At 68.4% G+C, this 55,238-nt stretch carries 57 protein-coding genes and 8 pseudogenes (1 of these 65 only partly in view); 28 read left to right on the forward strand and 37 right to left on the reverse strand.

The window, feature by feature from the left end; genetic code table 11:
- Positions 1–323: 323 nt before the first annotated feature.
- The 6 genes and pseudogenes from SALPAC6_RS0123775 to SALPAC6_RS31090 all read right to left on the reverse strand — a co-directional run.
- Positions 324–656 (reverse strand): hypothetical protein, encoded by a 333-nt coding sequence (locus tag SALPAC6_RS0123775; RefSeq protein WP_018255804.1) that lies wholly within the window; start codon positions 654–656, stop codon positions 324–326.
- Positions 656–874, reverse strand: coding sequence for a hypothetical protein (locus SALPAC6_RS0123780; RefSeq protein WP_018255805.1), 219 nt, complete (start codon positions 872–874; stop codon positions 656–658). The genes SALPAC6_RS0123775 and SALPAC6_RS0123780 overlap by 1 nt, the downstream gene beginning before the upstream one ends.
- Positions 871–1,251, reverse strand: a pseudogene (locus SALPAC6_RS26685) (NADAR family protein); the annotation flags it as partial. The pseudogene SALPAC6_RS26685 and the gene SALPAC6_RS0123780, both read right to left, overlap by 4 nt.
- Positions 1,252–1,265: 14 nt before the next feature.
- Complete coding sequence (locus SALPAC6_RS0123790) at positions 1,266–1,991, reverse strand: transposase (protein WP_450097620.1); 726 nt, start codon at positions 1,989–1,991, stop codon at positions 1,266–1,268.
- 278 nt (positions 1,992–2,269) lie between these two features.
- Complete coding sequence (locus SALPAC6_RS29555) at positions 2,270–2,710, reverse strand: transposase (protein WP_162562056.1); 441 nt, start codon at positions 2,708–2,710, stop codon at positions 2,270–2,272.
- A gap of 531 nt (positions 2,711–3,241) precedes the next feature.
- A pseudogene (locus SALPAC6_RS31090) lies at positions 3,242–3,402 on the reverse strand (XRE family transcriptional regulator); the annotation flags it as partial.
- Positions 3,403–3,537: 135 nt separating this feature from the next.
- Here SALPAC6_RS31090 and SALPAC6_RS28535 point away from each other — a divergent pair.
- Together SALPAC6_RS28535 and SALPAC6_RS26690 are read left to right on the forward strand one after the other, a co-directional pair.
- Complete coding sequence (locus SALPAC6_RS28535) at positions 3,538–4,056, forward strand: SigE family RNA polymerase sigma factor (RefSeq protein ID WP_080636128.1); 519 nt, start codon at positions 3,538–3,540, stop codon at positions 4,054–4,056.
- Positions 4,056–5,312 (forward strand): rod shape-determining protein MreC, encoded by a 1,257-nt coding sequence (locus tag SALPAC6_RS26690; protein WP_018255810.1) that lies wholly within the window; start codon positions 4,056–4,058, stop codon positions 5,310–5,312. Before SALPAC6_RS28535 ends, SALPAC6_RS26690 begins: the two co-directional genes overlap by 1 nt.
- A gap of 70 nt (positions 5,313–5,382) precedes the next feature.
- Here the strand turns inward: SALPAC6_RS26690 and SALPAC6_RS26695 are convergent, their stop codons facing one another.
- The gene (locus tag SALPAC6_RS26695) at positions 5,383–5,976 is read right to left on the reverse strand and encodes a hypothetical protein (RefSeq protein WP_162562071.1); all 594 of its coding nucleotides are present in this window, start codon (positions 5,974–5,976) and stop codon (positions 5,383–5,385) included.
- Positions 5,977–6,088: 112 nt separating this feature from the next.
- Positions 6,089–6,226: a hypothetical protein gene (locus SALPAC6_RS29780; RefSeq protein WP_018255812.1), complete on the reverse strand. Its 138-nt coding sequence runs from the start codon at positions 6,224–6,226 to the stop codon at positions 6,089–6,091.
- A gap of 204 nt (positions 6,227–6,430) precedes the next feature.
- On the opposite strand from SALPAC6_RS29780, the pseudogene SALPAC6_RS31095 reads away from it, so the two are divergent.
- Positions 6,431–7,385 (forward strand): annotated as a pseudogene (locus SALPAC6_RS31095) (transposase); the annotation flags it as partial.
- 67 nt (positions 7,386–7,452) lie between these two features.
- Here the strand turns inward: SALPAC6_RS31095 and SALPAC6_RS29560 are convergent.
- Together SALPAC6_RS29560 and SALPAC6_RS0123835 are read right to left on the reverse strand one after the other, a co-directional pair.
- A complete protein-coding gene (locus SALPAC6_RS29560; protein WP_018255814.1) occupies positions 7,453–8,946 on the reverse strand; it encodes a site-specific integrase in 1,494 nt (497 codons plus the stop codon).
- A complete protein-coding gene (locus SALPAC6_RS0123835; protein ID WP_012014123.1) occupies positions 8,946–9,281 on the reverse strand; it encodes a helix-turn-helix domain-containing protein in 336 nt (111 codons plus the stop codon). Before SALPAC6_RS0123835 ends, SALPAC6_RS29560 begins: the two co-directional genes overlap by 1 nt.
- Positions 9,282–9,640: 359 nt before the next feature.
- Here SALPAC6_RS0123835 and SALPAC6_RS26705 point away from each other — a divergent pair, with 359 nt between their 5' ends.
- The 3 genes from SALPAC6_RS26705 to SALPAC6_RS30600 all read left to right on the forward strand — a co-directional run bounded on the left by SALPAC6_RS26705 (position 9,641) and on the right by SALPAC6_RS30600 (position 11,396).
- The gene (locus tag SALPAC6_RS26705; protein WP_018255815.1) at positions 9,641–9,985 is read left to right on the forward strand and encodes a helix-turn-helix domain-containing protein; all 345 of its coding nucleotides are present in this window, start codon (positions 9,641–9,643) and stop codon (positions 9,983–9,985) included.
- 187 nt (positions 9,986–10,172) lie between these two features.
- A complete protein-coding gene (locus SALPAC6_RS29785; protein ID WP_018255816.1) occupies positions 10,173–10,760 on the forward strand; it encodes a hypothetical protein in 588 nt (195 codons plus the stop codon).
- Between the two features lie 24 nt (positions 10,761–10,784).
- Positions 10,785–11,396 carry a hypothetical protein gene (locus tag SALPAC6_RS30600; protein WP_018255817.1) on the forward strand — a complete coding sequence of 204 codons (612 nt, stop codon included), beginning with the start codon at positions 10,785–10,787 and terminating at the stop codon, positions 11,394–11,396.
- A gap of 166 nt (positions 11,397–11,562) precedes the next feature.
- Here SALPAC6_RS30600 and SALPAC6_RS26710 read toward each other — a convergent pair.
- From SALPAC6_RS26710 to SALPAC6_RS27010, 7 genes and pseudogenes are all read right to left on the reverse strand, one after another.
- Positions 11,563–14,628: pseudogene (locus tag SALPAC6_RS26710) on the reverse strand (Tn3 family transposase).
- A 47-nt stretch (positions 14,629–14,675) separates the two neighbouring features.
- Positions 14,676–14,978, reverse strand: a complete 303-nt coding sequence (locus tag SALPAC6_RS30605) for a YciI family protein (RefSeq protein ID WP_080636130.1) — start codon at positions 14,976–14,978, stop codon at positions 14,676–14,678.
- A gap of 28 nt (positions 14,979–15,006) precedes the next feature.
- Entirely contained in the window at positions 15,007–15,303 is a 297-nt protein-coding gene (locus SALPAC6_RS30610) for a transposase family protein (protein ID WP_018255820.1), read from the reverse strand.
- Complete coding sequence (locus SALPAC6_RS30615) at positions 15,254–15,520, reverse strand: transposase family protein (RefSeq protein ID WP_018255821.1); 267 nt, start codon at positions 15,518–15,520, stop codon at positions 15,254–15,256. Before SALPAC6_RS30615 ends, SALPAC6_RS30610 begins: the two co-directional genes overlap by 50 nt.
- Positions 15,521–15,745: 225 nt before the next feature.
- Positions 15,746–15,925, reverse strand: coding sequence for a hypothetical protein (locus SALPAC6_RS27005; protein WP_018255822.1), 180 nt, complete (start codon positions 15,923–15,925; stop codon positions 15,746–15,748).
- Between the two features lie 30 nt (positions 15,926–15,955).
- Positions 15,956–16,078: a hypothetical protein gene (locus SALPAC6_RS30890; protein ID WP_018255823.1), complete on the reverse strand. Its 123-nt coding sequence runs from the start codon at positions 16,076–16,078 to the stop codon at positions 15,956–15,958.
- A complete protein-coding gene (locus SALPAC6_RS27010) occupies positions 16,075–16,368 on the reverse strand; it encodes a hypothetical protein (RefSeq protein WP_026190021.1) in 294 nt (97 codons plus the stop codon). Before SALPAC6_RS27010 ends, SALPAC6_RS30890 begins: the two co-directional genes overlap by 4 nt.
- A 122-nt stretch (positions 16,369–16,490) precedes the next feature.
- Here SALPAC6_RS27010 and SALPAC6_RS0123885 point away from each other — a divergent pair, with 122 nt between their 5' ends.
- The gene (locus SALPAC6_RS0123885; RefSeq protein ID WP_223874326.1) at positions 16,491–17,774 is read left to right on the forward strand and encodes a phospholipase D-like domain-containing protein; all 1,284 of its coding nucleotides are present in this window, start codon (positions 16,491–16,493) and stop codon (positions 17,772–17,774) included.
- A 247-nt stretch (positions 17,775–18,021) separates the two neighbouring features.
- On the opposite strand, the gene SALPAC6_RS30620 is transcribed toward SALPAC6_RS0123885, so the two are convergent.
- A complete protein-coding gene (locus tag SALPAC6_RS30620; protein ID WP_018255825.1) occupies positions 18,022–18,255 on the reverse strand; it encodes a hypothetical protein in 234 nt (77 codons plus the stop codon).
- A 263-nt stretch (positions 18,256–18,518) separates the two neighbouring features.
- Here SALPAC6_RS30620 and SALPAC6_RS0123895 point away from each other — a divergent pair, with 263 nt between their 5' ends.
- The gene (locus SALPAC6_RS0123895; RefSeq protein WP_018255826.1) at positions 18,519–19,031 is read left to right on the forward strand and encodes a GNAT family N-acetyltransferase; all 513 of its coding nucleotides are present in this window, start codon (positions 18,519–18,521) and stop codon (positions 19,029–19,031) included.
- Positions 19,032–19,143: 112 nt separating this feature from the next.
- On the opposite strand, the pseudogene SALPAC6_RS0123900 reads toward SALPAC6_RS0123895, so the two are convergent.
- From SALPAC6_RS0123900 to SALPAC6_RS0123910, 3 genes and pseudogenes are all read right to left on the reverse strand, one after another.
- Positions 19,144–19,467 (reverse strand): annotated as a pseudogene (locus SALPAC6_RS0123900) (methyltransferase type 11); the annotation flags it as partial.
- Between the two features lie 790 nt (positions 19,468–20,257).
- Positions 20,258–20,734, reverse strand: coding sequence for a hypothetical protein (locus SALPAC6_RS0123905; RefSeq protein WP_018255828.1), 477 nt, complete (start codon positions 20,732–20,734; stop codon positions 20,258–20,260).
- A gap of 1,137 nt (positions 20,735–21,871) precedes the next feature.
- Positions 21,872–22,441, reverse strand: coding sequence for a CGNR zinc finger domain-containing protein (locus tag SALPAC6_RS0123910; RefSeq protein ID WP_033666743.1), 570 nt, complete (start codon positions 22,439–22,441; stop codon positions 21,872–21,874).
- Positions 22,442–22,575: 134 nt separating this feature from the next.
- Between SALPAC6_RS0123910 and SALPAC6_RS0123915 the strand changes: the two genes are divergently transcribed.
- Complete coding sequence (locus SALPAC6_RS0123915; protein ID WP_018255830.1) at positions 22,576–23,844, forward strand: MFS transporter; 1,269 nt, start codon at positions 22,576–22,578, stop codon at positions 23,842–23,844.
- Between the two features lie 81 nt (positions 23,845–23,925).
- On the opposite strand, the gene SALPAC6_RS0123920 is transcribed toward SALPAC6_RS0123915, so the two are convergent.
- On the reverse strand, positions 23,926–24,309 hold the full coding sequence (locus tag SALPAC6_RS0123920) for a hypothetical protein (protein ID WP_018255831.1): 384 nt from the start codon (positions 24,307–24,309) through the stop codon (positions 23,926–23,928).
- Between the two features lie 316 nt (positions 24,310–24,625).
- Here SALPAC6_RS0123920 and SALPAC6_RS0123930 point away from each other — a divergent pair, with 316 nt between their 5' ends.
- From SALPAC6_RS0123930 to SALPAC6_RS0123940, 3 genes are all read left to right on the forward strand, one after another.
- On the forward strand, positions 24,626–26,050 hold the full coding sequence (locus SALPAC6_RS0123930) for a hypothetical protein (protein WP_026190022.1): 1,425 nt from the start codon (positions 24,626–24,628) through the stop codon (positions 26,048–26,050).
- Positions 26,051–26,155: 105 nt separating this feature from the next.
- Positions 26,156–26,659, forward strand: coding sequence for a peptide deformylase (locus tag SALPAC6_RS0123935; protein WP_018255834.1), 504 nt, complete (start codon positions 26,156–26,158; stop codon positions 26,657–26,659).
- 165 nt (positions 26,660–26,824) lie between these two features.
- Entirely contained in the window at positions 26,825–27,604 is a 780-nt protein-coding gene (locus SALPAC6_RS0123940; protein ID WP_018255835.1) for an endonuclease/exonuclease/phosphatase family protein, read from the forward strand.
- Between the two features lie 26 nt (positions 27,605–27,630).
- Here SALPAC6_RS0123940 and SALPAC6_RS0123945 read toward each other — a convergent pair whose 3' ends face one another.
- On the reverse strand, positions 27,631–28,194 hold the full coding sequence (locus SALPAC6_RS0123945) for a hypothetical protein (RefSeq protein WP_018255836.1): 564 nt from the start codon (positions 28,192–28,194) through the stop codon (positions 27,631–27,633).
- A gap of 243 nt (positions 28,195–28,437) precedes the next feature.
- On the opposite strand from SALPAC6_RS0123945, the pseudogene SALPAC6_RS31100 reads away from it, so the two are divergent.
- A pseudogene (locus SALPAC6_RS31100) lies at positions 28,438–28,647 on the forward strand (hypothetical protein); the annotation flags it as partial.
- On the opposite strand, the gene SALPAC6_RS0123950 reads toward SALPAC6_RS31100, so the two are convergent.
- Positions 28,611–29,210, reverse strand: a complete 600-nt coding sequence (locus SALPAC6_RS0123950; protein ID WP_033666745.1) for a TetR/AcrR family transcriptional regulator — start codon at positions 29,208–29,210, stop codon at positions 28,611–28,613. The pseudogene SALPAC6_RS31100 and the gene SALPAC6_RS0123950 overlap by 37 nt on opposite strands.
- A gap of 175 nt (positions 29,211–29,385) precedes the next feature.
- Between SALPAC6_RS0123950 and SALPAC6_RS0123955 the strand changes: the two genes are divergently transcribed.
- Positions 29,386–29,709: a GYD domain-containing protein gene (locus SALPAC6_RS0123955; RefSeq protein ID WP_018255838.1), complete on the forward strand. Its 324-nt coding sequence runs from the start codon at positions 29,386–29,388 to the stop codon at positions 29,707–29,709.
- A 91-nt stretch (positions 29,710–29,800) separates the two neighbouring features.
- Here SALPAC6_RS0123955 and SALPAC6_RS0123960 read toward each other — a convergent pair whose 3' ends face one another.
- Complete coding sequence (locus tag SALPAC6_RS0123960) at positions 29,801–30,853, reverse strand: bifunctional NAD(P)H-dependent oxidoreductase/GNAT family N-acetyltransferase (protein ID WP_026190024.1); 1,053 nt, start codon at positions 30,851–30,853, stop codon at positions 29,801–29,803.
- A gap of 100 nt (positions 30,854–30,953) precedes the next feature.
- On the opposite strand from SALPAC6_RS0123960, the gene SALPAC6_RS0123965 reads away from it, so the two are divergent.
- From SALPAC6_RS0123965 to SALPAC6_RS0123990, 5 genes and pseudogenes are all read left to right on the forward strand, one after another.
- Complete coding sequence (locus SALPAC6_RS0123965; RefSeq protein WP_018255840.1) at positions 30,954–31,406, forward strand: MarR family winged helix-turn-helix transcriptional regulator; 453 nt, start codon at positions 30,954–30,956, stop codon at positions 31,404–31,406.
- A gap of 165 nt (positions 31,407–31,571) precedes the next feature.
- The gene (locus SALPAC6_RS0123970) at positions 31,572–32,744 is read left to right on the forward strand and encodes an MFS transporter (protein WP_018255841.1); all 1,173 of its coding nucleotides are present in this window, start codon (positions 31,572–31,574) and stop codon (positions 32,742–32,744) included.
- Positions 32,745–32,868: 124 nt separating this feature from the next.
- Positions 32,869–33,652 (forward strand): annotated as a pseudogene (locus SALPAC6_RS28575) (RCC1 domain-containing protein).
- Between the two features lie 131 nt (positions 33,653–33,783).
- The gene (locus SALPAC6_RS0123985) at positions 33,784–34,755 is read left to right on the forward strand and encodes a hypothetical protein (RefSeq protein WP_018255844.1); all 972 of its coding nucleotides are present in this window, start codon (positions 33,784–33,786) and stop codon (positions 34,753–34,755) included.
- Between the two features lie 13 nt (positions 34,756–34,768).
- Positions 34,769–35,767, forward strand: coding sequence for a tyrosine-type recombinase/integrase (locus SALPAC6_RS0123990; protein WP_018255845.1), 999 nt, complete (start codon positions 34,769–34,771; stop codon positions 35,765–35,767).
- Positions 35,768–35,801: 34 nt separating this feature from the next.
- On the opposite strand, the gene SALPAC6_RS0123995 is transcribed toward SALPAC6_RS0123990, so the two are convergent.
- The 4 genes from SALPAC6_RS0123995 to SALPAC6_RS0124010 all read right to left on the reverse strand — a co-directional run bounded on the left by SALPAC6_RS0123995 (position 35,802) and on the right by SALPAC6_RS0124010 (position 39,952).
- Positions 35,802–36,734, reverse strand: coding sequence for an LLM class F420-dependent oxidoreductase (locus SALPAC6_RS0123995; RefSeq protein WP_018255846.1), 933 nt, complete (start codon positions 36,732–36,734; stop codon positions 35,802–35,804).
- Between the two features lie 62 nt (positions 36,735–36,796).
- Positions 36,797–37,708 carry a sugar phosphate isomerase/epimerase family protein gene (locus SALPAC6_RS0124000; protein WP_018255847.1) on the reverse strand — a complete coding sequence of 304 codons (912 nt, stop codon included), beginning with the start codon at positions 37,706–37,708 and terminating at the stop codon, positions 36,797–36,799.
- Positions 37,705–38,871, reverse strand: coding sequence for a 3-dehydroquinate synthase family protein (locus tag SALPAC6_RS0124005; protein ID WP_018255848.1), 1,167 nt, complete (start codon positions 38,869–38,871; stop codon positions 37,705–37,707). The genes SALPAC6_RS0124000 and SALPAC6_RS0124005 overlap by 4 nt, the downstream gene beginning before the upstream one ends.
- A gap of 76 nt (positions 38,872–38,947) precedes the next feature.
- Positions 38,948–39,952 carry a Gfo/Idh/MocA family oxidoreductase gene (locus tag SALPAC6_RS0124010; RefSeq protein WP_018255849.1) on the reverse strand — a complete coding sequence of 335 codons (1,005 nt, stop codon included), beginning with the start codon at positions 39,950–39,952 and terminating at the stop codon, positions 38,948–38,950.
- 82 nt (positions 39,953–40,034) lie between these two features.
- On the opposite strand from SALPAC6_RS0124010, the gene SALPAC6_RS0124015 reads away from it, so the two are divergent.
- Entirely contained in the window at positions 40,035–40,493 is a 459-nt protein-coding gene (locus tag SALPAC6_RS0124015) for an Rv0361 family membrane protein (RefSeq protein ID WP_018255850.1), read from the forward strand.
- Between the two features lie 24 nt (positions 40,494–40,517).
- Here the strand turns inward: SALPAC6_RS0124015 and SALPAC6_RS0124020 are convergent, their stop codons facing one another.
- The 4 genes from SALPAC6_RS0124020 to SALPAC6_RS0124035 form a co-directional block, all read right to left on the reverse strand.
- Positions 40,518–41,216: a thymidine kinase gene (locus SALPAC6_RS0124020; RefSeq protein ID WP_018255851.1), complete on the reverse strand. Its 699-nt coding sequence runs from the start codon at positions 41,214–41,216 to the stop codon at positions 40,518–40,520.
- A 54-nt stretch (positions 41,217–41,270) separates the two neighbouring features.
- Complete coding sequence (locus tag SALPAC6_RS0124025) at positions 41,271–42,665, reverse strand: MFS transporter (RefSeq protein WP_018255852.1); 1,395 nt, start codon at positions 42,663–42,665, stop codon at positions 41,271–41,273.
- A 19-nt stretch (positions 42,666–42,684) separates the two neighbouring features.
- Complete coding sequence (locus SALPAC6_RS0124030) at positions 42,685–43,455, reverse strand: glycerophosphodiester phosphodiesterase (RefSeq protein ID WP_026190027.1); 771 nt, start codon at positions 43,453–43,455, stop codon at positions 42,685–42,687.
- 64 nt (positions 43,456–43,519) lie between these two features.
- Positions 43,520–44,287, reverse strand: coding sequence for a lysophospholipid acyltransferase family protein (locus tag SALPAC6_RS0124035; RefSeq protein WP_018255854.1), 768 nt, complete (start codon positions 44,285–44,287; stop codon positions 43,520–43,522).
- Between the two features lie 167 nt (positions 44,288–44,454).
- Here SALPAC6_RS0124035 and SALPAC6_RS0124040 point away from each other — a divergent pair, with 167 nt between their 5' ends.
- Both SALPAC6_RS0124040 and cydB read left to right on the forward strand, forming a co-directional pair.
- Positions 44,455–45,867 (forward strand): cytochrome ubiquinol oxidase subunit I, encoded by a 1,413-nt coding sequence (locus tag SALPAC6_RS0124040; protein ID WP_018255855.1) that lies wholly within the window; start codon positions 44,455–44,457, stop codon positions 45,865–45,867.
- Between the two features lie 16 nt (positions 45,868–45,883).
- The gene (gene cydB / locus SALPAC6_RS0124045) at positions 45,884–46,882 is read left to right on the forward strand and encodes a cytochrome d ubiquinol oxidase subunit II (protein WP_018255856.1); all 999 of its coding nucleotides are present in this window, start codon (positions 45,884–45,886) and stop codon (positions 46,880–46,882) included.
- A 76-nt stretch (positions 46,883–46,958) separates the two neighbouring features.
- On the opposite strand, the gene SALPAC6_RS0124050 is transcribed toward cydB, so the two are convergent.
- Entirely contained in the window at positions 46,959–47,672 is a 714-nt protein-coding gene (locus SALPAC6_RS0124050; RefSeq protein WP_018255857.1) for a hypothetical protein, read from the reverse strand.
- Between the two features lie 131 nt (positions 47,673–47,803).
- Here SALPAC6_RS0124050 and SALPAC6_RS0124055 point away from each other — a divergent pair, with 131 nt between their 5' ends.
- From SALPAC6_RS0124055 to SALPAC6_RS0124065, 3 genes and pseudogenes are all read left to right on the forward strand, one after another.
- The gene (locus SALPAC6_RS0124055) at positions 47,804–48,532 is read left to right on the forward strand and encodes an SDR family NAD(P)-dependent oxidoreductase (RefSeq protein ID WP_018255858.1); all 729 of its coding nucleotides are present in this window, start codon (positions 47,804–47,806) and stop codon (positions 48,530–48,532) included.
- Between the two features lie 271 nt (positions 48,533–48,803).
- Positions 48,804–49,030: pseudogene (locus tag SALPAC6_RS28580) on the forward strand (ATP-binding cassette domain-containing protein); the annotation flags it as partial.
- Between the two features lie 415 nt (positions 49,031–49,445).
- Positions 49,446–50,438, forward strand: a complete 993-nt coding sequence (locus tag SALPAC6_RS0124065) for a tyrosine-type recombinase/integrase (protein WP_018255860.1) — start codon at positions 49,446–49,448, stop codon at positions 50,436–50,438.
- Positions 50,439–50,484: 46 nt separating this feature from the next.
- Here SALPAC6_RS0124065 and SALPAC6_RS0124070 read toward each other — a convergent pair whose 3' ends face one another.
- Positions 50,485–51,123: an MIP/aquaporin family protein gene (locus tag SALPAC6_RS0124070; protein ID WP_018255861.1), complete on the reverse strand. Its 639-nt coding sequence runs from the start codon at positions 51,121–51,123 to the stop codon at positions 50,485–50,487.
- A 147-nt stretch (positions 51,124–51,270) separates the two neighbouring features.
- Complete coding sequence (locus tag SALPAC6_RS0124075) at positions 51,271–51,816, reverse strand: helix-turn-helix domain-containing protein (RefSeq protein ID WP_188115259.1); 546 nt, start codon at positions 51,814–51,816, stop codon at positions 51,271–51,273.
- A gap of 66 nt (positions 51,817–51,882) precedes the next feature.
- Here SALPAC6_RS0124075 and SALPAC6_RS0124080 point away from each other — a divergent pair, with 66 nt between their 5' ends.
- The 3 genes from SALPAC6_RS0124080 (at position 51,883) to SALPAC6_RS0124090 (ending at position 54,462) form a co-directional block, all read left to right on the forward strand.
- The gene (locus SALPAC6_RS0124080; RefSeq protein ID WP_018255863.1) at positions 51,883–53,043 is read left to right on the forward strand and encodes a pyridoxal phosphate-dependent aminotransferase; all 1,161 of its coding nucleotides are present in this window, start codon (positions 51,883–51,885) and stop codon (positions 53,041–53,043) included.
- An 85-nt stretch (positions 53,044–53,128) separates the two neighbouring features.
- Positions 53,129–53,746 carry a UTRA domain-containing protein gene (locus SALPAC6_RS0124085; protein ID WP_050563472.1) on the forward strand — a complete coding sequence of 206 codons (618 nt, stop codon included), beginning with the start codon at positions 53,129–53,131 and terminating at the stop codon, positions 53,744–53,746.
- Positions 53,743–54,462, forward strand: coding sequence for a PP2C family protein-serine/threonine phosphatase (locus tag SALPAC6_RS0124090; protein WP_026190029.1), 720 nt, complete (start codon positions 53,743–53,745; stop codon positions 54,460–54,462). Before SALPAC6_RS0124085 ends, SALPAC6_RS0124090 begins: the two co-directional genes overlap by 4 nt.
- A 28-nt stretch (positions 54,463–54,490) precedes the next feature.
- Here SALPAC6_RS0124090 and SALPAC6_RS0124095 read toward each other — a convergent pair whose 3' ends face one another.
- Positions 54,491–55,238, reverse strand: partial view of an SDR family oxidoreductase gene (locus tag SALPAC6_RS0124095; protein ID WP_018255866.1) — the 3' portion only. Its footprint extends 113 nt past the window's final position; only the last 748 of its 861 coding nucleotides appear in the window; the start codon falls outside the window, past its right edge — the gene reads right to left on this strand; it ends in the stop codon at positions 54,491–54,493.

Below are 55,238 nucleotides of genomic sequence, written 5' to 3' on the forward strand. Positions count from 1 at the left end.
GCCCAGCGGGCGTCGGACAGGTCGGACGGGTAGGGGCGCCGTTCGGTCATGAAGCAGGCGTACGGTGTCGGGGCCTCGACCTGGCGGACGTCATGTCCGTCGGTGCGGGATGAAAGTGAACCAGACACGATCCCGGGGCGATATCCGCTGAAACCGGGTAGGCCTATGTCCACCGATATGTTTTCTTTCTAGGTCGGGTCGGGCATCTCGCGCTACCGAGGTCGAGGCGCGAATCGGCCATTACCGGCCCGAAGATGAAGCAAACGTCCAGTCACGCGTCGGCGGGCCAGGCGCGGCGTACGGCGTCGAGGGCGGCTTCCCGGTCAGCCAGCAGCCGTGCCTGCCGCAGGTAGGCGGCCGCGTGGAGTTAGCCGGCGGACCAGGTCGTCGAGGCAGGTGGTGAGGTCGTTGAGCGCGGAGAATTCGTAGTGGGTGCTGTCGACTGACCCTGTGGTCAGGTCGGCTGTTTCGAGTTCGGCCTCACCGCTGGTCCAGACGATCAACCAGCCGACGAGATCGCCGTTGATGCAGTCGATCCAGGCTGCGGACTTGTCGTAGGTGGGGCCTCGGTGTAGCTGCCATTGGACGCCAATGTTGTGCAGTTGCGGGGCGCGGGCGTCCACGGTGGCGGCGAAGTCGTCGAGGTCCAGTTCCATCACGCTGGCGATGTTAGGGCGGTTACGGGTCTGTGCTGGTAGGGAACCTTGTCGCGGAGCATGGCGAACAGGACGTCAACGCGACGTCGGCGTTGAGTTCCCAGGACGAACCATGGGTTGTCGCCCAGCGCCGCGCCGGTCACGGGGTTGGCTGGGCGGACGACGCGGTACTGTTCGGTGCCGAGCCGTCCCTGATGTACCCGGACCTTGAGGGTCATCCGGTGGCGAGCTGCATGCGTGCGTGCATCAGCGCGAACCCGAGAAGGTTGCGCCCGCGCCATCGGGCAGGATCGTGTGCGTGGGGGTCCGTGGCGGACAGGCCGATGCCCCAGACACGATCCACCGGACTGGCTTCCACCAGTACCCGGTTGCCCGTGCGAGACAAGTACTGCCCGAGGTCAGGGTGCTGGCTGAACTTGGCCACATTGCCGGCGACGACCAGGTCGAAGCAGCGCGCATCCCAGGTGGCCTGGTCGAAGCCGCAGACCTGCCGGCCCAGAGCCTTGACCGCCCCCGGGTGCGGCGTCGTGAGTATCCGCGCGGCAATCGCTTCGTCGCCGAACAGGCAGGCCTTGCCGACCATCATGTAGTGCTCCGGTAGTTGTCAAGTCAAACTGAGACGGTCTGTTCCTGCTGGGTTGGCTTGTTGATCCAGGCGTGGTCGGGCAGTTTCGGTGCGCGGGGCCTGCGGTTGAACCGGTCCGGGTGGGCGGCGTGGGCCGCGTCGAGGGTGTCCTGCCGTTGCTCACGGATCTGCTCGGCGGTGCCGTAGTGCACCGACGCCGGGGTGTGCCAGCCGATCCCGGAATGTCGGTGTTCATGGTTGTAGGCGGTGAAGAAGCCGTCGCAGAAAGCTTTCGCGTCAGCGAGGGACCCGAACTTTTCCGGGAAGTCCGGCACATACTTCATGGTTTTGAACTGGGCTTCGGAATACGGGTTGTCATTCGAGGTCCGAGGTCGGGAATGCGACCGTAGGACACCGAGGTCGACGAGCATCTGCGATACCGGCTTCGACACCATGACGCCGCCACGGTCGGCGTGGATGGTGTGCGGCTCGACCCCGTTACGGCTGATCGCATCGGCCAGGAAGTCGCGGGCCACGACCGCGTCCTCCCCGGCCGCGACGAGCCACCCGACAACATAGCGCGAGTAGATGTCGATAACGACGTAGCACCGGTACCAGAGGCCTGTGACAGGTCCTTTCAACGCGGTGATGTCCCAGGACCACACCTGACCCGGCCCCGTCGCGACCAGTTCCGGACGTACCCGGGGTGGATNGGCCGCCAGTCGACGTCGTTCCCGGCTCTGCCCGGCCGCACGGGCGATGCGATACATCGTGGATATCGAGCAGTGGTAGCGGCCCGCATCCAGTTCCCTCGCCCAGACCTGCGGGATCGCCAGGTCGGCGTAGACGAGCGAGTTCAGCACCGCCAGCACCCGGCCGCGTTCGGCCGGGCTGAGTGCCTGCGGTGGCGGGGTCCGGGGCAGCCACGGCCCGTGCCGTGGACCGACCGGCTTCACCCGCCGGTAGTACGTCGCCCGCGAGGTCCCGGTCAACGCGCACGCCCGCTGCACCGAGANATCCGCGCCGCGTAACTNNCCGAACACGGCGGTCAGGATCTCTTCGGCGGGTTGTCGTTGTCCGCGCTCTCGGAGAGTTCTTCCAAGAGCGCGTGCGCTTTTCCCATGATGTCCAACGCCATACGGGTCTTCTTCAGCTCCGCCTGCAGCTTCTCGTTCTGCCGGCGCAGCTTCTCCAACTCCACCTGCTCCGCGGACTTCTTCACCCGCGACCCCGCCGCAGCACCGGAACCCGTGACCGGAGTCCCTACCTGTCCGAGTTGCCCGGCATCCCGAGCCCGTGTCCACTCGATGATGTGCGACGAGTACAAACCTTCCCGTCGCAGGATCGCGCCTTTCTCCCCGTTCGCGGCGTTCTCGTACTCGGCGACCATCGCACGTTTGTACTCCGGGCTGAAAACCCGCCGCGACGGCTTCGGCGCCGGATCAACCCCGTCGCCGGACACCGGCTGCTTGCCAGAAGAAGTGGACACGTACACAAGGATCTCCGATCCCCGCCCTCAGCAGGCCCGCCACCCCACTCACACAGGGTGTTCTCACACCATCTTGACCAAGAGGGGGTGACCTCCCGCATCTCGCATCAGATGCGAGATCTTCGCATCCGATGCGACCCACCTATCGAACATGCAGGTCAGGATGGGCGGATTCGCCCCCCTCACAGCAGGGAGTCATCTCCACCAGGTCTACAGTCGTCGAAACCGCTACTCCCGCGACCAGCAGCGCCAACCTCGGCCACAGGTCGGACGCAGACTGTCTTGTATTCGCATCAGACTGAATACGCGGCGGTTGTAGTCGTGCAGAACTACCTGATCACCACCGACAGCAGGGGGCGGGAGGTGATCCGGCGGCGGGAGGCGGACACGGATGGTCTCCCGCCCGCCAAACATCGGATCACCTCGCCGTACGACACCGACACCCGGTGGGCCGCCAAGGGTGATGACCTGTTCTGGAACGGCTACAAGGTCCACCTGACCGAGACCTGCTACCACGACCAGGCGGACGCCATACTCGCGGTACTGTCCGGCCCAGTGTCGTTGACGCGCCGAGCGCGCCATGTCCACAAGGCGGCCGGCCTTGTCGGGATCATCTACTCCGTAGAACGCCAGCAGCGCGCGGAGGTCGTTGACAGAGCAGAGATGCTCACCATACCGCTCTCCATCCGCATGATCTTGGAGAACCCGCCAGTTCCTTACGTGGTTGGTCTGACTGGCTATCTGTTTCATGCCTGACGGCAACCTGCTGGGGGGTTCAGTGCGTAGGTATACGAAGCGGGTCAAGCGGCAACACGAGTGGGAGACCGATGCGGAGCACGGCTGAGGATGAGATCAGCGAGTTCGTGCGGGCGCGGTATGCCCGTTTGCTGCGAATCGCTTACTTGCTCTGCGGTGATCATGGACGAGCAGAGGACCTGGTACAGACGACGTTGACGAAGGTCGCTCTGGCGTGGTCCCGACTAGATGACGATGTTGATCATTACACCCACCGGGTGTTGACGAATACGTTCATCAGCGCGCGACGGCGGCGATCGTGGTTTGAGCGGCCATCAGTAGTTGCCGCTGACCAGCCTGGACCGGATCAGTTCGCTGCCGTGGATGATCGAGACTTGCTGCGGCGGGCGCTGGCGCGGCTACCGGCTCGGCAGCGTGCGGCAGTGGTGCTACGCCACTACGAGGACCTCAGCGAGGAACAGACGGCAGCGGCGTTGGGGTGTGCGGTGGGCACGGTAAAGAGCCTGACGTCGCGAGGGCTGCGCTCGCTACGAGCTGACCTGGATGCCGTGGGACGGCCAGCGAAGGCGTGTGTGGGAGGAGGCAATTGATGAAAACTGAGAGGAACTTGCACGAGCGGCTGATTGATCTAGCGGCTGAGGTCCGTGTGCCGGCGGACCCTGACGTGATGATCCGCCGCCGGGTCAGTGCGGTGCGTCGTCGGCGGGCGGCGCTTGCAACTTCGGCCCTGCTGATCGTGGCGGTGGTGGCGACGCCGGTGATCCTCGCCACCGTCGCGGCACCGTCGCAGAGGGAACTGCCGATGGTGCAGGCCGACGGGCCGCTGCTGAGTTGGGAGCGCGCGGGCGAGGCGCCGGAGGCGCTGGTCGATGATGCGGTGAGGGCGTGGGATCAGGCGACGGGGACCGGCGGATCAGCGATAGAGCACTCGACGGTCCGCGCGTTGTTGGCAACCGAGCATCCGACACTGGGCTCGGTAGTCGTGCTCCAGAGCTCAGACAACGCTGGCCGGGCGAGGATCGGGTTCTTCGCCACCGCCTCGACGTCCCGGATGCGGATGCTGGCCGACAGACCCGCCCCAGACCCACGCCAGACGCGCGTGATCAGCCTGGTAAGTCCTCATAGACCATCGCGCAGCGCTGACGTGGACTACTGGAGCGGCTACGTGATCGCGGTGGCGACACCCGGAGTGACTCACCTAGGGATCACGAGCACCACCGTCGACGATGACATCGGTGGTGGGAAGGGACCGGCCACCGGCCGTTTCATCATCCGAGCGTTGCCGCGAACCTCGACTGCTCTTAACGTTCGGATTGAGGGCTTCGTCGGCAACACCTCCGTCTTCGACGCCCCCGCCCAAGGTGGTGCCCTCGGCGACGCCGATGCCCTGCCCGCGACCGTGCTGAGCCGCTCGGAGGACACCATGACAGTGTCGGTGACCGACCCCGGCCGGGTGCGTGCTGGCCAGCTCGTAGCAGTCGCCGACGGCCTGGTGGGACGGGTCCTGCAGGTCGACCCGGCCTCCCGACAGGTGCAGGTGCAGCTGCCCAACGCGTCAGGATTCGCACTCGCCGCTTACACCGACATCAGCAACCAGCACGGTGTCCTACGGGGAACAGACGACGGACTGCTCTTCGAGAACCTGGACCCGAACGCCGCGGTCAACGAAGGCAACCGGATCCTGGTCGCTGATCCCTCCCAAGCCGGCGATCTCGCTGGGGCGATCACCGCAGCCCGCCCGACTCAGACCCGCACCGGCACCCAGAGCACGGTCACGGCCCGTTCAACCGTGTCTGTCGACGATCTGCGAGAGGTGTATATCAGCGTGCCCGCCGCCATCCGGTGACAGTCACGTCAGCAGCAGCGAGGGGTGGCACACCGCCGGTGTGCCACCCCTCGCTGCTGCTCCGGCCAGTTCAGATGTTGCCGACCGCGGACCCATCGCCGCGGGCGTACGCGAAGTTGCCCGCACTGCCGTAGCCAAACCAAAAGTAGTACTCGTAGCTATTGGACAGCCCGGTCCAGCAGTACTGGTACGTCCGGTTGTCTGTCGGCCAGTTCACAGCGTCACCCATCACAGGATCAGTACCCGACTGGACGCGGTACAGCTTGACCCCGAGCGTGTCTACGTGCGGGGTTCCCGACTGCACGTAGACTTTCAACCATGTGCACGCCTTATTGGTCGTGGTGTTGAACCTGCGGCTCTCGAGCCCGTACGACACCTCGAACCAGTAGTTGAACGGCAGCGAAACACCGAGCGTGCCCATCGACCCGGAGGACGACGCCCCTTCGGTGAACCCGTACGTCGGACCCTGAACCTGGGGCAGCTTGCCGCTCGGCACCAACTGAGGGCTGACTACCTCCGGACCCTTGGCGATCGACACGGCTTCCGACGTCGGCCCGGCCGCGTCCTTCGGCCCTGCGCTAGCCGGGCTGACACCACCAACCGCGACACTCATAGCGACCGCTGTCGCCGCTAGCACAGCCCTACGGAACTTCACCCTAGTCACTTTCAGGTGCCTCCCCATCGCACAGCGACACGAAGGGCTCAGTGTGCCCAGCTATGCGCCGAAGGTCAATATCGTCATCTTCGATGAGGTCTCGGTTGTGAGAGAGCCGGAGTCAGGGTGACGGGGTGTGATCGCCTGAGGCGTACTGGCTCCAGGGCCCGCCGGCGTTGGTGACCTGGCGGGTGGCGGTGGTCTGGTGGAAGCCGAGGGCCTCGGCGATGACCGGGGCGGGGGCCCGCACCTCTGCCATCAACCACCACAGGTTGCTGCACTCCGTAACCGAAGCCTTCTCAGGCGGACGAATACCAGCTACATCGAATAGGTGACTCTGCCAGTCGACTAACTTGATCTTTAACCTGGGTCGGTTTGTAGCGCCCCTGGCTGATCGCGGCCGCGGCCCTTGGTTGATCATTCTTCTTGTCGAGGGAAGAGGATCAGGACCAAGGGCTGCGGGATGATTAGTGTGCATGACGCCGGGCGCGTGAGCGTGGTGGGGGACCTCGCGACGTTTCGTATGGAGTTGCATCGTTGTTTGACCGCCAGGGCTGATGCGTTGTTCGAGTTGGCTGATGCGGTGTTGTGCGCGGATGGGCCGGTGCGGTCGTTGCCGGCGTTGTCGCTGGTGGCGGAGCACCGTCGAGGTCACGGCGCGTTGTACGACGCGTTGGCTGCTGGTCGCATCGATGTGCAGCGGTTGCGGACCGTGGTGGCGTCAACGCCGATTCCACGGGCCGCTGACGGGCGGATCGTTCTGGCGGTGGATGTGACCTGCTGGCTGCGGCCGGAGGCACACACGGTGCCGCAGCGGATCCTGTGTCACACCTACGGGCGTGGCAAGGATCAGCACATCGGGGTGCCGGGCTGGCCGTACTCGTTTGTGGTGGCTCTGGAGTCAGGGCGTAGTTCGTGGACCGCGCCGCTGGACGCCATCCGCCTCAGCCCGGGTGCTGACCTGGCCGCGGTCACCGCCGAGCAGGTGCGCGCGGTGGTGGACCGGCTGATCGCCGCGGGGCACTGGGAGCCTGGTGACCCGGCGGTCTGGGTGGTAATGGATGCCGGCTACGACGCCGCCCGGGGTGGCCTGGCTGCTACGCGACCTGCCGGTACGCGTGCTGGCTCGGATGCGATCCGACCGGGTGCTACGCCGCCGGCCAGGGCCATGGATAGCAGGCCCCAAGTGCGGCCGGCCACCCCGGCACGGCAGCGAGTTCATCTTCGGCGACCCGGCCAGTTGGGGCGCCCCGGACGTGACCACCGTGACCGAAACCCGCCTCTACGGCACCGCGACCGCCCGCGCCTGGCACCGGCTACACCCCCGGCTAACCCGCCGCGCCGCCTGGGCCGACTGCCCCGACCTGCCCATCCTGGAAGGCACCGTCGTCCGTCTCGACGTGCAGCGACTGCCCTCGGCGCTTGAGTCTGGCAGGGTGCGGTAATCCGACTGTCTTGTAATCACGGCCCAGCACGGTCCGATGTTCACGGTGTGTTGCGGGTTGGGCTGTAGCGGTTCCAGGTGCCGCCAGCGGCGGCTTGGTGCCGTTGGGTGTGGTGGTGGAAGCCGAGGGCTTGGGCGACGACTGCTGCCGGGGCCTGGAGCACGAGCTGGCGCAGCGCGGCGAGACGGCCGGGGACGGTCGGGATACCGAGGTTCCGGATGAGCGGGGCGATCGTGTCGAGGGTGAGGGGTTGGCCGGCGCGGCGGCCGGGGAACAACCAGCGGGCGTCGCGGTTGGTGGCGGTGCGCATGTTGGTCCGCTGGTCGCGCAGGGCCAGCAGCAGTGCGGCGACAGGTTCGGGGACCGGTGTTGGCGGGTCGCCGAGGTGCAGCAGGACCTCGGGCCCGGTGGTGTCGATGTCGTCGATGGTCAGACGCAGGATCCGGCCGAAGGGCTGGGCGTAGAGCAGGACGAGGATCGCGGCCACGCGGGTGCGCAGTCCGCCAGTCTCATCGGTGAACAGTTTGCGCAGCAGCGCGAGACGGCGGTGCTGGGTGATCGGGGTCTGCTGGCCGGGCCGGTAGGAAGGAATCTTCAGGCGGGGCATGTGCCCGGCGCGTGCGGCCCAGGTCAGGAATGGCTTGAGGAGTTGCCGCTGGTGCGGCCGGTGGTCGACGAGCCAGCGGTCGAGGTCGGCCTGCCGCAGCATGCTGAGGGTTAGTCCCTGCTCCTGGGTCCATGCGAGGAGGTCGCCGGCGCGTAGGACTTGCTGGCCGAGGTCGTTGCGAGTGTGGCGGCTGATGGGTCCGCGTTCGGCGCGGCGCCGCAGCCAAGGCAGGGTATGCCAGGTGGTGTATTGGCGCAGCAGCCGGCGCTGCTCGGGGTCGGTGACGGTGTCCAGCTGTTCGAGCCGCCACCTCTCGAACAGCGCGACCTGCTTGTCGATGCGGGGTAGGACGCCGCAGGCCATGAGCAGCTCGCGGAGATGGGCGGCGACGCGCCAGAGCTGCAAGCGGTGGAACGCGTCGTGGGTCAGTTCGATGTCGCCGCGGCCCAAGCCCTGCAGCAGGTTGGCGACTCCGGCGGAGCGGCCGGGACGGGACGAAACCCAGGCCAGGCCGGAGAGTGGGTTGTCCATGCTGGCCAACAGCTCGGCCAGAGGTGCCAGCTCGGGCCGGATTCGGCCGGTGCCGTCGTCGAGGAGCTCGGCGATGCAGCGGGCGAGGGTGCAACGGGTGCAGCGGCGGCCGGCGTGCAGCTTGCCTTCCTGCCCGCACTCGACGCAGGCATGTGAGGAGGAGAAACCGGCGCAGCTGGTGCAGATCGGCTCCTGGTCCGCGGGGCGCAGCCCGGCCAGGACCCGCTCGTGTCCGCAGCCGGGACAACGGCCATGGGTGCGTAGCGCCCGGTCGTGGCAGGTGCGGCAGACGTGCCCGTCCGGCCAGCGGGCCGCGAAGTTGCCGCGCCGGCCGCACCGGGCGCAGTCGCGGACGAACCAGCGTTCGTACTGCTCAGCGGTGTAGGTCCGACTCATCAGTCCGGTCGCACGCGGGCACGCCGGGGTCGGACCGTGGCCAGGTCCACCGGCGCCGGGGCCTCGCCGGCGACGGCCTTGCGCGGCGCGACGTTGGCCGCCGTCGTGACGACCAGGTCGGTGGGGGTGACCTCCAGGATGTCGCACAGCGCCGCGAGGACGGGCAGCGACAGCCGCTCAGGTGTACCGGTGACCAGGCGGTGGACCTGGGAGGCGGACAGGTCGATGCCGCGTTCGTGCAGCAGCGGGACCAGTTCGGTGGCGGTGAACACGCCGCGGGCGGCCATCATCTCCCGCAGCCGCCACCGGTAACTGACCTGCCGTTTCATGCTCATCGGGCCCTCCGGGACGGTCGTAGTGCCGCATCCATGGTCGCGTCGAGAGCCTGCCGCAGCGTGCGGGTGCGAAAGTCCGACGACACGCACTCTGGCGACGTCGGATATTGAAAGTGTCTGAATACCTGCCCGCCGGTTCGAGTCGCAGGTTGAACGACCTTGTTGGGGTGATTGCGCCACCCGCTGACTGTGCCCTCCTGCCACCGTCCGTCGAGGGCTGCCGAATCGTGGCGCATCACGGCATGCGTCGTGCAACTTCGGCGGGCCCTCGGCGGACTGGTGCGAGGGTCGTCAGAGAGCAGCGATTGACGCGGGTGCTCGTTCTTGCCGCGCGAGGACGAGCTGCACGCCCGGGCATCGTGTTGGAGATCTTGACCGGGGTGTGCGCCGGCGTGCATCGTCCCGATGGCGCCACCATCGCCGACCGGCTGCTGTTCGCCGTCGCCGCCCTGGCCGCCGAGCTCGAACGCGAACTGATCCGCGAACGCACCCTCGACGGGCTACGGGCCGCCGCCGCGCAGGGCCGACGCGGCGGCCGTCCGGTCGCCGTCAACGCCGACCAGCTTGACGTCGCCCGCGCCCGGTTGGCTCGCGGCGAGTCCGTGACCGCTATCGCCGCGCACCTGGGCGTGGGCCGCTCCACGCTGTACCGGGCGCTGCAACCTCACGACGGTGCGGATCAATCGTCGTCGGGATCGGCCTGATCTGGGCGCACAGCTAATTCAAACCAGGCGAACGCCCCCGGAGGTTCAGCCTGGGCATGTCGACCATCCAAATGGCCGTATCACAGGCCGACGGTGAGCGCATTACCTTATTGTAGGCGTGCACGCACGGAAGGTGCTAAAGCGGCGGTAGCACTGCGCGCGTCAACGACGACGGGGGCCGCGAGCGATGGTTCTGAGGTATACGGCGGACACGGCCGCAGCGGCCTGGCTCGCGACGTCGCGGACTCCGTCGGAGCAGCTGATCACCTTCGGGCCCGCCGGCTACGAGGCGTACGCTCGCCTGCGGTACATCCCCGATCCCACCTCGCCCGATCAGCTCGAAATCGACGCCGACATTCCGGCCGACCGCGAGTTGTGGACGCCACAGGCACGACGTGCGCTGCACGTCCTCGCGGAATTCACGATAACGCCTGACCAGTGCTTCTTCTGCGTCTGGGAAGGCGCCGCCGGAAGTGCCCTGTCCGCGACCGAACGGCACGGCCCGCTGGTCACCGTTCCCCACCGCCGGTACGTCCTGTTCACCGGCCGTCTCGCGGACTACCTCGAAGGCCACGACGAGCCCTTCGACGGCGACGCCGCTGTGGTCCCCGCCTTCGTCTGGCCGGCCGATCACCGTTGGTGTTTCACCAGTGATGTCGACACTCACTGGGCAGGGATAGGCGCCGATCGGACCGCCGTCGACACGCTGCTGAGCACCTTCGGCCTTGACGTGGTTCAGGCCATGCCCAACGAGCGCCCACCCGCCTATCGGTAGGTCACCAACCACAGGGGAGGAACAGTGAAGCAGTACGCAGCAACGATCATGCGGTTCGCGGTCGCGGTAAGTGTGGCGGTCGCAGGCATGAGTTTCACCTCGCCGGCAGCCGCGCAGCCCCGTGTCCAGCCCGACCATGCTGTCTCCTACGCCGAGGCCGTCCCTGGTCTTGAACCGCCTGGCCTCGGAGACAATGCGCGGTACGTCGACGAACAGGGCCGGGAGATCGATCCGGCGACGAACGGGCTACAGGACGGCGGAGAAAAGACAGCGGCGATCGGGTGCACGCCCGTCACCCTGCCGGACAATCCTCACTGGTCAACGCCAGATGTCTCTGGGCACGGGCAGTGGGACAAGGGCGACTGCACCGCAGCCACCGCCCACGTAAAGAACTGCCTCTACGAGTACTACACAGATGGCACATACCGCCGTAAGGCCTGCTCGGGGTCGGTGCAGCTCAAGCCCAAGTCGGTCAGCAACAACCGAACGACGGCGCGCCGAACCTGCGATTCGACAGGTCAACTGATCTCCTGGCGTAACCACGTCGATGTCGACGTCGACGGCCAGATCGATCCGCCAGGCACCGAATACCGCCAGGCGAACGTGTACTGCGTCGTCACCGGACCAGATCAGTAACCCACAGCTCAGCCCCTGACACACCACCGGAACGGCCCGAGAGTAGCTCGCTCTCGGGCCGTTCCGGCGCTGGCCCTTAACGCCAAGATCAGTTGCTTGGCGGGCTGGGACAGCTATCCAATCGCCGGGCCGCCTTTTGGGCGACTTTCGGCAGTTATGGCGCGGATCAGCCGTCGTCGGGGTCGGCCTGATCGGGGTCACGCAGTGGACGCCAGGCACCGCCGAGGTCCGGAAGCCGGAACGAGTAGTGGCCGTGGACATTAATGTGACGGCGCATGTAAGCAGATAGGCGAGCCACATCGTCGTCGAGCACCGGGTAGCCCTGAGTGCGTAGTTCGGCCAGGGCCCGGTCCAGGTAGACCGTGTTCCACAGGGCCACGCAGTTCAGGACGAGTCCGAGCGCGCCGAGTTGGTCTTCCTGCCCGGTGCGGTACGCCTGGTGCAACTCGCCCTTGCGGCCGTGGAAGATGTGCCGGGCCAGGTCGTGGCGGCCCTCGTTGAGGTTGCGCATCGCCTTCATCTCGCGGCGGTAGGCGGGGTCGTCGACGAAGGTGAGCACGTGCAGGGTCTTGAAGATCCGCCCGTACATGGCGAACGCCTCGCCGAGTTGGGTGGGCCGCCCGTCGCGTTGCAGCATGCGGATCACGTCGTGAGCCGAGATGGTGCGGGTGTGGATTGAGCAGATGATCCGCAGGATGTCGGGCCAGTGCCGGGTGATTTTCTCCAGGTCGATTCGGCCGCGGGCGGCTCGGTCCAGGGCGGCGTAGTCCGCCCCCCGGTTGATCCGCCACAGTTTCGCGTCGGGCAGGTCGGCCAGCACCGGCCGGTAGTCGAACCCGAGCAGGGTGACGATGGCGAACACGATGTCGGAGTAGGAGCCCTGGTCGATGATCAGGACTTCCGGGCGGCGGTCGCTGTCGGGGTTGAACACCAGGTCCACGAAGTGCAGGGTGTCTTTCGCCGCGCCGGACACGACCCGGCCGGCAAGCCCGATCCGCTGGTCGTTGATCATGTTGAGCCAGGTCACGCCCTTCTTGCGGGCGAAGTACTTCGTGCTGGGTCGGGCGTCGATGCTGCGTACCGGCACCACGAACCGGACCCCGTCGACCGCGGCGACCATGCCGCCGCCCCACACTCGCGCCAGGTCGATATCGCCCTAGGCGTCGATGAGCACGGCGTTGGCCGCGGCGTAGGTGTCGGGGCGCAGGTAGTGCTGGTCGACGTGGGCCAGCCGGCCACGGGTCAACGCCGCGATGTCCGGGTCGATCACCGGGGGCAGTCCGACGTTGAGCGAGTACGCCGTCAACAGCGCCGCCACCGAGACGTGCAGGTCCGCCAGCCTGGCCCGGCCGCCGGTCACCGACGTGAACGCCGCCGGGAAGCCGGGGTGCCAGCTCATCACCTCCAGGACCTGCTCGGACAGGTCGACCCGGGGGATCATGTCCTCCAGGCGCTTACGGAGATCGACCAGGCTCGGCGGGTCCTCCAACGCGTTGTCCTTGCCCAGGTGCAGCCGTCCGCCGGCGTCCACGGTGAGACTGTCGTTGCCGTCCAACCCGGCCGCGGTCGTTCGCCACGCCTCATCCAACTCGGCGGCGTGAGCCTCCAACAGCTCGGCAGGGTCCTCCGACAACAGCAGCGCCGACAGGACCGGTCCCTTCACCGCGTCCCAGGCGTCATCGGACAGCAGCCTCGCCCGCGGGTCGGCGAACCGGTCGGAGACCCGGGCGAAGATGTCGCGACGCTTCAGCCCGGTATGGAACAGCTCCAGCACGCAGAACACGTAGGCGTTGCGGTCCACGCAGCCCTCGGGCCGATCTCTGGGAAACACCAGTTGGTCCCACCAGCCCCGAGGTGCCAGGCCGATGTCGACCTTCCGGGCGTCCAACCAGCCCTTGGGCACCCGCACGGTCTCACCGGCGTCGATGAACCTCGGCAGGGCCCTCATCGCGGTGACCACCCGCACCGCCTCCGCGGTCGCCCCGAAGTCGATCACCTGGCACAGCATCCGCACGAACCCGCGCACCGTGTTGAACCGCTCTACGACCTGCGCCCGCCACTCGCCGTCCGGCGCGGTGTCGGCGGGCGGGATGAACTCCCGCACCGACTCCATCGCGGTGCGCAGCTTTGCCCGCGACCCCACCGCGGACTCGATCGCGTCCCACACCACGGCCAGCGGCACCGCATCGCCCCAGGTCTCCGCCTCGAACAGCACCTGCACCGCCGCCGACAAGACCCCGGCGTGGCGGGCCTGCCCATGCGCCCGCCGCAGCTTCGCCTTGTCCGAGGTGCGCGCCGCCCGGCCGACCAACTCACTGGTCATGAACACGTCGAACAACTCCAGCGCGTCATCGGTCGCGGTGACCTCCAGCCACCGCACCGTTGCCAACAACGTGGCGATCTTGCGGTGGTACGCCAACGCCGCCAACTTCGGCGCCTTCGCCTCGAACCCCGCGCGAGCCAGCTCGATCAACCGGCGGGTCGGCACACCGGTGCCGGCCACGTCCACCGCCCCCATGTGCAGCCGAGCGATCTGCGCCACCCGGTCCAGCGATCTCACCAGACCCCGCCCGGTCGGGTTGGTCGGCCCGCGCCGCCACAAGTCCAACTGCGAACGCCGCTGCCCCTCCGGCACCCGCAGGATCTGCTCCAAACCACCGGTCTGCTCCGCGGTGACCGCACCCGCCAGCGCCTCGTAGAGCCGGTTCTCGGCCGCCCTACGGGCCCCGGCCACGTCATCGCGCAGGGACGTCACCCCCGGCAGCAGCACTCGCTCGGCCCGCAACCGGGCCACCGCCGAGTAAAACAACGCCTTGGGCCCGTCCCCGGTGGCCCACGCCTGGTCCCCCACCCACCCCAGCAGCCGAGCCTTCGCCGAGGCATACGGGCGGTAGCCGTACACCTCACAGATCTCCACCTGATGCTCGAAGCGCGTCGGCCTGCGCTCCAGATACGCCTTCACGCACGACGGGTCAGCCACCCCGACCTGCGAGGCCACGTAATCGACCACCACCGTCGGCACATCGAGCGGATCCTCCAGGAACCGGCCCAGATAACGAACCGTCACCAGCTGAACGCCGAACCCCAACCTGTTGTGATCACCCCGACGCTTACCCACCAACTCCCGGTCGACGTCGTCCAGGAAAAAGAACCGCTCCAACACCGCCCGCTCTGGCGGCCCGGCAAACCGACCGTAAACCGCCTCCTCACCGAAGGTCAGAAAACTTCTCACGGCCGATCAACGACTACCACCATCGAGAGTTATCGCTCAACCTCGGCTTAGCGTGACTTTCCCGAACGTTGGTCCTCAAGCGCCGACCCGCGGACCGCCGGGACCCGCTTGGCCCACTCTACCGCCTCCTGTTTCGTGGCGACATTGAGCAGGAAGTAGCCACCGAACAGTTCCTTGGTCTCGCCGCAGCCCGTCCCTCCGACCCGCGTCCCGCCCGCCAGACCGGCCCCTGAGCGTTGGCTAGCGCCGGACGCCTGGCTGATCAGAAAGTTCAAAATCGACGGCGAAGTTGGACAGGCTGTGTGCCGCAAGGCGGTGAGCGAGCTGCTCGTGGCGACGATCTTTGACAAGCGTTGCCTTCGACGGTTGCCCGACGCCTTAGGTCAACTGCTGGCGCCTCGGACCAGCGTGGATAGGAATCGATCGGCCAGGGTCGGCAGGTGCAGGTGCGAGGCGGCCCGGTACAGGGGCGCCGGTGACGTCGAAATGCTGGGCGCAGGTGAGGTCGTGCAGATGTCCGGGCATCGCGTCCGAGGTCCAGATCGGTAGCCCGTCGGGGCGCATCACGGCCTGAATGTTCGCGCCGAAGTCGCGGCGTTTCCCGGAGTACCAGGCATCGATCGTTTCACCCTTGACGCTGGTGGTGGTCTCGGCCAGCCGGTCGGTGTCGAACAAGCTTGCCGTCGAGGGTCACGTGAGACCAGCCGTCGGCGGCGACCCGCGCCAGCGCGTCGTGCAGGGTCGGTGTCTGCGCCGCCAGGACCCGCACGGCCTCGGCGACGTACCGGTGGGCGTTGGCCTTCGACACCCCGAACCCGGCCCCGAGGGTGGTCTTGTCCTCGCCCTGGCGGAACCACACCAACACCAGAATCGCCTGGTAGAAGCACGTCAAGGCGCGTGTTCCTGGCCGGGTACCCACCCGCCTGACGCTCGGCGCGCAGCAGCCGCGCCACGTGCTGTACGAGTTCCTTGGGGACGTCGAGCGTCGCACGATAGGCGATCAATCACGTGGGGTCGGCGGCGAAAGTGCTGCCGTCTGCCAGACGACCCCGTCCGGGGTGATTCGGGCGAACATCGGCAGTCGGTGCAGCAAACCCTGCGCCCGCATCCGGCGCAGTTACTCCGTCCACACCAGACCGGTCGCGGCGACGACGCTGGCCGGCGGCTGTCGGGTGACCCACCGGGTCTCGGCGGCGACCCTGGCGATCTCGTCCAGCAACTGGAGGGCGGAGGTGCCGCCGCCGACCACCCGGCGACCGGCGAACTCGGCCGGTCCCCAGTAGTCGACGGTGTGCAACTGCCGGCCGGCGAACGACTTCTGGCCGTACTATCCCGGCCAGAACGGGTGCCGCCAGGTCCCGGTTGCGTTGACCAGCGCCCGGGCGCGCCACTCACCGGCGTCGGTCCGCACGTCGAGCCGGCCGTCGTCCCGGTCGTATACCCCGGTCACGTTCGCCGAGCGGTGCACCGAGAGGCCGAACTCCGCTCGTAGGCGGCGAAGTAGTCGGCGACCGCCTCGGCGGCCGGCCGGTCCGGGGCGACCTGGCCGGCCGGGCAGGTTGTGCACTCCGTGCACGGCGGACATCCGCAGCGTCCGCCAGCGGTCCCGCCAGGCGCCACGCGGTCCGGCGCCGCCGCGTCGAGCAGTACGTAGCCGGTCTCCGGCGCGAAGCCGTTCCGGCCGAGGAAGTAGCCGGCGGAAAGTCCCGCCTGAAAGGCGCCGATCACCAGCACATCCACGTCCGACCGCTCACCTCGGGGTAACCGCGCCGGGTGGCCGATCCGTACCAGAAACGGAGTTTTCGTCGGTCACCGTTCGATGGAATGATCTCGCCATGCAGATACGTAGACCTTCTTCACGCTTGGCCGCACGGTTGGCACTCGTCTTCATGCTCACCGCCGGCACGCTCGGGGGACCGACGCTGGGTGCAGGGCCGGCCAGCGCCGCCGAGCCGGATCCGACGATGAACGACGCGGTCTTCAACCAGCCGACCGGGACGGCCGCCCAGCAGAACGCAATCTTCATCCAGCTCGCCCGGATCATCGACCGGGTGCCGGCCGGCGGAGAGATCCAGATGTCCTGGTTCGGGTTCAGCGTCACCGACGTCACCGACTCGGAGACCGCCCCCGACCTGCCCGGACGACTGCTCGACGCGCACCAGCGGGGGGTACGCGTCAAGATCATTCTGGATCACGAGCAGGTCAGCCAGCGGCCGTACCAGCGGCTGCTGCCGGTGCTCGGCAGCAACGACACCGCCGAGTCGTACATCGTGCACTGCGCCGACAAGTTCCCCACTGCCGACCGGGGCTGCATCGGCACCCGCCGGATCGACTACACCAACTCGTCGGTGACGGCCTACAACCACAACAAGTTCCTGATCGCGTCCAGCATCGTGCTCAACAACGGCTCGACAGTGTCCAACGTGGTCTTCCAGGGCTCGGCGAACCTGGGCTGGTGGGACGCGAACGAGGCGTACAACAACGGCCTGACGTTCAGCGACGCCACCACCTACCAGGCGTACCGGCAGTACTTCGCGGACCTGCGGTCGTACCGCTACAGCTCGGCGGGGAACAACGACTACTACTGGGGCACCCCGACAGGTACGACGTACCGGGCGTACTTCTTCCCCCGGCAGGAGCGCTCCGGGCAGCCGGTCAGCGACCCGGCCACCGATACTATCGTCAGCGTGCTCAACTCGGTCGCCTCCTGCTCGTACGACGACAACGGCACCCGCCGGCAGACCGACGTGCGGGTCAACATGTACTCATTCAACCGGCCCGAGGTGGCGAAGAAGCTCACCGCGCTGCGCAACGCCGGCTGCTGGGTCGACGTCGTCTACAGCGAGGCGAACGCGGAGGCGCTGAACGCGCTGGGCAGCAACGTCCAACTCACCAAGTGTAACTACAACGTCGGGCCGGGCCGGGACATCCGCACGCACAACAAGTACATGCTGATCGACGGCGCGTACGACGACGACATCGTGCCCCGGGTCTTCACCGGCAGCCACAACTACAACGTCTCCGCGCTGCGCCAGGCCGACGAGGCGATGCTGCGCGTCATGGGCCGGGGCATCCACGACGACTACCTCAGCGACTTCTGGCACGTCCGGGACACCTGCCGGGCCAACGGCGGGGCGATCCGCTGAGCCGGTGCACCGTTGCGATCCCCGTGATCCGGGTCGATCACGTCGCGCCGGAACGCCCGGAGCGCCGTACCCTGGTCACGGGGATCACTCTAGCTTGATCTTTAACCTGCGCGGCGTGGCCGGGGATTGGTCGATTCCTTCTTGGGAGAGGTTGTCTTCCCGGTCGCACTGCTGGTGATGATGTGGACGTCGTGGCGGCGGGTGGGGTGGCCAGCAGGTCACATCCACCGCCAGAACGATCCGCCCGTCAGCGGCCCGTGGAATCGACGTTGACGCCACCACGGTCCGCAACCGCTGCACAACGAATACGGCCAGCAGCCAACGCGTCGTACAACGCGCCGTGACCTCGACGGTGCTCCACCACCCGGGTCCAGCGGTGCTGGGCGGCGTCGTAGGACAGCGGTCCGCCGGAGCCGTTGATGCTGGCCCGGAACAGCGGCCCGGCCGTGTATCCGGTGCGCTGCAGGTAGAGCTTGAGCAAGGCGACGTAGCCGCGGTCGTCGACCAGGACGGTGCGGACGGTGCCGCCCTTGCCCAGCCCGTTTGCGTTTGCGGGTGGCCGGGGCCAGGCCGGCGGCCTCGGCCAGGATGATCGTCGCAGTGATGGTCTCCACTACATTCACGGCAGATTTGTCCGGTGAACGTAGTGGAGGACACCGCCGATCCTGTCGCGTGCCGATGCCGGCATTACCTGGGTGGTTAATGTGTTGCGTCGGTTGAAAGGGGGCGGCAAGGATTGTCGACATGCCGCAGGTGGAGATCGAGATTCGGCCCTACACCAACGACGACTGGGATGCGATCGCGCGCATTCACGACGCCGCGCGACGTGACGAGTTACGCGGATCCGCCGGGGTCGAGGCTTTCCTGACCCTTGCGCAGACCGCCGAGCGAGAAGGGCTTTTCGACGGGCACCTGTGGGTGGCGGAGGCAGGTGGCAGCGTAGCCGGCTTCGTCGCACTCGACGACGACGAAGTGACCTGGCTGTACGTCAACCCGCAACGCTACCGGCAGGGAATCGGCAGGGCGCTGCTGGGCCACGCGGTCGCCGCCGCCGGGCCCCGGGTCGAGGTCACCGTGCTCGACGGCAACCCGGCCGCCGAGGCGCTCTATGCCAGCGAGGGGTTCACCGTCACACAGACCCGGACCGGCCCGCTGGTCGGCAACGAGACGTTCACCGCCACCGGTCACATCATGCACCTCAACAAGTCCGACGCGCCACCGGACGAACGTCGGGTGCCGACCGTCGACACGGTGTGACCGGCCGACCCTCATCGGCCGGTGAGGGTGTTCACGCGGCGACGGCACCGCCGTCAAGTGGCGGCCAACCGGACTGGCTCCGTTGCCTGGGCAGCCCCAGAGTGAACTCCGGCTACCCCACGTGCGGCCGGGGCGCACCGTCGCCAGCCGGCTTACGGGCGCGAAGTGACATGAACAGCGGCAGCTCTCCGTCCGAACCCGGGGGAAGAGCCCAGCCCTGTTCGCCCTGCTGACACAGGAACGGCCACGGTCGATCCAGCCACGGGAACTCATGGAAGAACTCGATCACGAGTCCCGCCTGCGCAACAGCGGTGACCAGTTCCGCGACGCTGTGGGTCCACAGGTACTCGACCTCGGTGACGACCTGGGCGCTGCGGTCGGCGTAGCTGCCCTGCACCCGGTCGGCAATCGGCTCGGCCCGGGGAAAGTAGGGCCGGGGCGGCGACGGTGGCGCGGTTGCAGCAGCTGCGCGATGTCGGCGCGTTGACGGCCATCTAGCTGGCGCAAGCACTGACAGATAGCTGGCGCACAACATCAGCAGGGACGGCGTGGTGGTGTTCACGCGCCTTGGCGGCGGGTGGTCCGGCCCTTGGCGGACCACCCGCCGTCGCCGCCCGTGCCGGCCACCGACGTTGCTGCTGCTTGACGGCTGAGGTTCCCCCGGTTACGCGGAGGGCTGGTTAGCAGGCTATGGCCTGTTCACGGGTGGTGTTCACGGGGTTCGGTGGATAGACGTTCTTTGCGTGCCAGGCGGCCTCGTACTCGTCCGGGGAGAGCCAGCCGAGGTCTACTGCACCACCACTGTCTTATGAGAGACCCCGTACCGTCCGAATGTGACAGCCGAATCCGAGGAAACGGAACGTGCCGCCTCCGGGAATGGTCCAGCTCAACCGCCTGGATCGTGCTGACGGAGGGCCTGACGCGAGGCGCCCGCCCGAGCCTCGCGGGCATCGGGCGGGCGCTGACCGCAGCGGTCCGTCAGTCGTCGTGCGAGTAGTCCTCGTAGTCATACGGATCGGCCGGCTCGTTGCGGTCCGCGGCGTCCTGGACGCGCTCGTCGACGCCGCTGGTCGCGGTCGGCGCGTCAGGATCGCGCCCGACGGCCGTGCTGATGCGGTCAGTGGACTCGTGGTCGGTCAGGACGGTTCCTCCGTCAGCACGTGCCCTCAGTTACCTCTGAGGCGACGCGCACCCGCGCCGCGCCGTGCGGCCGGTCACCGGTTGTTTTAGCCGACCAGGTAGTAGGTGTTGGCGAAGCCGCTGGGGTTACAGACGTTGAGCTCTCGCCGTACGGAGGAGTACGAGAAGCCAGGTGGGACGGTGCAGGCCCAAAGTCCGGCCTGGGGCACCCGCAGGTAGTAGGTGTTGGCGAAACCGCCGGGGTTACAGACGCTGAGCTCTCGCCGTACGGAGGAGTACGTGTATCCAGACGGCACGGTACAGGCCCAGATCCGGTCGCTGGGGGCAACGACATAGTAGGAGTTGGCGAAGCCGCCGGGATTACAGACGCTGAGCTCTCGCCGTACCGCCGTGTACGTGTATCCAGACGGCACCGAGCAGGCCCAGAAACCACTGGCCTGCGTGACGGGCTCGGTGGATTGATCGGCACCGTAGGCGGCCGCCGCAGGCGCGACGGCCAGACCGGCGACCATGAGGACAGCAGCGGCGATCAGTCGAGACATCGCCTGACGGATGCGGGGCATGGAACCTCCAGGTGCTCCAGGGCTTGGATTCATCCCCCCGAAGCCTAAAAGCGCTTTGTTAGCACCCGATGAATAAGTGAACCTCGATAGGCCACAGGCCGGGGGCGGTGTCATCGCAGTAGCGCGCATGCCCCTGACCGAAGCCGCCCAGACCCTGCAGGTGTCGGCATACCGTTCCACTACGCCCAGTGGGAGACCCAGGCCGCCGATCTCGTCGCCGAGCACTGGACCAGCTAACCCACCCGCACCACACACACGACCCAACCCACACAAGGGGGGAAAGAAGCTGGTGGCCGGCACCCGAACCAGGGTGCCGGCCACCAGCCGTATCTGAGTGTCGTGTCGTGGGGGTGAGCGTGGCCGCGACCACCGGCCTCGAGCCCACCAGCCCTATCCACACCATGTGGATAGCACATGTGTACGAATCCGGTCCTGGCTGGCATGGGCCGTGTCGGACGCTGAAGGTGGCCGTCCGTCGTCCTGGCCCGCCAAGTATTTGATCTTGAGGTTGGGGTCGGGAACGTGAAACGGCACCCTCATCCACCACCCGCACTCGACTCCGATACGTCGATGTCACTGCTTTCTGCGATGCTTTCTCTCCGGTGTGGAGTGTGGGTGGATCGGAGTGGTGCCGCGGTGGGCCTGGAACGGCGAGTCCGTGTAGGTAGTTGTACACGGGCTCGCGGCTGATCCCGAGCTCTTTGGCCAGCGCCGACTTCTTCGCTGGCGGACTCGCTCCGGGCGAGAGCACCTGATTCGCCGCTTGAATCCTGCCCTTGTGGTGGCCGATCTTGCGGTGGATCTCGCTGGGCCCGATTACCCGTCCCTGCCGGTGTAGCGGTTCCAGGTTCCGCCAACAGCGGCGTGATGGCGCTGGGTGGTGGTGTGGTGAAAGCCGAGGGCTTGAGCGACGACCGGTGCCGGCCGCCTGGAGGAAACGTTGGGGCAGTGCCGCCAGGCGGCCGGGAACGGAGGGGACGCCGAGGTCCCGGATGAGCGGCCCGAAGATGGGCAGGCGTTTTTAGATTATTCCTACCCGGAGTGCGCCCTAACCCGACAGTCAGGCAAGTGCTGGTGATGTTCCGTTGCCAGGCCAAGGCCGCCCAGGGTTCCCCGGCGGTGAAGCCGAGTTCGTCATCAGCAGGGCGGATCCGAGACGCCCTTGGCCTTCTGCCGGGCATAGTAGGCGCGAGCGCGGTTGCGGTCACCGCAGTCCTTCGTGTCGCACCAGCGGCGGTTGCGCCGCGGTGACGTGTCGAGGTAGACCCAGCCGCACCTGGCGTCCTCACACTGGTGGAGGCGGTCGAGATCGTCGCGCTGGGTGAGGGCGACGAGCCCACGGACGATACGGTCGCGGGGCAGGCGCAGGTCGGCCTCCCGGTCCCGCCATTGCCAACGGCCGCCCGTGTGGACCAGGTCGGCTACGGCAATCGCCGCCCGGTACATGCCCGCGAGATCTGCGGCGGCTTCGGGGTCATCCTCGAGGAGGACCGCGTAAGCCCTCTCGCGCGCTTCGATGACCTGCCGCCGTTCCCGCTCGGCGCCGGCGTCGTCCTGCGCGGCGAGGTCGTTCAGGGTCACGGCCTCGTTTTCGCTGATCAGGTCGGACTCGACGCACCAGTCGACGACGTCGCCGAAGGTCCTCAGCGTCTCCGTGCGTGCGGACCCGCCCAGGCGCCAGGCAACAGTGTTCACCAGGTCGAGCATGCGGTCACCCGCGATATGGCCGAACCTCACCCTCGACTCCTCTCATGGGTAAACGCATTGTTGCATGTGAGGCAGCCTCCTGGCATGCTCATGCTCAATCAGCCAATCACCCATGAGAATTCAGGAGCCGGATCGTGCCAACCACCGCCCCACGCAGATCGTTCGGTGCATTGTGGGCGTCCCAAGCGGCTTCCAACCTCGCCGACGGGTTACTGCAGGCCGCCGCGCCGCTGCTCGTCGCCACGCTGACCCGTGACCCGCTCGTGGTGGCCGGCATGACGGTGGTGCAGTTCCTGCCCTGGCTGGTCGTCACCCTTCCCGCCGGTGCGATGGCCGACCGGATGGACAGGCGCCGGATCCTCACCGCGGGTAACTGGCTACGCGCGGGCGGGTTCGCGTTGCTCGCTTTGACCCTGGCGAACGGATGGCGCCACGTCGCACTGCTCTATGCCGCAGTGTTCCTGGCCGGTTGCGCCGAGACGATGGTCGACAATGCCGCCCTGACCATCCCGCCCCGTCTGCTGCGCCGCGAACAGCTCGAGCGCGCCAACGGCCGGTTGTTCGCGACGCAGTCCGTCATCAACACCTTCATCGGCCCACCTGCCGGGGCGGCGCTATTCGCGCTAGCGGCGTCAGCGGCCTTCTACACCGGTGCGGCCGCATTCGCCCTCGCCGGCCTGGCGGCTCTGCTGCTGCCCGCACTGCGCCCCACCAGCGCCGAACACGAGCGCCGCCGCCCGACCCCGACCAGCATCACCCAGGACATCCGCTCCGGGTGGGCCCATTTCTGGCATCACGACCTGCTGCGCCGGGTCGCGTTCATCTCGGCGGCGATCAACTTCTTCGGTTCCGCCACTGGCGGTTTGCTCGTTCTGTTGGTCACCGGCCCGTACCACGTGCCCGTGTCACGCTACGGCCTGTTCGTCGCCGTTCCCGCCGCCGGTGCGATCGTCGGCGCACTACTCGCTGCACGCGTGGTGCCCCGCATCGGCGGCGGCCCCGTCACCTGGCTCGCCGCCCTCGTCCCGGCCGCCAGCTACGCCATCCTGGGCCTGGGCCACCATACGCCCCTCGCCCTGGCGGGCATGTTCTGCGCCGCGATCGCCACCTCGCTCAATCAGATCGTCGTCAGCACCCTGCGCCAAGCGACGGTCCCCGACGAACTCCTCGGCCGGGTCACCGCCGCCTACCGCCTGGTCGTCCTGGGTGTCGTCCCACTCGGAGCCCTCGCGGGCGGCCTGCTCGGACGAGGCCTCGGGGTCCGCGCCACCTTCGTCGCCGCCGCACTCGGACTCGCGCTCGCCGCCCTCGTGTTCGCCTCCCGGGTCACCACCCAAGCTCTCCGCGATGCGGAACGACCCGCCCCGAGTACCGCTAGAGCGTCAGCTTTGTCGAGTTCTTGAGGTCTGCGCGTGGGCACACCCGCTGTGCTCGTCGTCGTCGACGAGGATCGAAGCATTGTCCGGGACACGGCCGGCGATCTCCTAATAGGTCCCGTCCAGCGGCGCGGCCCGCGCCGTCAGGTGCCCGCCCGACTCGGCGGGCAGGTTCAGCGAGGCCAGCACCGTCGGCTGCGCCTGCTCCCAGGCCTCACCCGCCAGCAGCTTCGCCCGCGGATCACCCCACTTGGAGGAATTCCTCAGCATTCGGTACAGATGCTCCAGTACGTAGAAGGTGTACGCCTTCGTGCCTGGCTCCAGATGCGGCGCGGACAGGACCAGGCGCCGCCACGAGCCGATCAGCAAGCCTGTGTTGAACTCGTGTGGGCCGACCTTCTTACGGCCCACCAGGTCCGGCAGCGACCGTAGCTCGTTCAGGACCGGCAGCCCCTCGGGGATGGCCCCGCGAAGGCTCCAACGCCCAATCACCCAAGGTCAAAGCACCGACCGTACCGGACCTCGAATCGCGACGCCCGCTTGTTGTTCCCCGGCCGCCGGGCCGGCCAACCGTTGACCACCGGCACGATCGCCCCACGCATCCGCGACCTCGGCGCCCCCACCGTTCCCGGCCGCTTCGACCACCAGAATCACTCTACATGTGTCAGTTTCACACGTTTGATTCATCTTTACGGTCTTTGACCGTTTATGGAGTTTTTATGTACTTGACTCCTGTTGTGGCGTCATCACCGCTGCCACCGCACCCGGGTACCGCCCCAACCGACCACACAGAAAGCGATGGACGACGATGTTTCAAAGCAGGAGACTCCCCCGCCCGTCCGGGGTGCGCGGTCGGCACCGCGCGCCCCGGGCCGTCGCGGCGGTCAGCGCCGTGGCCCTCACCGGAGTCGCTGGCCTGGCCGGCGCCGGACCGGCCACCGCGTACCAGTCCTCGCCCGACCGTGGCGTCACTGACGGCCAACCACACCGGGAATGGTCGAAGGTTGACGGTGAGTGGGGTGGTGACTGGGGAAAGGCCGGCCACTCGGGCTGGAAGGGTGATGGCCACGGTGACGGGAAGGACAAGGGCACCCCGGTGCCCTGCGACCCCAACGCGCTGATCGCCGCGATCACCGCGGCGAACCAGGCCGGCGGCGGCACCCTACGCCTCGCCGAGAAGTGCGTCTACACCCTCACCATCAACCAGGACGACAACGGACTACCCCAGGTCTTCCAACCCATCACCATCTACGGCCAGGGCGCCACCATCATCCGGGCCGCCGCCGCCGACAACTTCCGCATCTTCGAGGTCACCACCGGCGGCGACCTCACCCTCAAAGACCTCACCGTCGCCGGCGGAAGGCTCGAGGGCAACAACGACGACGGCGGCGGCATCCGCGCCGGCGAAGGCACCCGACTGACCCTCGAACGCGTCACCGTCCGGGACAACATGACCCTCGGCGGCAACGGCGACGGCGGCGGCGTCTCCGGTGACCGAAGCAAGGTCACGATCACCAAGAGCACCATCACCCGCAACACCGCCGGCGACGAGGGCGGCGGCGTCTCCAGCGACCAGGGCACCTTTACGATCAGCAAGTCGAAGCTGACCAACAACACCGCCGGCACCACCGGCGGCGGGTTCTCCAACGACGAGGGCTCCGCCACTATCAGCCACACCCTGATCAGCGACAACACCGCTACCGACGGTGGGGGTGTGGACAACGACGGTGACCTCTCTGAGATCGTCCACAGCACCATCACCCGCAACACCGCCAGCGGACTCGGCGGCGGCATCTACGACAACGGCGACGAGGCCCTCCTGCTCCAGCACGTCAAGGTCGCCGAGAACAGCGCCACCTCCGGTGGGGGGCTCTACCTCACCACCGATCTCGGTGTCACTGTTGAGGACAGCAAGATCGTGTACAACACCGCCACCGCCAGCGACGGCGGCGGCATCGCCATCGTCGGCGAGCCCGTGGTGGCCCTGCGCCGCACCACCGTCTCCGGCAACGAAGCCACCGGAGTCGCCGGCGGTATCTTCTTCGACCCGTCCGACCCCACCACCGTCCTCACCCTCACCGACGTCCGCGTCACCGACAACCTCGCCCAAAACGAGCCCGGCGGCGTCTACAACAACGGCGTGATCACCGTCTTCGGCGACGTCACGATCATCAACAACCGACCCACCAACTGCATCGGCAGCCCCAACCCCGTACCAACCTGCTTCGGCTGACCGACCTGCTCGAGGCACCCCGGCGGTGACCGCCGGGGTGCCTCGCTGCTCGGGTCGGCGCCGGCCCGCCGTTCCCGCCCGGAGTAGGGCGATACTCTCTGGGCTATGACGATGCGCCCGATCCGGACCATCGGCGACCCGGTGCTTCGCACTCCCGCCGCACCGGTCACCAGCTTCGACGCCGAGCTGCGCGCGCTGGTCGCCGACCTGATGGACACACTGCTCGGTGCCCCTGGCCGCGCGGGGGTGGCCGCCCCGCAGATCGGTGTCTCCGCCCAGGTGTTCGTCTACGACGCCGACGGCCACCGCGGCCACCTCATCAACCCCACGCTGGAACTCGGCGAGGACCGCCAGGACGACGATGAGGGCTGCCTGTCGATTCCCGGCCTGTACTTCCCGACCCCGCGCGCCATGCGCGCCACCGCACACGGTGTGGACCAGCACGGGCAACCGTTGACCATCATCGGCACCGGTTTTCTTGCCCGCGCTCTGCAACACGAGACCGACCACCTCGCCGGTCGGCTCTACGTGGACACGCTGCGCGGGGAGACCCGCCGCCGGGCCCTGCGGGAGATCCGCGCCGGCCGCTACGCGCCGCGTTGTCGGTGACCGCCGCCTCTCGCCGGGGACACCTACCGGTTGGCCGCGCTCACCTCATCGTCCCCGACGTTGCCGCAGCCACAGGCCGAGCGACCCGACCGCCACGAACACCAACACCGAGCAGACGAAGAGTTTCACCACTGGCCCACCTTGCCACGGCTCTAGGCTGACCCGGTGCGCCTGGCCACCTTCAACCTGCTGCACGGGCGGTCGCTCACCGACGGGCGGGTCGAGTCGCCACGGCTCATGGCCGCCGTCGCTGCTCTTGATGCCGATGTTCTCGCCCTGCAAGAGGTCGACCGGGGTCAGGGCCGCAGCGGCAACCTGGACCAGACCGCTCTCGCCGCCGCCGCCCTCGCCGCCGGCGAACACCGCTTCGCCGCCGCCGTCGTCGGTGAACCCGGCGGACAGGTCCGCCCCTTGACCCACGACGACGACGGCGAGGACGAACCCCGCTACGGCGTCGGCCTGGTCAGCCGCTACCCGATCCTCTCCTGGCAGATCATCCGGCTGAATCCGGCCCCGGTCCGCGCACCGATCTACGTACCCGGATCCCGCGGGGGCCTCGTGCTGCTCCGGGACGAACCGCGCGTCGTACTCGCGGCGGTCCTGCACACCCCGCACGGTCGCTTGACAGTGGCCGCCACCCACCTGTCGTTCGTCCCCGGCTGGAACGCCCGCCAGCTACGCCAGGCCGTCCGCTCGCTGCGGGTCCTGCCCGCACCACGGATCCTGCTCGGCGACCTCAACCTGCCCGCCGGGGCGGCCCGACTCCTGACCCGATGGCGTCCCCTCGCCCGCCGACCCACCTATCCGGCTGGACAGCCCCGCATCCAACTCGACCACGTCCTCGCCGACCGGCACGGCTACCATCGGCTCCCCCCGGTGACGGCCGTGCGAACCCCACTGTCGGTGATCTCCGATCACCGACCCCTCGTGGTTGACCTCGATTGACCGGCGGCGCTGCCGTGGTGTTGGGCTCACCTTGTCCCGGGTGCGGGCAGCAGGTGCCCGAGGAGGAGCTTGAGGATCAGTAGCGGCGCCAGCCAGGCGAGTGCTGGCGGGGCGGGCAGGATCGTGACCGCCACAACCAGTAGCCCGGTTGCGGCGGTAAACGCCAACGGGCGTTTCGACGTCGGAGTGGCGGTGGCGACCAACACGGCGGCGGCGAGGGTGCCGATGTAGAGCGTGATCGCGGTCGACCATGGGTACGCGGGCAGGATCAGCGCCAGGATGGGCAGGTGGACGTGGGCCGCCACGAAGATCATCTGCCGGCGGGCGGCGGTCGCGCCAGTGTGAAACCGGCGCGACACCGACGCGGTGGCGTTCACCACGGCCCCGCCGAAGATGTCGAAGCCGAGGGCCGCCAGCACCACCACGATCAGGGGCGGGTAGCCCGCTGCGACGCCGATGGCTGAGGCGACACCGGCACCGACGACCGCGGTGAGGTAGCTGAGCCACCGCTCCATCCGGCTGGCGCCGGGGGCGATGAGCAGGTCGTTGAGGCGTGAGGTGGCTCGTCGCGGCAGGGGCATGGCTGTCATGGGCATCTCCGTCCTTCACTCAAGCTGGTGCAATTTCGTTCACTTTAGTGAACGCTTATGCACCTGTCGAGAGTGCCCACAACATGCACGGGCTGAGCTCTGTCGATGATCGGGGTTCACAGTGGCGTCCGCCCCCGATGATCGGTGCATGAACGCGGCAACCTGACGGTTGGCGGGCCGGGTGGTTCCCGGTGCAGCGGTTCTGGCGATGTGGGTGTTGGGTAGCTGGAGCAACAGGGGTGCGGCGGGGGTCTGCACTTCACCGGCCTCGGCCTGGTACACAGCAACCTGTACGTGCTGATCGCGCTCGCCGGGTTGGTCCTACTCGCCGGATGACTGTCGCAGCGAAGCGCCGGACGTCGGTGAACGCGAGCGGCGTTACGCCCCGAATCGCCGCAGCGGCGTTACGCCCCGGGTCAGCCGGACGGCTTCCGGATCGCCGTACCCGAGTAGAGCTGGTCGATCGTGTCCCACCAGCGACGGAGGCCGTCGCGGCCCACCGGGTCCGCGCCGAGCACGTCGGCGATGCGATCCCGCAACAGAATGATCGACAGTTCGTGGGCCAGGAGCACGACCGAGAGCTGCGCCTGGTCCGTGTCCTCGGCGACCGCACCGGTCTCGGCCATCCGGCGCACCAGCGAGTCGGTGAACTCCTGCACCCTGCGGTACGCCTCGACAGAGCGGGCGGAGTCGCCGATGAGCAGGTGCGCGAGGTAGCGAGTGGTGGCCGGCGCCCGGAGCGCGTCGGCTGAGGCGAGAAAGCGGTTGGGGGGACCGGCTTCGTCGGTGTCGGCGAGCGCCTCCAAGGCGTTGCCCAACAGGCCCAGCACGTGGGTGTCCACCGCGGCGACCAGACCGTCACGGGACCCGTAGTGTTTGATGATCAGCGACTGTGAAACCTGCGCCCGCTCCGCCACCTGCTTGAGTGATGCCGCCGCCGGCCACTGCTCGCCGAACAGCTCCAGGGCAACATCCCGAATGATCGCCTTCGCGGTGCGATCCTCGGGTACATACATGTTCACCACGGTAACAACCCGGGTGCTGTGCACGCCGGTTGACCTCCCGCCACCCCGGCCCACCCGTCCCCCTGCGCGGTGCCGCCGCGAGTTGGCGAGGCGTGGCGGAACGGATTGCGGGTACAGGGCGAAGGCAGCGGGAGCACCAGCGACGGTGAAAGGTGGTGCCAGCGTAGTGAAGTTCCTGGCGATAGCGACCTACACCACCCAGGGTGTCAGCGGACTGGGCAAAGAGGGGGGGACACGGCGGGCCGAGGTGGTCCGGGCGCTCATCGAGAACTCCGGTGGACAGGTGGAGTCGCTGTACTTCTCCTTCGGCGAGCACGACGTGTACGTCTTGTGTGACCTGCGGAACAACGTGGTCGCGGCCGCACTCAGCATCGCCGTCCGTGCGGCCGGCGGTATGGATACAATCATGGTGCCACTGTTGACTCCAGAGGAGATCGACGAGGCAGCGAAGCTCCCGGTCACCTACCAGGCTCCCGGCCGGGCGGAGTAGGGCCGGCCAGCACACTCTGCCTCGCCCCGGCTCCGCTGGCGAAGGTGGTGGCATCTACCTTGGTTGACCAGCGCGGGAACCCGCCCTGACTTCAGGTACGGCGTGCGTGCGGGTGGGTCACGTCCTTGCTGAGACTGGTGGTTCCGTCTGGGCTGGCGAGCGAGTCCGAGTGGTATCCCTCGCGGTGATAAAAGTCGAGGTTCCGCAGGTTCTTGGCTCCGGTCGCCAGGAGGATGCGATCGCAATCGGAGGCGGCGTCGGCCTCGGCGGTGCGCAGCAGCCATCGGCCCAGCCCTTGGCCACGTAGGTCGGGCACGACGGCGAGCCGACCTACGTGCCAGTCGGTATCGAGGCGGCGGGCGCGCACCATCCCCAGGAGGCGGCCGTCACGCCACAGACCCGTGGTGTGCCACGCCGCGAGCCATTCGCGTACCTGTTCCGGCGACTCGTGTAAGGCGGGAATGTCCATGGTCTCGTTGGCGAGGGCCTCGTCCACCCAGCAGCACCGCTGCAGTACCGTCACCTCAGGTGCATCATCGCCGCTCAGCCGTCTGACGTAGGACCCTGGCAGCGGACCGGATCGGCTGTCGACCTGTGCGTGTTCACGCAGTGGCCGCAGGGCGTTTGCGACCCGGACCAGTTCGTCCAGTAGGCCGAGGCCCGCCTGGTCGCGGGCCGCGTCGGGTAGTAGTCGTCCATCCGTCGTTGCGTCAGTGAGACGGATCGCGACCGTGGCACCCAACGGAACCAGACGCAGCGTGGTCACCACCTGCTTGGCGTGCTGTACCGATCGGGTGCCCGCCGACGTGTTGCCGTAGCTGACGAAACCGATCGGCTTCCACGCCCATTCGCGGTGGAGATAGTCCAGCGCGTTTTTCAGGGTCGCCGGCATCCCGTAGTTGTACTCCGGGGTGATCGCGATGAACCCATCCGCCAGGTCAACGATCGAGCTCCAGCGCCGTGTGTGCTCATGCTGGTAGATGCCCGACGACGGGTGTTCCTCCTCGTCAAGAAGCGGCAGGTTCAAATCGCTGAGGGCCACCGGCATCAGCTCGACGCCGAGCTCCGCGGCGCGTGGGGAGATCGCTTCGGCCAGCCACTGGCCCACGTGGGGACCGAGAGCGCCGGGGCGGGTGCTGCAGATCAGCAGAAGAACACGAACCGGTTTAGTTAACATGGAAACGAAGTGTAGGTGCTAGCTTGATTACATGTCAACTAATCCCTCGACCGGAGCCGCACGCTGGTTGAACCCGGACCAGGAACGCGCCTGGCGGGCGTTCCTGCGCATCACGGTCGCCGTCCAAGCCGGCACGGCGCGCGACCTAGCCGCGATCGGGCTCTCCGAACCTGACTACGAAGTACTGAGCACCCTGTCGGAACGACCCGGCCACACCAGCACCCTGGGGGAGCAGGCCGACAAGATGGGCTGGTCACGCAGCCGGCTATCCCGGCACGCCACCCGGATGGCGGCGCGTGGTCTGCTGAAACGCACACCCGATCCCAACGACGGCCGGGGCTGCTTCTTGGTGCTCACCGCACAGGGTCTGACGGCGCTCGAAGACGCCGCACCAGCCCACGTCGAGTCGGTGCGACGCCACTTCATCGACCGGCTCACCTCCGCAGACCTCACCGCCATCGAACAAATCGCCCGCAGGCTGGAAGAGCCCCCAGCCAGCGAAGATCGCCCGGCGACGTGACAATCGGTCGGTAGCCCATCCAGGCGTCCACACAATCTCGGTTTGACCGCATAGCCCGAACTCCGATTAGGTGAGGCTGTGCTAACTACTGATTCCACGCCGGCGCCGCGCGCTCCAGCAGACCCCGACGATCGACGGGCGTTGGGATGGTCGCCGTGGCGGACGGTGATCGGCTTCGGTGTGGTGAGCCTGGCCGCCGACATGGTGTACGAGGGCGCCCGGTCGGTGTACGGGCCGCTACTGGCATCGTTGGGCGCGTCCGCACTGATCGTCGGCTTGATCACCGGCGCTGGTGAAGCGGCCGCGCTGGCGCTGCGACTGGTGTCGGGGCCGCTGGCCGACCGGACCCGCCGCTACTGGACGTTGACCACCGTCGGATATGCACTGACGGCGGTGTGCGTGCCGCTGCTGGCGGTGACCCCGCGGTTGGGCGCCGCGGGGCTGGTGGCGGCCGCAGTGTTGATCGTGGTGGAGCGGCTGGGTAAGGCCGTGCGGTCACCGGCGAAGTCGGTGCTGTTGGCCGATGCGGCCGGCGCGGTGGGGATGGGCCGCGGAATGGGCGTCCACAAGGCCCTGGACCAGGTCGGGGCGTTCGCCGGCCCGCTGCTGCTGGCAGCACTCACCACCGCAGCGGGGGGACTCCTGTGGCCCGGGCTGGCCGGGCTGGCGGTGCCGGGGGCACTGGCGATGGTCCTGCTCGTGCTGCTGCGCCGCCGCGCCGGCATCGCGTATCCCCGTGATGTTGCCGTCCACAACCGGGACGAACACGATGAGCCCGCCCGGCGTGCCTCGCTGCCGGCGTCCTTCGGATTGTTCGCGGCGGCCTGCGCCCTGTGCACCGCGGGGCTGATGACCTTCGGGTTGATCGGGTTCCACCTGGCACAGACCGGGCTGGTGCCGGCAGCAGGTGTGCCGCTGCTGTACGCGGCGGCGATGGCGGCGGCGGCCGTGGCCGCGCTCGCCACCGGTGCGGCCTACGACCGCATCGGAGCTCGGGTCCTGCTGGCCCTGCCCATTCTGGTAGCCGTGGTGCCGCCACTGGCGTTCACCTCCGGCCTGGCGGTGGCCGCCGGTGGGGTCCTGGTGTGGGGCGCCGCGCTGGGGGTGCAGGATTCCACCGTCAAGGCCTTCGTGGCCGACCTGGTGCCCCGGGCGCGTCGGGGCACCGCGTACGGCGTTTTCGCCGCCGTCCAGGCCGCCGGTGCACTCGTCGGCGGCGTCGCCGCCGGCGCCCTGTACGACTCTTCGCGGACCGGGCTCTTCGCCGCGGTCGCCGCCGCGCAGGCCGCCGCGATGCTCATCCTGGTCCAGGTGTTGGCTCGTACCGGCCACCGATGACGGCCGGCCCGGCTGCCAGCGCGAGGCTCGGTTCTGGCGCATGTTCCTCCCGCCATCCGAGTTAAAGGTGGTCAATAATGGCCTCTGTCCTATTGACAGGCACTTGTCCGCTCGGAGGTGCACAATGCCGGGAACTGGTCAGCGAGATCGTCACGGCGTCGGCGCGCATGGGGCGGCACGTGCGCTGGCCGGGGGGTTCTGCCTCGCGCTGGCGGTGACGGTCACCCAGGCAGCCGGGGTGCTGCCGGCGGATGCCCAGCCCACACCAACCGCGGCCGTCGCGGCGAACACCATCCTGGCCTGGGGCGACAACTCCTTCGGCCAGTTCGGCAACGGGACCATCGCCAGCAGCAGCACCCCGGTCGCGGTGCGGCTACCCGCCGGCACCACCGTCACCGCCATCGCCGGCAGTGACACCCACAGTCTGGCCCTAACCTCCGCCGGCACGGTGCTCGCCTGGGGTGCGAACTCCTTCGCTCGGCGATGGCAGCACCAGCGACAGCAACACCCCCGTCGCCGTCAACCTGCCCGCCGGCACCACAGCCACCGCCGTTGCCTGCGGCGCCGACCACAGCCTGGCCCTGGTTGACGCGCAAGCGAGCTCCACCACCACCCTGCGGATCTCACCGCCGGACCCGACCACGGAGCAGGACGTCACCCTCACCGCCACCGTCACCTGCGACATCGCAGCGCCCGCCGGCAGCATCACCTTCCGTACCAACACCACCACCTGCCCCCACAGTCAGTCCGAGGCCACCACCATCACCGTCGCCGACCCCACCGACCCCGACCTACCCATCACCGGGGCCAGCCTGCCCCGCCTACTCAGCGCCGCCACCCTGCTCGTCCTCGCCGGCGCCGCCCTCATCCACCGCACCCGCCGACCCCGATCACCTCAGCCGCGGTGACCGCGCCTGCAGAAGGGGGTTAACCCCCGGCCCGGCCGGTGGCCTGCGGGATGGTGCTGCCCTGCGCGTCCGAGGACGCTCAAGAGGCATCCGGCATCGGGCCGGGTGCGCGCCAGCGGACGGAGCGACGCATGAGCACCATCACCGCACCTCACCGCGTGCAGACCGAGTGGCATCGGCCGCTGCTCGCGAACGCGGTCTTCATGTTCACCGTTGCCCTGGTGTCCGTCGGTGGCCTGCTGCTTGACGACCGGCACCTCGTCGGCGAGCCGGTCTGGCTGAAACCGTTGAAGTTCGGGTTTGCCATGGGCGTGCACGCCCTCGTGTTGGCGTGGCTACTCGGCACACTCCGCCGGGGCCGACGCATCGGCTGGTGGCTCGGCACGGTCTTCGCCTTCGCCGGGGTGCTGGATGTCGGGGCCGTCGCCTACGCCGCCGCCAACGGCACCTTCAGCCACTTCAACGACAACACCGACCCGGTGGCCCGCACCGTACAGGCGTTGTTCTCCGTCGGCATCATGCCGCTCCTGCTGACCACCTTCTTCGTGGCGATCCTGCTGCTGGTCCAGCGCGTCGGTGACCGCGCGCTGACCCGGGCGCTCCGCGCCGGGCTGGGCCTGGCGGTCGCCAGCATGGTCGTGGCCCTGTGGCTGAGCACCTCGGGGCAGACGCCGCGGGTGGTGGCCGACGCCAACGACCAGCAGGTGTCCCTGATCGGTGCCCACGGTATCGGCGACCCCGACGGCAATGGAATGCCGGTCACCCGGTGGAGCACCACCGGTGGGGACCTGCGGGTTCCGCACTTCGTGGGAATGCACGCCATCCAGGGGCTGCTGCTGCTCACCGTCGCCCTGGGCGCCGCCTCGGGCCGGCGGCCCTGGCTCCGCGACGAGCGGACCCGCGCCGACCTCGTCGGCGCCGCCGCCCTCGGCGGTACCGGGGTCTTCGCGGTGCTCAGCTGGCAGGCCAGCCGGGGCCAGTCAGTCCTGCACCCCGACCTGGCGACCCTGACCGCGTTCACCGCGGTCGCCGCGCTCACCCTCGCGGCGGTGACCGCGGTGCTCCTGCGGGCGCGCCTCCGACCGTTACCCACCCCATCCTGAGAACCTTTCGCACATGTTCTCCTCCGAGGTTCCGGTGCGGCGCAGCTCGACACCACCGCCGGTGCTGCCCGTCGGCGCGGCTGACTTCACCGAGGCGTGGCTGGCCAACCGCCGGCTCAGCGAACACACCCGACACGCCTACCGGCGGGACGTCGCCGGCTGGCTCGGCTGGTGCGCCGACGCCGACGCCGACCCGATGCGGGCCACATTCCTGCACGTCAACGCGTACGCCCGGTGGTTGGAGTCGACGCCGAATGCCCGCAGCGGTAAGCCGCTCACACCCGCCACGGTCGCCCGTAAACTCTCCGCCCTGTCCAGCTGGTATGACTTTCTGGTCAAGCTGCGGGCCGTCGAGACCAATCCGGTGACCGGAGCGGATCGCCCTCACGTTGACCGCGACCACTCGGCGACCATCGGGCTGACCCCGGAGGAGGTCAACGCGCTGCTCGCCGTCGCCGACAGCGCCACCGGCCCGACCGCCGCCCGGAACCGGGCCGCCGTGGCGATCCTGGTCGACCTCGGGCTGCGGGTCGGTGAACTGGTGTCGTTGGACGTCGGAGACCTGGGTATCGAGCGCGGTCACCACAGTGTCCGCTTCACCGGGAAGGGCGGCCGGGCCCGGCGGCGGGCCCTGACCCCGAGCTCCTCGGCGGCGGTGCACGCCTACCTGGCACTGCGGGCCGCCGCCGCGGATGTGCCGGTGCACCGGTTGACCGGTCCGCTGCTGGTGACCTCGACCGGAGCCCGGCTGGACCGGCACTCCGTGTTCCGGCTGGTCCGCCGGCTGGCCCGGGAGGCCGGCATCCCGGGGTGGGCGCGGCTGTCACCGCACTCGCTGCGGCACTCCTTCGCCACCACCGCCCGCGCCGAGGGCGTGCCGTTGGAGGACGTGCAGGACGCGATGGGGCACGCTGACCCGCGTACCACCCGCCGCTATGACCGCGACCGGCACAACCTCGACCGGGACCCGGCGTACGCGATCTGGGCGGCCCGCTCCCGGCGCCGCGGCTGACCCGCCGGCCGCGGCCTTTCCCGCCGGCACCCCGTCAGTCCAGCTGCGGCAGGATGTGGTGACTGAAGTACGCCAGGTGATCAACGTCGAATTGGTGGGGCGTCTGCAGATAGAGCCGACTGATGCCCGCCTCGGCCAGCTCCCCGATCCGGTTGACCACCTCCGCCGGGGAACCGACCAGCCCGTGCTCCATCATCTGCGCGGTGAAGAGCCCACCGACCGGTTCCGCGCGCCGGGACACCTCGGCGGAGTCCCGGCCACAGACGAGCAGGACAACAGCCGAGCGGCGAAGACTCGACGGTACCCGGCCTGCCTTCTCGCAGGCCGCGTCCACCCGCGCGCCCTGCTCCGCGATCTCCGCCAACGTGGGGAAGGCGTAGTTGAACTCGTCGGCGTAGCGGCCTGCCAGGCGGGGAGTCCTGGTCGGTCCGGTGCCGCCGATGATGATCGGAGGACGCCGCTGGACAGGTTTCGGTAACGCCGGCGCGTCGGTCAGCCGGTAGTACTTCCCGGCATAGCCGAACAGCTCGCCCTGCGGGGTGTCCCACAGGCCGGTGACGATGTCCAGTTGTTCCTCGAAGCGGTCGAACCGCTCGCCGATGGCGGGGTAGGGGACACCGTAGGCACGGTGTTCCGGCTCGTGCCATCCGGTGCCGAACCCGAAGTCGACCCGCCCGTTGCTCATCTGGTCAACCTGGGCGACCGTGACCGCCAACAATCCCGGATGCCGAAACGTCGCCGAGGTCATCAACGAGCCGAGTCGGATACGTCGGGTTTCCCGGGCCAGCGCGCCCAAGGTCACCCAGGTGTCCGTGGGGCCCGGCAGTCCCGCGGCACCTTCCATCGCCAGGAAGTGATCCGAGCGGAAGAAGCCGTCGAGCCCGAGCTCCTCCACCGCCCTGGCGGTGGCGGCGACCTCGTCGTAGCTCGCCCCCTGCTGGGGGTTCGTGAACACATGGCACTGCATGTGCCCAGTCTCCTGCGAATCGGTGCGGCTTTCGGCGCAACAACCAACACCCGGAGGGTGATTCACACCCCGTAGGAACGCAGAAGTTCGCGGGTCCGTTCCGCGATCGGGAAGGGCTTGTCGGCGGGGCAGGGGTACAGGTCCTGCTCGACGATGGCGAACATGTCGGTGTCGAGCCGCCGCGCGGCGGCCAGAACCGGCTCCAGCGCGGGGAGCCCGCTCGGCGGCTCACACCACACCCCGCGGGCCACCGCGGCGGCGAACGGTTCCTCCTTGGCGACAACGTCGGCGAGCACCGCGGGGTCGACCTGCTTGAGGTGCAGGTGGCCGACGCGCTCGCCGCAGCTGTCGAGCAGCTTCACGCTGTCTCCGCCGCTGAAGGCGTAGTGCCCGACATCCAGGCAGAGGGAGACCAGCTCCGGGTCCGTCGCATCGAGGAAACGGGTGACCGCCTGCTCATCGTTGACGTGGGTGTAGGCGTGCGGGTGGAGCATGACGCGTAACCCGAAAGAGTCGCGGACCTGTCGTGCGAGCCGGTTGGTCAACACGGTCAGGTCCCGCCACTGCGCCGCCGTGAGATGCGGCTCCTCGACGAACGCGCCACTCCACGGGTCCCGCCAGTAGCCCGGCATGATCACAATGCAGGACCCACCCACCGCCCGTACGAGCGCCGCGGTCATCGCCACCCGGGGCCAGGTCTCCTGCCAGCCGCTGTGCCCCCGGTGCAGAGACGTCGAGACTGTCGCTGCGGCGACCCGCAGGCCACGGAGAGCGGTTTCGCCGGCGAGCCGGGTCGGGTCGGTCGGCAGATACCCGTACGGGCCGAGTTCGATCCACTCGAAGCCGGCCCGGGCTACTTCGTCGAGGAAACGTGGCCAAGGAATCTGCCGTGGATCGGTGGCGTACCACACACCCCAGGAGTCCGGGGATGAACCAACCTGAATCCGATGATCCAGACCATCCGACGGACTCATCGCCGGCCACCTTGCTTCGTGGTATCCGACCCCAGGTTGCCCAACTCCCATTGGTGCTGGTCCTCGACGGCGCGCCGCAGTTCGTCGCTGGTGACATCTCCCAGGTATGTCACCCGACCGACGCGAGTCGGCGTGGGGATGTGCTGCTGTCCACCCCGGTGTCGGGCGGTGTCGGACAGGGCCGCCTCCAGCCGTTGCGTGTCCGCCATCGCGGGATGCCACACATCCAGGCCGAGGGAGCGGATCAGGCGCAGGATCCGGTCGCGGACGAAACGCCCGATCAGCCCCCGCCGCCAGGCGATCATGCTGGTCCAGGCGATGTCCAACGCCACCGCGTGGCCGTGCGTCACGGCCGGCTCGATCCCCGGCGAGATGTTGTGCCCCAGGTAGCTGGCCCGGGCCGTCTCGTGTTCGAACGGGTTACGCTTCAGTTCCCGCATCATCCAGGAGATCGATCGGCTGAGGATCTCCTCGGAGGCGTCGTCGGCGGCCCGGAAGCGCTCCTCGGCGACCCGCGGCCCGTGCTCCTCGAGCAGCCGAAACAGGGCCTGGTCGCCGGCGACGGCGACCTTGAGGATCTCCGCGAAGCCATCCCTGATGTGGTGCGGCTCCAACGTCGCGAAGAAGTGGGCGTCGGTCATCGACGACCGCGCGGGATGGTAGAGACCGGCCCGGTTCTTCCATCCCGCGCTCACGCCGCACTTCAGGGCGAACATCGAGTCAATGGCCGCCACGAGGGTGGTGCCGATGAAGTCCCACGACACGCCCCGTCGGTATTCGCCGGCCACCAGGCCGAACACGTCGTGCAGCACGCCACCGCCGATAGCGATCGGCGGTTCACCGAACCGGGGAACGCCGAAGGCATCCATCGCGCCGTAGATCCGGTTCGCGCCGTCGCGGGTTTTGGCGTCCTCACCGCCCGGCAGCAGACAAGGTGGGTTGTTCCACTCGAGTCGGTAGCGGTTCAGCAGCCCGGTGATCTCCTTCTGGTAGAGCCGCCAGACACTCTCGTCAACGGTGATGAAACGCCGCCGGGAGCGGTTCAGGTCGCCGAAGAGCGCCGGCTCACTGTGGGGCGTGAGCTCCAGCAACCCGTCGTAGAGCGTGGTGCTCCACTCGACGGGCCGGGCAACCTTCGCCTCCCACTTCCAGGACCGGGCCATGCCCCTTGGTTCCCACCGCGCCCGAAACCATGCCGTCACCGCCACCGAAGCGCCGCACCGGCCGGCGCTCGCCCCTTCAGAAACCGGCGATCTCCGTCATCCGGACCGGTCGCCGCTCTCGCTGCGACCGCCAGCACGCCTCCGCCACCCGAAGCGCCTCCACCGCCTCCCGCCCGTCACACGGATTGTTCAGATCTCCCCGGGCAACCTGAAGGAAGGTATCGATCTCCGCCTCGAAAGCCGGTGCGAAGCGCTCCAGGAAACCTTGGACGGGATCCGACGACGGGAACGTGACATCCGGCTCGACGGAGGTCAGCGGGGTGCGCGGGTCCAGCCCGATAGCGATGGTGTCCGCGTCCCCGCACACCTCCATGCGCACGTCATAGCCGGCCCCGTTACACCGACTGGCCGTGGTGGCGGCGAGCATTCCGTCGTCCATCGTCAGCAACGCGATCGCCGTGTCGAGTTCCCCCAGTTCGGCGAAGATCTGCGGCCCGGCGTCCGAGCCGCACGCGTACACCTCGGTGACCTCCCGGCCGGTGATCCACCGCAGCAGGTCGAAGTCGTGGATCAGCGCGTCCCAGAAGATCCCACCGGAGGCCGACAGGTAGGTGGCGGGCGGGGGAGCGGGGTCCGCGCCAACAGAACGAATAGTGTGCAACCGGCCGAGTCGACCGGAACGTACCAGGTCCCGGCCGGCCAGAAAGCCCGCGTCGAAGCGGCGCATGAGGCCGATCTGCAACGTCACGCCCTCGGCCTGCACCTCGTGCACGGTCTGTATCGACTCGGACAGGTCCGCCGCGATGGGCTTCTCGCAGAACGTGGGCAGACCCGCCCGTGCCGCCCGCCGGATCAACTCGGCGTGCGCGGCGGTGTTCGCGGCGATGACCACCGCGTCGACCCCGGAGGAGAACACCTCGTCGATCGACTCCGCCGCGCTGACATCGAGGCGGCGTGCCACCTCCTGAGTACGCTTCCGGTCAGCGTCGGCGACCACCAACGAGGTGACATCGGCGTGACGGCGAAGATTGGCGGCATGGGTGGCGCCCATCCGGCCCACCCCGACAACGGCAATACGCATACCGTGATTATGGAAATACTTCCGCTGTGCGTCGCGGTATTCCGCACCATCGCCCGGGGCCAAGTCTCTACCGTCGAGGGGTGTGAACGCCGAGCCGCCATGGATTCGGCCGTCGCAGCCGCGACGGCCGGTCCGGACCGGCCTGGTCGTCGCGGGCGCCATGGTCCTGCTCTGCTGTGTGGGTGTCGCCGGGCTGGCCGCGTGGAACCTGCAGGCGGTGACCCGCGCCGCCGGGCCGGTACGGCTCACCGCCGACGACTTCCTGCGGCAGCTCACCACCGGGGACACCGCCGGCGCCTACGAACACCTCTGCGCCGACTCCCGCAGCCGGTGGAGCAAGAACGGCTTCAGCAGCTGGGTACGAACCCCGCCGACCGTAGCGGACTACGAGATCGTCGATGTCGCGGTCACCAGCCGCCGCGGCCGACCGCAGGGCACCGTCACCGTGCGGCTGACCCGCGACAGCGGCAGCACCGAGCAGCGGGACCTGTCCATCATCACCGAGGATGGCGGCTGGCGGGTCTGCGGCGACCCGTACTGATCCACCGCCCCGGGGATGATCCGGTCAGCCGGACGTGGTCGGCCCCAGCTCGCCGGCGCGGTGGTGGCGCCGGCAGAGCACCTGGTAGCGCACCTGGGCGGTCTCGGCCGTATCGCCGACAACCACCTGCGCACCCTCCCGCGCCACCTGCCCGTTGACCACGCGGGCGTTGAGCAACCCCTCCCGCCCGCACCAGCAGAGCACCTCCACCTGGATCCGGGCCACCGAGTCCGCCAACTCGAACAGCCGCCGCGCGGCCGGGAACATCCGGGACCGGAAGTCGGTCGCCAGACCGAACGCATAGACGTCAACGTCGTCGTCGTCAACCAACTCAGCCAACTGCTCCACCTGCTCGACCTGGTAGAAACTGGCCTCGTCGCAGATCAGGTAGTCGACCCCGACCCCCTCGGCCCGCCGGCGGCGGACCAGGGCGCGCAGGTCCAGCTCGGCAGTGACCTCAATCGCCTCGTGCGCCAACCCGACCCGGGTGGTCACCCGTGGCCCCAACGACCGGTCGATGCGGGTGGTGACCAGGCCCCGCCGGCCCTGCCGGGCGTGGTTGTAGTTCATCTGCAACGCCATGGTGGACTTGCCGCAGTCCATCGGACCCCAGTAGAACCGCAGCGCCGCGGCGTGCAACGGACGCCCGTGCCCGCCGGCGCGCACGGGCGATCCGGACGCGGGGGCCAGGCAGATCGAATCGGTGGGGGCGTGGTCGGTCACGGTCCGGCAGCCTAACCCATCGACCCGCCGCCGCGGCGGCAGCAATCGACCGGCTCACAGCACCCGCGGCGGTCGGTTCCCCGCGGCCACGATCGCCCGCCGCATCGGCACCGCCAGCAGCAGCACGAACCCGACCACGAAGAAGATCAGCAGCGAGACCAGGCCCACCCGGTAGGAGTTGGTCAGCTGGAACACCAGCCCGAAGGCGAGCGGGCCAAGCCAGCTGGTACCCCGGTCACTGATCTCGTAGAAGCCGTAGTACTCGCCCTCCTTACCGGCGGGGATGAGCTGACTGAACAACGACCGGCTCAACGCCTGGCTACCGCCGAGCACCAGCCCGATGGCCGCGCCGAGCGCCATGAACGGCAGCGGCGCCTCGGCGGGCAGCCGGAACGCGGCGATCACCACCGCGATCCACAGCACCAGACTCAACAGGACGGTCTTCCACGCGCCGATCCGCCGGGCGAGCGCGCCGAGCAGCAGCGCGCCACCGAAGGCAAGGAACTGCACCAACAGAATGGTGACGATCAGGGTGCTCTGCGTCAGCCGGAGCTCTTCGGTGCCGTACTGGGAGGACAGGGTGATGACCGTCGCGATGCCGTCGTTGTAGACCAGGAACGCCAGCAGGAAGAACAGCGTCAACGGATACGCCCGCAGCTGCCGCAGGGTGCGCCCGAGCTGCCGGAAACCATCGGTGAGCACGTTGCCGTCGCTGGTCACCGCCGCGGCGGTGGGATGCTCACGGAGCCAGCGCAGCGGCACCAGAGTGAACGCGGCCCACCACACGCCCGCCGAGACGATCGACCAGCGGGCCAGGTCCAGGGTGCGCTGCGGGTTGCCCTCCTCGGTGAACGCGGTGACCACAGCCAGGTTGAGCGCCAGCAGCAGACCCCCGCCGAGGTACCCCAGCGCCCACCCCCGGCTCGAGATGCCGTCCCGGTCGTCCGGCCCACCCAGCTGCGGCAGGAAGGAGTTGTAGACCACGATCGCGGCGCCGAAGGCGATGTTGGCGACCAGGAACAGCGCCCCGCCGAGCAGATACCGCCCCCCGGTGACGAAGGCCATCGCGACAGTCACACCAGCACCGACGTAGGCCGCGGCGGCGAGGAGCCGTTTCTTGTGCCGCGTCCGGTCGGCGATCGCGCCGACAACCGGCAACACGAAGACGGTGAGCAGCACCGACAGTGAGATCAGATACGGGTAGTACGACCCGGCGGCGACCTTGATCCCCAGCGGGTACACGTACCCGACGCAGCGGTCCGCGCCGAGCTCACAGCCGGCGGCCTGCCCCGCCACGGTGGTCAGGAACGGACCGAGGAACACGGTGATGACGGTGGTCTGGAACGCCGAGTTCGCCCAGTCGTAGAAGTACCAGCCGGTGCGTTCCCGGCGGCTGCTGCGCGGGGTGGGGGGAGTGTCGTCAACGGCGGGGGCGGCGGTGGCGGACAACTCCGGATCTACCCTTGAATCAGGCGGCCCAGTGGCCGCGGCTGCGGTAGACGTCGCGCAGCACGCCCACGTGATCGGTCATGATGCCATCCACCCCGAGGTCCAATAGCTCGTGCATCTCGGCGGGTTCGTCAATGGTCCAGACGTGCACCTGCAGCCCGAGACGGTGACAGTAGGCCAGAAACCGGCGGTCGGTGACCCGCAGCCGCCCGTACCGCACCGGCACCTGCGCGGCGACCACCGACTCCGGTAGCCGCACCCGCCGGCCGGCCAGCGACGCCAGCCGCAGCCGCGCCACACCTCGCACGCCGAGACTGGTGGCGATCCGGCCCCGGGTCAGCGCCCGCATCCGGGCCAGCCGCGCGTCGTTGAAGGAGGCCAACAGCACCCGATCGCCGGCGCCGGCTCGCTCGATGGCGGCCACCGCCGGCTCGACGCCGGAGCCGGCCTTGACGTCTACGTTGAACCGAACCTGCGGCCAGGCGTGCAGCACCTCATCCAGGCGGGGCACGACGGACGCCCCACCGACGCGCACCGTCGCCAGGTCGGCCCACCGCAGCTCGGCGATTCGGCCGGGGGAGCCGGTCACCCGACGCAGCGTGGGATCGTGGAAGACCACCGCGACGCCGTCGACGGTGGCGTGCACATCGGTCTCGACGTACCGGTAGCCCAGGCCGACGGCCCGGGCAAATGCCGCTGCCGTGTTCTCGTCGCCCTCGGCAGCGCCACCACGGTGGGCGAATGCCAGCGGCGCTGGCGTGTCGAGGTAGGGGCACGAGCCGATCAGCACGCCGAGAAGTATGCCGGCCGATGCGATCGTCAGGTAGTGGGTGTGAGCACGAAAGTGGCGGGTGTCAGCTCCGACGGTGGGAGCGGCTGGTGTCGACCGGCCGCCCGGGATCAACGTAGCGGGGTCGGTCGGGTTCGTCGGGTCGCAGCGGGGCCAGCGTGTCAGTGATCGCATCGATGATCCGGTCGGTGGCCCAGCGGGCCGCGCCGGGCGCATCGGACGGCAGGTCGGTGAGGTCGACCGGGGCGCCGAAACGTACCCGGACCACCCGTCGGTGGGTGACGGTGCGGGCGAGCGCGCGTACCAGGCCTTTCGGGGCCCGGTAGGGGAGCACCTCGTGGGCACCCCACTGGGCGACCGGGATCACGGGCACACCGCACCCGAGGGCGAGCCGGGCGACCCCGGTCTTGCCCCGCTCGGGCCACAGCCCCGGATCCAGACCGATGCGGCCTTCCGGGTAGACCAGGATGACCGCGCCGCCGGCCAGGGCATCGGCGGCCACCGTCATTGCCTCGGTCGCGGTGCTGGCACCTCGGTCGACCCGGATGTGCCCGGCGTGCCGCATGGCGGCGCCGACCAACGGGGCACGGAACAGCCCGCCGGTGGCCATGATCCGCGGCGCGATCCCCACCGAGTGACAGGCGGCGGCGAGCACGATCGGGTCAAACGGGCTGATGTGGTTGGCGGCCAGCAGCAGGGGGCCGGGGCGTAGGCGCCGCGGAATCTCGTTGGCTACCTCCAGCCGGGCCAGGGCGCCGACCACGACGCGGGCAAGCGGTTGTGCGGTACGCCAGATCAGCGGCGCTCGCGATTCGGGGTGCCCAGTCTCCATCAGCGCTTCATGATCGCACGACTGCGCGCCCGGCGGGGGACGTAGACCCCCCATGATCGAGGCCATTGGTCCCGGGACCTCGGGCCCCCCGCCCCTGAGAATCTTTCTACGACCGACTGTAGTATCTACTACGCTTTGTAGTAAGTCTGTAGATCTGGGGGTCACAGGTGGACGCGTTAGACGTCGCCCGTTGGCAGTTCGGTGTCACCACCGTCTACCACTTCCTGTTCGTGCCACTAACCATCGGCCTGTCCATCCTGGTCGCCATCCTGCAAACACTCTGGCACCGCACGGGCGACGAGAAATACCTCAAGCTCACCAAGTTCTACGGCAAACTCTTCCTGATCAACTTCGCGATGGGCGTGGTCACCGGCATCGTGCAGGAATTCCAGTTCGGCATGAACTGGAGCGACTACTCCCGCTTCGTCGGCGACATCTTCGGCGCCCCCCTAGCCATCGAAGCCCTGGTCGCCTTCTTCCTCGAATCCACCTTCATCGGCCTCTGGATCTTCGGCTGGGACCGGCTACCCAAACGCCTACACCTGGCCACCATCTGGGCCGCCGCCATCGGCACCAACCTGTCGGCCTACTTCATCCTCGCCGCGAACTCGTTCATGCAAAACCCCGTCGGCTACCGGATCAACCCCGACACCGGCCGCGCCGAACTGACCGACTTCGTCGCCGTCCTGACCAACAAGGTCGCCCTGATCACCTTCCCGCACACCATCGCCGGCGCCTTCCTCGTCGCCGGCTCCCTCCTCGTCGCCGTCGCCCTGTGGCACCTGATCCGCAGGCCAGACTCCACGGACACCCCGGCCTACCGATTCGCCGCCAAGTTCGGATCCTGGGTCACCCTGATCTCCGCCACCGCCGTCATGATCACCGGCGACATCCAAGGCAAGATCATGACCCAGGTGCAGCCCATGAAGATGGCCGCCGCCGAAGGCCTCTACAACACCGAGAGCCCCGCCTCCTTCTCCGTACTCACCGTCGGCAGCCTCGACGGCAGCCGCGAACTCTTCGCCCTGAAAATCCCCTACCTGCTGTCCTACCTGAGCACCGGTGACCCCAACGGCACCGTGAGCGGCATCAACGACCTCCAAGCCCAGTACACCGCCCAGTACGGCGCCGGCAACTACAGCCCGATCATCCCGATCACCTACTGGAGCTTCCGCCTCATGATCGGCTTCGGGCTGGCCGCCGCCGCAATCGCCCTGCTGGTGCTCTGGAGCCAACGCAAGGGCCGCACCCCCACCAGCCGCTGGCTACTCCGCGCCGGCCTGGTCATGCCCCTACTACCCCTCGCCGCAAACTCCTTCGGCTGGATCTTCACCGAAATGGGCCGCCAGCCCTGGATCGTCTTCGGCGAAATGCTCACCCGCGACGGCGTCTCCCGCAGCGTGTCGATGACCGAAGTCCTCACCTCGTTCACCGCCTTCACCCTCATCTACGCCGCCCTCGCCGTCATCGAATGCAAACTCCTCATCCGCTACGCCAAGGCCGGCGTACCCGACCTGACCCCGGACCCCGACACCGACGACACCGACGACGCCGAGCGCCCGCTCGCCTTCGCCTACTGATCTGCGGAGCCCCCACATGGACCTCACCACCATCTGGTTCCTCCTCGTCGCCGTGCTGTTCACCGGCTACTTCATCCTCGAGGGCTTCGACTTCGGCGTCGGCATGCTCCTGCCGGTCCTCGGCCGCGACGACCGCGAACGCCGCGTCCTGATCAACACCATCGGCCCGGTCTGGGACGGCAACGAGGTCTGGCTCATCACCGCCGGCGGCGCCATGTTCGCCGCCTTCCCCGAGTGGTACGCCACCCTCTTCTCCGGCTTCTACTTACCGCTACTACTCATCCTGCTCGCCCTGATCGCCCGCGGCGTCGCCTTCGAATACCGCAACAAGCGCCCCGAAGCATCCTGGAAACGCCGCTGGGACCACGCCGTCTTCTTCGGATCCCTGCTCCCCGCCATCCTGTGGGGAGTCGCATTCGCCAACATCCTGCGTGGCGTACCTCTCACCGCCGACCACGAATACGCCGGCGGGTTCTTCAACCTCCTCAACCCCTACGCGCTCCTCGGTGGCGCCACCACCGCCGCCCTGTTCCTCACCCACGGCGCCGTGTTCATCGCCCTCAAAACCGTCGGCGACATCCGTGACCGTGCCGCCGCCCTCGCAGTCCGCGTCGGCGTCGCCACCGCCGTACTCGCCGTCGCGTTCCTCACCTGGAGCCTGACCATCCGCGCCAACACGGCCGCCATCGCCCTCGCTGTCGCCGCCGCCGTGGCCCTGCTCGGCGGCCTCGCCGCCGCCTACGCCCGCCGCGAGGGGTGGGCCTTCATCGGCACCGCCGCCGCGATCGGCCTGGCCGTGGCAACCCTGTTCACCGCCCTATTCCCAAACGTGCTGCCATCCACCCTGGACGCCGCCGGCACCCTCACCGCCACCAACGCCGCCTCCACCCCCTACACCCTGAAAATCATGACCTGGGTGGCGGTCATCTTCACCCCGATCGTGCTGGCCTACCAGGGCTGGACCTACTGGGTCTTCCGCAAACGCATCGGCGTGGCCCACATCCCGCGACACTGACCCCCACCACACCCCGAAGACGACGGTCGCCCGTCCCCGGAAAACCCCGGGCGACGGGCGACCGCCGTCGTGGCGCTCAGCCCGCCTCCCGCAGCTCCGCCAGCCGCGCCTCCACCTCCGCCAACTCCGAACGCAGCTTCTCCGCCTGCTGCTCCGCCTCGGCCCGCTCCGCGGCGAGAATCTGCTCCACCGCCTCCTGCACCCCCGACACATCCACCAATCCGACCATCCGCAGCGCCTCCGCCGGCTTCACCACATACGGCTTGGCGAGCACCTTCGCCCCCTGCTGCGCCGCCACCGTCCACTCACCCTCGGCATACGCCAACGTCACCGTCAGCCCCGCCGGCCCCTTCGCCTTCGCTGTCTTCGCCGGCTTCACCGCCCGCCGCGCCGGCTTCGCCGATTCCACCAGCCGCGCCGACGCATCCTCCCCGGCCACCCGTGCCACCGCCGGCGGCGGCGTGTCCAACACGAACTCCGGCTCCGGTGCCACCACCACGGGCTCCGCCGCCACCGGCTCCCCAGCCGGCCGCTCCGCCGACGGCACCTTCCGCCCCGCCCCCCGTGGCGCCACCGCCACATCAACGGGGGAGAAGGGCAACTCGTCCCGCCCGAAACGCACCACCACGAACTCGTCGGAGACCGCCGGGTCGGTCAACGCCACAACCTGACCGACCTGCCCCGCGATCTGCCCCGCCGAAGCGGTAAAAACCACCTTCGGCTTCCGGCCCGCGGCAACCGCCTCCCGGATACCGTCCACCTCCTCGGTGGACAAACCCTGCCCCGACATCACACGCCCTCTTCCGTACACCTGTCCGACTGCCGTACTTGATATCAGCCGCCGGCCACCCAAGATGCGCCACCCCATCACACCGCGGGGGTAGCCTCGCCACACACCCGCCAGACCAGGGGAGAGACCCGTTGAATCCGGTCACCGTCATCACCGGTGGCAGCCGCGGAATCGGCGCCGCCACCGCCCGCCGCCTCGCCCGAGCCGGCCACCATATCGCCTTCTCCTACCAACGCGACCACACCGCCGCCACCACCGTCCTCACCGAACTACGCGCCACCGGAACCACCGCCATCGCCGTACCCGCCGACACCCGCGACCCCGACCAACTCGCCACCCTGTTCGCCGCCGCCGCCGACCTCGGCGACCTCACCGGCCTGGTCAACAACGCCGGCGTCACCAGCCCCATCGGCCCCTTCGTCGACCTCGACCCCACCGACCTACGCCACGTCGTCGATGTCAACCTCATCGGCTACATTCTCGCCGCCCAACAGGCCGCCCGGCGGATGCCCGGCGGGGGCGCCATCGTCAACATCTCCTCCACCGCCGCCACTCTCGGCGCACCCGGCGAATACGTCCACTACGCCGCCGTCAAAGCCGGCACCGACGCCCTCACCCTCGGCCTGGCCAAAGAACTCGCCCCCCGCGGCATCCGCGTCAACGCCGTCGCCCCCGGCATCATCCGCACCGACATCCACATCCGCTCCGGCCAGCCCGATCGACCCGACCAGGCCGCCGCCCGCATCCCTCTCGGACGCGCCGGCGAACCCGACGAAGTCGCCGCCGCCATCGCCTGGCTCCTCGGACCCGACGCCAGCTACACCACCGGCTCCATCCTCCGCGTCAGCGGCGGCCTCTGACCCACCACCAACCCGACCCGCAGCAACCGGCGCCACCCCCACCCAGCCGACGCAACCGACACAGGAGACCCGATGAGCACGGCCACCAGCCCGGCACACCAGGCACCCGGGCCACACATCAACGCATCCTCACCTTCACCACCTGCCCCGAGTGCGACTCCTTCACCGAGGTCGGCCTCGGCTACCTCCCCTCAACCGACCCACCGGAGCCCTGTCCGGGGGAGAGGCCCAACGCACCACAATGATCAGCCACCTCGGCTCCGCACCCACCGACGTCGAACAACTCCTCGGGCTGCTCGACCGGTTGGTTGACGCCGGTTGGTCATCGTCATCGAGCGTTACCAGGCGGTGATGGCACACGCCGACTGGACTATCGACCTCGGACCCGGAACCGGCCACGACGGCGGCCAGATCGTCTTCGACGGTACTCCGGCCGACCTGATCGCCAGCCGGAGTACCCGCACCGGCGAGCATCTCGCCGCCTACGTCAGCCCCTGAGCGCGCCGGAGGCTCGGACGGTCAGTTCGTCGGCCGACGCATCACCAACCTGAGCACCGAGTCAACATTCGATAATGTATATTATGTCAAGTAGGATGCTTTGACGGCCCCCTCCAACGGTCGGCCCTCGCCAGACTGAGCCCCCGGCGACAGGGGCCCTACCCCGTTGGTGCTGCACCACACTGGGCGGCCTCGCGATCGTGAGATGGGCCCACCGTCATCGTCCGGGCAGCCACCGAGCGGCTACACCCGCGCGAACACTCCCGCAGTCGCGTACGGCCCGTCACTCTTCCATCGCGCCGCCCGGCCTCTCGCGTTACCGGGTGATCCGACCCGGACAGGGCTACCGCACCCCCATCGGGTGTGTCCTCGGTAGACTCTGTCCAAAACACGAGATTCATGCATAATGTTCCTTATGCAGGATAGGTTGGGTGAACCGGTAGAGCGGCTGATCGAGGAGTTCCTGACCGATCGCGCCACCCGCAAACCCTCTCCGCACACTGTGGCGGCGTACCGGCGGGACCTGCGCACCGTGGCGAGCATCGCCGCCGACGCGCTCACCCCTCCCCTCCCCCTGGACGTCCTGCCGTTGACGGCGCTCCATTCCCGCACGCTGCGGTCGGCGTTCGCCCACTTTGCCGCCACCCGCTCCGCCTCGTCGGTGCATCGCGCCTGGTCCACCTGGAACAGTTTCTTCGTGTTCCTGGTGGCGGACGGAGTCGTCGCCGGCAATCCGATGCCAGCGGTGGGACGCCCTCGAGCACCTCTACCCCGACCCAGGCCACTGCGTGGAGCGGACACTCCTGAGCAGTTGTTGACGGCCGTGGCCCGGGTCAAGGGCCGGCAGCGAGACCCCTGGCCGCAGCGGGACCTGGCGGTGTTGGCGCTAGCGTTGTGCGGCGGGTTGCGGATGGCCGAGATGCTGGCGCTTCGGGTGGCATCCCTGGCCGGGCGGGTCGGCGAGCGGCGGCTTGATGTGGCCGGTAAGGGTGGGCGGCCACGGGTGGTGCCGGTGGAGCCGGAGTTGGACCAGGTGTTGGCGGACTATCTGGATAGTTGTCGTCGCCGATTTGGGGCCCGCAGTGTGGGTCCGGATGCGCCGTTGCTGTTGGATCGGCGGGGTGGGCCGCTGCGCCGGGGTGGGTTGCAGTATTTGGTGGACTCCTGCTTTCGGCGGGCGGGAATCGGTGACCGGGTGCCGCAGGGGGCGCGGCTGCACGCGTTGCGGCACACGTTCGCGACGCGGCTGGCGGAGGATGGTGCGAGCGCGGCGGAGATCATGCGGCTACTGGGGCATGTGTCGCTGGCGTCTTCGCAGGCATACATTGAGGTGACGGCGGGTCAACAGCGGGCGGCGGTGCGTTCGAATCGCACCCATCGGGTGCTGGCGGAGTTGTTGTCGACGTGAGGCGGCGGCTGGCCCGTGGTGCTGAAGGGGCCAGCCGCCGCCGGTGTCAGGCGGGCTTGCGGTCTTTCTGGCTGAGGGTAAGGAATACCGTCGCCGCGAGCGTCGCGCCGACGGCTTGGGCGAGTAGGTGGATCCAGATCGCTGACCAGGCGAAGAGACCGATGGCGGCGCCACCGAATGCGACTGCCGGGTTGAATGCCGCGCCGGAGATTCCGCCGACCGTGACCACTCCCACCATGACGGTTCCCCCGATTGCCAGGCCGTAGAAGGAGTTGTCTGGGTGGCTGCGGCTGGTGGCGACGTTGAGCACCACGTAGGCGAGGGCGAAGGTGAATAGGGCTTCTACCGCCAATACCATCCAGATCTCGCGCCCTGCCGGTGACAGCGCTGTCGGCTTTGCGTTGGTGAGGATGAGTTGGCTGGTCACCGCGCCGGCCAGGCCGCCGAGGAGTTGGGCCAGGATGTACCCTCCGGCGTCGGCTCGTTTGATGCGGCCACGGATAAGAACGGCCAGTGTTACGGCGGGGTTGAAGTGGGCTCCGGAGATATGTCCTCCGGCGTAGATCATGACCATGAGAATGCCACCTATTGCCAATGGCGCCAGGGCGTTCATCGTGGTGACTGCCAGGCCGATTGTCAGTAGCAGGAAGTATGTTCCGATGAGTTCAGTCGCGTACCGGCGCATTGCAGCCTCCCTTGTCGATCCCCTCGCCGACACTACTCGTATTGATTAATACAGATCTTACGAAGTAGTGAAATGATTGAGAGATATCGTTGGGTGTTGGCACGTCCTGGACGTTCACTCGCGGCCATTTCGTGCGATCGACGACCCTCAGGTATCGGGGTGCAACATAAGCAGGACCGCACGGTTGCGCTGCCCATGGCCCTGGTACTGATGAGGGCGGTTGGCGTCGAACCGGATGGAGTCGCGTTCGGCCAGGGTGGCGGTGGCGTCGACAGGGCCGGTGGTGACGCTTCCGTGGGTGAGGATGATGCACTCCTGCACGCCGGGCAGGTGGGCGGGCGAGTGTTGGGTGATCTGGGCTACGTCGATGTCGTAGACCTCCACGGTGCCGCGCAGTGGGATGCGGTGAAGTAGGCGGGCGCTGACCGCGTCTCCACTGATGCGTGGCTGTTGGTCGTCGGCGCGTACGACGTCGGTGCTGGAGGTGGGCGTCTCCAGTAGTTCGCCGAGCGACACCCTCAGTGCTGTGGCCAGGGCCCACATAGTGCTGAGGGTGGGGTTGCCGTGCCCCTGCTCGATGCTGTGCAGGGTGGTCTTACTGAGGCCGCCGGCTGCGGCCAGGTCGGCCAGGGACATGCCAGCAGTATTTCGCAGCCGGTGCACATTCGAGCCAACCGTACGCGCCAGATCCATGCGTACCAGTTTAGTGTTACGTTCGTTCCAGGGAAGCGAACAGAGTGGGACGTTGGGGAGTGTCACATGACCGTCAGCCGCCTACGCGATATTCCGGGCATCGGCGTTGACCTGGTCGGCGACGCCGCAGACGCGGTAGCCGACCCGGACTTTCTTCGGCTGGAGAATCTGGACACCGATCTTAAACCACCGGCCGTGGCGGTCGCCGCGACGCGGGCTGCGATCGACGACGACGCGGCCAACAGCTACCTGCCCTTCCAGGGACAGCGTTCCCTGCGCGCGGCCGCCGCGGCTCACGTGTCGCGCGTCGCTGGCCGACGGTACGACCCCGACACCGAGTGTGTCAGCGTGGCCGGTGGACTGAACGGCATCCTGAACACCCTGCTGGCTACCGTGGAGCCGGGTCAGGAGGTGGTGCTGGTTGACCCCATCTACGCTGGCCTGGTCAATCGGGTTCGGCTCGCCGGTGGGGTGCCGTGCTTCGTGCCCGCCAAGCCCACGCCGAAGGGCTGGGTGGTGGATCCGGAGCACCTCGCCAGCGCGGTGGGACCCAACACCGCCGCGGTGCTGATGATGGGCCCGGCCATGCCCTCCGGGCTGGTCCTGAACGCGGAGCACTGGGCCGCGTTGTCTGCTGTCTGTGCGCGGCACAATGCTTGGCTGGTCTATGACGCAGCCATGGAGCGGATCCGCTTCGACGGCCTTCGTCCCAGCCATCCAGCAGCTCATGATGGCCTCGCCGGGCGCACCATCACCGTCGGTTCGGCGTCCAAGGAACTGCGGCTGATCGGCTGGCGGGTCGGATGGGTCGTGGCCCCGGCCGCGATTCTCGCCGACATCAAGCTCGTTGGCCTGACCAATGTGGTCTGTCAGGTTGGGCTGGCGCAGGGGGCGGTGGCCGCCGCGCTCGACGCACCCGACGCCGAGGCCGATGTCACCGCCGCCACCCACCGTTGGCAGCGGCGCTGCGACACGGTCCTGCAGCAGCTTTCGGGCTATCCGATCGTTCGACCACACGGTGGCTGGTCGCTGCTCGTGGATACCTGGCCCCTGGGGTTGACGCCTGCCGCGCTGGCGGGGCGGTTGTTCGACCGGGCAAAGGTAGCGGCCACGGCGATGGATGGCTGGGGGCCCAGCGGCGGGCGCTACCTGCGGATCGTGTTCGCCAACGAACCGGTCGACCGTCTCTCCAGCCTGGCTGACCGCTTCCGTCAGGCCATCGGATAATCCGCGTTCGGTCACCTCGGCCGGCTGCTGGGTGTAGAAGAGGTAGGGGACGGCTAGGTATGGGGGTCCCGGAGCGGGGGTCATCGTGCGATACGGAACGGCCCGCTCACGCCGGCCCCGAGGGGATCTGGTGAAGCGGAACGCCGCTGCCACCGGCTACTCCTTCCCGCCGGCTACCCGTCCGGAGGTGTGGCGGGAACACATCGTGCCGGTGGTGGCTGTTGCGCCCCTCACCGACCCGCGCATCGCCGAACTGCTCAAGGTTGAGCCCGGTACCCGGGTGATGCGCCGGCTCCGGGTCACCGGGCCCGAGGCGGAGCCGCCCTTCCAGGCCAGCACTTCCTGGATCCATCCGCGGGCAGCCGCCGTGCCCGGGTTGGACTCCCCTGCCGCCGGGCCGGGTGCTTGGCAACACCGACTGGAGGCCGGAGGTCACTGGCCGATCACCTGGATGGAGATCCACCGCGCGCGGATGCCCAGTACGCGGGAGGCCGCCCTGTTGGAGATCCCGGCGAGCCTTCCGGTGCTGGAGATCATTCGGGTGGGTGTTTCTGGCGGCGACGGTGAGCCGGTCGAGGTGACCGAGTGCGTTGTCGCCAGTGACCGGGTCGAGACCATCCACCTTCTGCATCGTGATGTGTCGGCGCGGGAACCGTGGCCTGAGGTGATCAACGTGTGTGCGGAGGATGACCCGGAACAGTGAGTCTGCGCATTGATGTTGCGGGGAGCTGTCACGTGGGGCTCGGTCGACGACGCAACGAGGACGCCATTCACGTGGGGCGGTGTCTGTTCGCGGTCGCTGATGGTCTCGGCAACCATGGTGCCGGCGATGTCGCCAGCGCCACCGTGATTGAGGCAGCGCGGCGGTACGACCAGGAAGTGGATCCAGGTGCGCTGCCGGTGGTGCTGGGAGAGGCGGTGCATGCGGCGAACAGTGCGGTGCGGCACCGGGTTGCCGCCGAACCGAGCCTTGCGGGCATGGGGACCACCCTGGTCGCACTACTCTGTGCCGGTAGGGCGGCCGCCCTGGCCAATGTCGGTGACTCTCGGGCCTACCTCCTGCCGGCAACGGGACCGCAGCGGGATCGCACCATCCAGATTACTGAGGATCACCTGTACCGGAACCTGGTCGCCGGCGCCGCCGAGGTGCCCCACCTTTCGGACAAGCTGACACGTTTCCTGGATGGCCACCCTGATGGCCGATCACCCGATATCACCGTGTTGGCGCTGACTTCCGGCGACCGAATCTTGCTCTGTTCGGATGGTCTGAGCTCCTATGTGTCGCCTGAGCGCCTGCACACGACCTTGGCGGCCGCAGCAACTGCGCAGCAGGCGGTGGACTGGTTGACTGCTTCCGCGCTCACGCAGGGTGGCCCTGACGTGTCGGCGATCGTCCTGCACGTCCGGGACGACAGCTAGCTCTCGCCGGGGCAGGTGCGGAAGGTTGCTATCGAACGCTTTCGGGTCCTGGGACGGCGTGCTCGGCGGCGCGGCTGACCTGTTCCCAACTGGCCCAGGTGTCCATCCGGCGGTGGGAGAGGTCGAAGGCCAGATCATAGACCGTGCCGCCGAGCAACAGCCGCAGCGGTGGCTCGTCGCTGTCGACGAGCGTGAGCAGGGCTTCGGCGGCGAGGCGGGGCTCACTGTCGACCGACCCTTGCGCCCACTGCGCCTGCACCTGGGCACGGAGCGGATCGTAGGCAGCCACCGATGTGGTGGTGGTCATGTCCTGGTAGAGATTGGTCCAGTAGCCGCCGGGCTGCACGATGCTGACTTTGATGTTGAAGGCATCTGCCTCCAGCGCAAGTGCTTCGCTCATGCCTTCGAGCGCGAATTTACTGGCGCTGTACAGACCGGTGCTGGGGAAGCCGCCGAGGGCGGCGATGCTGGAGATCTGTACGATGTGGCCGGCCCGTTGGGTGCGTAGCTGCGGCAGGACGGCCTGGGAGACCCAGAGCGCGCCGAAGAGGTTCACGTCGAATTGGGCCCGCGCCTGCTCCTCGGTGAATTCCTCGATCATGCCCAGGGACAGGGTGCCGGCGTTGTTGACGACGATGTCGAGGCGCCCAAAGTGTTCGATCGCGGTGGCTACGGCGGCGAAGACCGCGGTCCGGTCGGTCAGGTCAAGCGGCAGCGCAAGCAGCCGTTCACTGTGGCGCTCATCGAAGTCTTCGGCGGCGATGGTCCGGGCGGCG

It is taken from the genome of Salinispora mooreana, assembly GCF_000379065.1.
GTDB classification, from domain to species: Bacteria; Actinomycetota; Actinomycetes; order Mycobacteriales; family Micromonosporaceae; genus Micromonospora; species Micromonospora mooreana.

Coding starts and splice junctions, on each gene's coding strand:
- SALPAC6_RS0123910 (WP_033666743.1), bottom strand. CDS start 22,441: ATGCTCGACCTGGTGAACACTGTTGCCTGGCGCCTGGGCGGGTCCGCA.
- SALPAC6_RS29780 (WP_018255812.1), bottom strand. CDS start 6,226: ATGGCAGAGGTGCGGGCCCCCGCCCCGGTCATCGCCGAGGCCCTCGGC.
- SALPAC6_RS0123775 (WP_018255804.1), bottom strand. CDS start 656: ATGGAACTGGACCTCGACGACTTCGCCGCCACCGTGGACGCCCGCGCC.
- SALPAC6_RS26690 (WP_018255810.1), top strand. CDS start 4,056: ATGAAAACTGAGAGGAACTTGCACGAGCGGCTGATTGATCTAGCGGCT.
- SALPAC6_RS0123935 (WP_018255834.1), top strand. CDS start 26,156: ATGACGATGCGCCCGATCCGGACCATCGGCGACCCGGTGCTTCGCACT.
- SALPAC6_RS0123895 (WP_018255826.1), top strand. CDS start 18,519: ATGCCGCAGGTGGAGATCGAGATTCGGCCCTACACCAACGACGACTGG.
- SALPAC6_RS0123905 (WP_018255828.1), bottom strand. CDS start 20,734: ATGCCCCGCATCCGTCAGGCGATGTCTCGACTGATCGCCGCTGCTGTC.
- cydB (WP_018255856.1), top strand. CDS start 45,884: ATGGACCTCACCACCATCTGGTTCCTCCTCGTCGCCGTGCTGTTCACC.
- SALPAC6_RS0123985 (WP_018255844.1), top strand. CDS start 33,784: ATGAGCACCATCACCGCACCTCACCGCGTGCAGACCGAGTGGCATCGG.
- SALPAC6_RS0124035 (WP_018255854.1), bottom strand. CDS start 44,287: ATGGAGACTGGGCACCCCGAATCGCGAGCGCCGCTGATCTGGCGTACC.
- SALPAC6_RS29560 (WP_018255814.1), bottom strand. CDS start 8,946: ATGAGTCGGACCTACACCGCTGAGCAGTACGAACGCTGGTTCGTCCGC.
- SALPAC6_RS0124075 (WP_188115259.1), bottom strand. CDS start 51,816: ATGGATCTGGCGCGTACGGTTGGCTCGAATGTGCACCGGCTGCGAAAT.
- SALPAC6_RS0123945 (WP_018255836.1), bottom strand. CDS start 28,194: ATGACAGCCATGCCCCTGCCGCGACGAGCCACCTCACGCCTCAACGAC.
- SALPAC6_RS29785 (WP_018255816.1), top strand. CDS start 10,173: ATGGTTCTGAGGTATACGGCGGACACGGCCGCAGCGGCCTGGCTCGCG.
- SALPAC6_RS0124080 (WP_018255863.1), top strand. CDS start 51,883: ATGACCGTCAGCCGCCTACGCGATATTCCGGGCATCGGCGTTGACCTG.
- SALPAC6_RS0124050 (WP_018255857.1), bottom strand. CDS start 47,672: ATGTCGGGGCAGGGTTTGTCCACCGAGGAGGTGGACGGTATCCGGGAG.
- SALPAC6_RS0123835 (WP_012014123.1), bottom strand. CDS start 9,281: ATGAGCATGAAACGGCAGGTCAGTTACCGGTGGCGGCTGCGGGAGATG.
- SALPAC6_RS0124005 (WP_018255848.1), bottom strand. CDS start 38,871: ATGGCCCGGTCCTGGAAGTGGGAGGCGAAGGTTGCCCGGCCCGTCGAG.
- SALPAC6_RS0124065 (WP_018255860.1), top strand. CDS start 49,446: ATGCAGGATAGGTTGGGTGAACCGGTAGAGCGGCTGATCGAGGAGTTC.
- SALPAC6_RS0124000 (WP_018255847.1), bottom strand. CDS start 37,708: ATGAGTCCGTCGGATGGTCTGGATCATCGGATTCAGGTTGGTTCATCC.
- SALPAC6_RS0124010 (WP_018255849.1), bottom strand. CDS start 39,952: ATGCGTATTGCCGTTGTCGGGGTGGGCCGGATGGGCGCCACCCATGCC.
- SALPAC6_RS0124070 (WP_018255861.1), bottom strand. CDS start 51,123: ATGCGCCGGTACGCGACTGAACTCATCGGAACATACTTCCTGCTACTG.
- SALPAC6_RS0123995 (WP_018255846.1), bottom strand. CDS start 36,734: ATGCAGTGCCATGTGTTCACGAACCCCCAGCAGGGGGCGAGCTACGAC.
- SALPAC6_RS0123930 (WP_026190022.1), top strand. CDS start 24,626: ATGTTTCAAAGCAGGAGACTCCCCCGCCCGTCCGGGGTGCGCGGTCGG.
- SALPAC6_RS0123990 (WP_018255845.1), top strand. CDS start 34,769: ATGTTCTCCTCCGAGGTTCCGGTGCGGCGCAGCTCGACACCACCGCCG.
- SALPAC6_RS0123950 (WP_033666745.1), bottom strand. CDS start 29,210: ATGTATGTACCCGAGGATCGCACCGCGAAGGCGATCATTCGGGATGTT.
- SALPAC6_RS0123780 (WP_018255805.1), bottom strand. CDS start 874: ATGACCCTCAAGGTCCGGGTACATCAGGGACGGCTCGGCACCGAACAG.
- SALPAC6_RS28535 (WP_080636128.1), top strand. CDS start 3,538: ATGCGGAGCACGGCTGAGGATGAGATCAGCGAGTTCGTGCGGGCGCGG.